Origin of the sequence: Stenotrophomonas sp. SMYL86, from assembly GCF_036320025.1 — a bacterium.
Lineage (GTDB): Bacteria > Pseudomonadota > Gammaproteobacteria > Xanthomonadales > Xanthomonadaceae > Stenotrophomonas > Stenotrophomonas maltophilia_A.
This window is the reverse complement of sequence record NZ_JAWIRU010000002.1, coordinates 185,217-241,772: the sequence shown is the minus strand read 5'-3', so window position 1 is coordinate 241,772 and position 56,556 is coordinate 185,217. Positions and strand designations below refer to the sequence as shown.

Genomic DNA, 56,556 nt, shown 5'->3' with positions numbered 1-56,556 from the left:
AATCACGAAACGCCCGGTCGCTTGACCCGCGATCAGATCCGCAACGATCCACGCGCCGCGAATGCCGCCAACCTGGCCATCGATGCGCGTCGCCCGCAGCCGGGCAGCACCTGGTTGGGTAACGTCACCACGTTGCAGATCGATGAGAACTCCTCGCTGCAGGCCGGGCTGGTCTACCACAAGTACCCGATGGACTTGAACGAGAGCCTGTACCGGCAGCAGCTGGACTACGCCAACCTCAACGCCACGCTGGACTACCGCCATCGCCACCGGCTGTTCGGCCTGGACAGCGAAACCACGGTCGGCCTGCGCGTCACCCACGATCTGGACGCCGATGTGCGCGAGTCGCTGCGCTTTGCCAGCAACGGCTACGCTGCCGGCACGCGCACGCGTGACTTCCGCCACCACGGCACCGACAGCACACTGCACGTCAGCAATACGCTCACCTTCAATGACCGCCTGCGCATGCAGACCGGGCTGGCGCTGATCAACACCCGTCGCGATGTGCAGGTGACCTGGCCGACCCGCGGCGGCCGCCTGCGCGACCACGACTGGGACTACGCGCCGCGACTGGGCTTCACCTGGCAGCACAGTGCGCAGACCCAGTGGTTCGGCAACCTCAGCCGTTCGGTGGAGGCACCGCACCCGTGGTCGATGATCTGGGGCTCGAACCAGTACTTCGGGCCGGGCAATGGCCCGTCTACCGGCCGCCAGCGCGCGCCGGTGCCGATGCAGAACCAGACCGCCACCACACTGGAACTGGGCGCGCGCGGTGACGCGGCGCTGGGTCGCTGGGAACTGACCGGCTACTACGCCCACGTGAACCACGAACTGCTGAGCGTCGAACTGCAACCGGTGCCGAACCTGTTCATCGCCGAGAACAACGCCAGCCCCACCGTTCACCGCGGTATCGAAGCCGGATTGGACAGCACGCTGTGGCAGGCTGCACCGGGCCGCCTGTCGCTGCGCCAGGCCTATACCTTCAGCGACTTCCGCTATCGCCACGATGCGCGTTTCGGCAGCAACCGCCTGCCCGGCCTGCCGCGCCACGCCTACCAGGCCGAGCTGCGCTTCGATCACGCGTCCGGCCTGTACGCTGCGCTCAATACCGAATACGCCTCGCGCATCGCCGTGGACTACGCCAACAGCTACTGGGCTGACAGCCATGTGATCTTCGGCAGCCGCATCGGCTACGACGCACCCGGTGGCCGCTGGCAGGCCTGGGCGGAGATGCGCAACATCGGAAATCGCCACTACGCCGCCACGGTCACGCCGGGCTACGACGACGCCGGCAAGGATGTCGCGCGCTCGACCCCGGGCGAAGGCCGTGGCGTCTATGCGGGCGTGCGCTGGCGCTTTGACTGATTGCCGCAGGCGGCGCCGGGTGTGACCCGGCGCCGTCGTTCCAGGGTCAGCCGATACGCCACGCCGGCAGGCGCTCGCTGCGCTTCCAGATGGAAGGCGCGAAGCCGATCAGCACCAGTGCCGCCAACCACTTGGGCGATGTACTCAGCAGCGTCGAACCGAGCGAGCCGTCGCCGGGTGCGAGCTGCTCCTGCCAGGGGTTGTAACCCAGGTAGAGGATGCTGCCAGCCCACCACAGCAACGCTGCGCCAATGCCCACCAGCAGCAGGGCCAGCGTGCGGCAGGTCCAGCGCTGCGAGGTGGTACCCCATTCCCGGGATGCCGCGATCAGCAGGCCCACCACCAGCAGCGACACCAGTGCCACCAGGCCGATATCGACCTTCGGTCCAATGCGCTCATAGGCGCAGGCGCGGCATTGCGCCTCTTCCGCGGCAGTGGCGGCTTCGGCGCCATCGGCCTGCCCGGCTGCGGGCTGCGCCAGTGCTGCAAACGGCAACAACACCGCCAGCAGCGTCATCATGATCCAACGAAACAACGTCCTGTTCCTGCGTGCAGCGACATCCATGCGCTCCTCCTCGTCAGTGGTTGTACGTCCAGGGCCGCAGTATGCGGCCGTCCCATACGCCGCCCAGACCCCGTTCCGGGGGTTCGGCTATCCAGCGTCCTTGTTCCCGATGCAGTACGACAAGCTCCCGGTAGACGAAATCGTCGGAACACGAAGCCCAGGCGACCGCGATCATAGCCCACTGCCCATCGACGCTGAAAACGGGCCGGGTCAGATAGGCGAAGTGGTCGTATGTCCGAGCCGGCCCATGCACCGTTGCCCTGCACCCCTGCTTCCGCAGCGCTCGAAGCCCCGCGCCGTCCATCCGCTGCGCACCGGCCAATGCGGCCGCAGGCACTGGCGTGGGACGGCGATTGGCGGGAACCAGGTCCGCCTGCAGCTGCAACCGCAGCGCATGGATGTCCGGCGGCCACCGGTCGTCCAGCGGCAGAACCAGATCGTCCACCTCCTGGCAGGTGGAGGCACAGCTACCCGGCCAGCAATAGGGCAAGGTCTGCTCCATCACGTAGATGCCCTCCCCCACCGGGCCGGTAAACTGTGGCTGCTCCTGCGGGCGCCATCGATCGACGCGCGTGGACGACGTCTGCGGTGCGGTGGGCACCTCGCTCAGCGGCGATGGCAGAACTGGTGTTGGCTGCGGCTCTGGCGGGGGTGGAAGGAGGAATGGCGGCCTCTGCCGGATCGCCAGCGCCATCGCCTCAGCCTGCATCTGCACCGTTCCCAGGTTGATCGGTGGCGGACCGATCTCCTGCTGCCACCTCGGGCGCAGGCTGCAGATTCCGGCCATGAGAGCCAAAGCCGACAGCGCCGCCGCCAGCGATGCAATGCGTCGCCAGGCGATCCGCTGTTGGCAGTCACGGTCTGGCTTGAACGAGGTATCTGTCATCACGACTCCGGCAACGCGGGCCACAGGCCGTGTCCAAAGCCCGTATAGCGGACAGGCTCCACTCGAATACGCTCCCATCCGCCCTTCCTGCGGTGCAGGAGGTAGAGGACGCGCATCGCCGTTCCTCCACTGCACAGATCCGAGGCGATCGATGCCATTGCCCAGTTCCCGTCCAGGCTGAACACAGGACGCTGCAGATAGACAACGCCCAGATCCGGATTGCCCGGTCCCCCCATGCATCCCTCGATACCGCGCGCACGCCGTCGCTGAAGCTCGTCCCACGTCATCCGTTGCGCCCGCACATGCGCAAGCTCAAACGCGAGGTCGGGTACCCGTACAGCCCGGCGGTTCGCAACCTGCAGCATCGCCTCCAAGTGCTGCTGCAGTTGAAAGGATGCCGCGCTGTCATCATCGCGCCATTCGACGGCACTGTGACGCACCTGGCAGACCGGGGCGGCTTCTCCTTCGCCGCAGGACGGCACTGTCCAGTCCATCACTGCAAATGGCGTGTCAGGCTCCCAGCTGCGCGGCTCGAAGCGTGCAGGCTCGACGTCTTGCAGTGGCACCTCCGCGGTCGCGAACCCACTGTTGCCGGTCAGCATCGAGGAGGAGACTGCCTTCATTGGAATCGGTGGTACTGGCGGCTTTCCTGGCGGTGTCGGTCGCAGGTCGATGAGCTCTGCCATCACCTCGGCCTGCATCCGTGCCGTTCCCAGATTGATCGGAGGCGGGCTGACATCCTGCCGCCACTGCGGGCGCACGCTGGCCATCAGCGCTGCGCCAGCAGCCACGAACAGGACGACCGCTGTCGTCAGGATGCGCTTCCGTGCAATGCGCTGTCGCATGAAGCTCCTCGAAGAAATGAAGCAGGTTGGGATATCGGCCGGGAACGTGGCGCTACACTGCTTGAATGACCTGCAGCAGGTGGGTCGCTCCTGGAGCCAGCGTCTGCGCAAGCCAACCCAGCACAGCAAAGAACAGCAGCAGGCCGAGCAGCGGCCAGATCGTGTGCGTCACGCATACCCGCCACCATCCCTGCTCCTGCATGCCCTGCATGCGCCGGTACAGGCCTCCGGCGATGGCCGCGTCCACCAGCAGCTCAGCCATCAGCACTGGCGCCGACCACACAACCCACACGCTGGCCAGCAGAACGGTCGCCAGCAGCGCGACGAGGCCGAGGATCGCGAGCAACGGCAGGCCCGCTTCGTCTTCGGCCAGGCCGGTCAATGGCAGCTCACCGGCATCGTCGCCGCTGACCCGCGCCGACTCATTCCACGAAGCTGACGCGCCGCCACCTCCAGAACGGCCACCGACGCCGCTCCACGGTGATTCCAAGGCACTTCCACGAGGCGATGGGCTACCACTGCCCACATCCGGCGACAGGCCATCCAGCACGTTGTCCCAGCGCCAGCGGATCCAGATCCACATCAGCAGCAGGAATACGCCATAAGCCAGCAGCACGGCCATCGGGTAGCGCAGCAGCATCGCGTCGATACCGGCCAGACGCAGCAGGTGCGAGGCGAGGAAACCGGCCGCACCGGTCAGGGCCACGATCAGCGCCATCTGCAGGCGCGGCCAGCCGAGCTGCTGCAGATGCTGCCGCGCGCGCACGACTTCACTGCCGCGATTAGCCGGCAGCTTCAATGGGCTGCGTGTAAAGAAACGGGTGCGTTTCATCGGCGCCGCTGGATGCCGCAGATCGTGCAGCGTGGAAGCTCGAAAACCTGATACTGCATGCGGACATCCTTGCCGGGCACGCGTAAGCGGTGGTGGGCGGATTCTACCGCGGGCAGGTCCGCTGTCCAGACGGCGGACCTGTGCCATCGATCTTCAGCTGCGGTCGATGATCCGCACGATGCGACCGTCCTCAAAAGCGAACTCGCTGCGTCCCTGCAGGGCCAGTTCCGTGCCCGCACTGGGACCATCGGGAATGTCCTGCGCGAACACGCCACGCCAGCCGATCCTGGCCAGCGCCATGCCATCCTCGAAGGTCAACTCGAGCAACCGCTGCTCGCGCTCGCGGAACAACGGCGCCGATTGCCGTGCCAGTTCGCCGAAGGCATCGATGCCTTCGGTGACCATCGTCAGCTGGCTGCCGCTGTGGTTCTCGAAACGCACGTTATGCGCCAGCACCGCCAGCATGGCGTCGATGTCGAAGCGGTTGTAGGCCTGCAGGTAGTGCTCGATCAGGTGACGGCAGTGCGATTCGTCCATGGCGGCGTCCAGTCAGGGCCTGCGCCGAGTCTCCCGCGACCGTGCCGCCGGATCAAGGCCGCGCGGCGGCCTTCAGCAACTGCGCGGCCACCTGGTCGAACGGGGCGATGTCCTGCAGTGCGCGGCTCATCGCCACCGCACCTTCCACGCTGGCAATCACCAGACTGGCCAGCCCACCTGCGGCGGCCGGATCGTGTCCGTCGGCGACGAACGCTGCGGCCAGATGGCCGTGCCAGCGCGCGAATACCTCTGCAGCTGCCGCGCGCGGCTGGCTGTGCACCGCGTCAACCGGCTCCTCCACCGCAGCGGCCAACACCGGGCAGCCGGCGCGGAAATCCGTGCGCAGCAGGCGCTCGCGCCACATCGTCAGGAACTGCTGCAGGCCCTGCACCGCCCCGCCCTTCAGCAGCTCCACCAGCAACGCTTCGACCTTGTCGCCGGCCATATGGGTGGCACGCGCCAACAGCTCCTGCTTGCCGCCGGGAAAGTGGTGATAGGTGGAGCCCAGCGGTGCCTCGGCCAGCTTGGTGACCTCACGGATGCTGGTGGCATTGAGACCCACGCGCGCCAGCATCTGTGCCGCAGCATCAATCACGCGTTGTGGCGCATCAGAGGGACGCGGGCTCACGGGAGGCTCCTTGCCAGGACAGTCGTCATAGATTAGCGTACCGGCGACTCTATAACAGTCGTCATAACCATGAATCTCTGGTTCCGCCTGCTCCACCTGCTCCTGTGCAGCCTGTTCCGGCCCAAGCTGGAGGCCCCGTTCGGGGTCTCGCGGCTGCAGTTCCGGGTACTGCCCAATGACCTGGACAGCAACCTGCACATGACCAACGGCCGCTACTGGAACATCTTCGACCTGGGCCGGCTGGACCTGATCCTGCGCATGGGCCTGGGCCGGGTGGCGCTGCGCGAGAAGTGGGCACCGATCGTCGGCGCCGGCACCATCCAGTTCCGCCGCGAGCTGAAGCCGTTCCAGCGCTTCACCCTGGAAACGCGGCTGGTCGGCTGGGTCGGCTCGCGCGGGATCATGGAACAACGCGTACTGATCGGGCCCGAGCAGAAGATCGCCACCCGTGCGCTGCTGGTCACCGGCATCTACGACCGCCGCGCGCGGCAGTTCCTGGGCATGCCGAAGATGATGGAAGCGATCGGCGTGGTCGCCCCGCCGTCGCCGCCGCTCAGTGCAGCCGCCGAGGCGCTGCTGGCTGCCGATGCCGCATTGAAGCAGGACGACGCCTGAGCGGGCTGGATGTGCGCGCCATGCAGGTGCTGCCGCCTCAGCCCAGCAGCCGCAAAACTCCGACCACACCACAGGCGACGCCTGCCAGCAGGATCGAGTAGATCAACCACACCGGCCCACCCTGCGAATAGCCGAAGATCACCCATGCCTCACGGATCGGACGGCGGGTCATCCAGGGAATCAGCAGCAGCGCCAACAGCGGCAGACCGCAACTCATGCCGGCTGCCAGCAGCAATGGAAGTGAATCTGTACTGGCGTAGTGACCCAACGGCCAGATCAACAGGCCGCTGATCAACCCGAGCAGGAAAAGCGCGTTTGCACTCCAGATGGAAGCGCGATGGCGGCGTCGCAGGTAGACCAGACTACGGCCGCGGTAGTGACTGGGAAGTCGACCGGCAGCTCGCCGTGCAATCATCGTGGCGATACTGCCGCCCACCAATCCACTCCATATGCCCGTATCCAGATCCATCTGCTCCCCCGAGCATGTGTACCTGGAGCATCATGACATGACCTCCGGCGCGTCAACGCAACAGTGGACTACACCTTCGGCATGTTCTTGGTCACGCAATGGATGCCGCCACCGCCACCGGCGATGGCATCGATATCCACCTGCTCGATCACGCGGCCGGGATACATGTCTTCCAGCAGTTCACGGCAGTAGCCATCGGCTGCGTCGTCTCCGAACTGCGGCGCGACCACGGCGCCGTTGATCGGCAGGTAGTTGATGTAGCCCATCGCCAGATCGTCGTTGTCGCGCGTATGCACGTTGTCGCGTCGGTCCAGCGGCGGCGGCAGCGTATGCACCTGCAAGCGACGGCCATCGGCATCGGTGGCCCCGCGCAGGATCTGCAGGTGCTCGCGGGTCAGATCGTAATCGTAGGACTCCGGATCGTTGTCCAGATTGGCGATCACCACGCCCGGGCGTACGAAGCGCGCATAGAAGTCCACGTGCGCATCGGTGATGTCCTTGCCGGCGATGCCGGGCAGCCAGATCACCTTGCGCAGGCCCAGGTGATGCTTCAGCTCGGCCTCGATATCCGCGCGCGACCAGTCCGGATTGCGGTTGCGGTTGACCCAGCAGCTTTCGGTGAGGATGGCCGTGCCATGGCCATCGACTTCGATGCCACCGCCCTCGCCCACCAGATCGCTTTCCAGCAGCGTCGCGCCAGTCACCTGCGCCAGCCACGGCGCCACCGCGCCATCGTTGCGCGCGCTCTGCTTGCCGCCCCAGCCATTGAAGTTGAAGTCGACCAGGCCCAGCCCGCCCTGGCCATCGGTGACGAAGCACCCACCATAGTCGCGCACCCAGATGTCATCCAGCGGCACCTCGAGGAACTCGATGTTGTCGCGGCCACAGCGATCCTGCGCCTGCTTCAACTGCGCCGGGCGGCACAGCACGCTGACCGGCTGGTGGCGCGCGATGGTACGGGCCAACCGCGCCACGGCGGTGTTCACCGCATCGGCTTGCGCGCCCCACACCCGCGGCTGCGCGGCGAAGGCAAGGAACACGCGTTCCTGTGGGCCGTGCTCGTCCGGCATGCGCCAAGTCCCCGCACCTGGCCCTGCTGCAGCCAAGCGACCCGGCAGCCCGGCCAGGCCCAGAGCAGCCAGGCCGCCAAGACCGGCGGCGCCCGCCAGCTGGGTGAGGAAGTGACGACGGTTGCTCATGACAGGCTCCATGGCCGGTGTGGGATGGGCGCTATGCTGCGCTTGCCGACACATAAGAACAAACGATAGATTCAGCCATCAATTGAACAGTTTTACTTATCTGAAATGCTCAAGCACTGGCCACCACTGAACGCGCTACGGGGTTTCGAGGCTGCCGCCCGGCTCGGCAGTTTCCACCGTGCGGCGGAGGAACTGCACCTGACCCAGTCGGCCATCAGCCAGCAGATCCGGGGCCTGGAAGCGTCGCTGCAGCAACCGTTGTTCTTCCGGCAGGGCCGCAGCGTCACCCTCACCGATGCCGGCATCGACCTGCTGGAAACAACGCAGGCGCTGCTGCGGCAGCTGGCCAGCGGCATCCGCCGGCTCGATCAGTACCGCAAGCCCAATCAACTGATCGTCAACACCAGCCCGGCCTTCGCCCGCCATTGGCTGGTGCCACGCCTGGCCGGGTTCCACCGCCTGCATCCCGACGCCGACCTATGGCTGCTGACCAGCGAGGAAGCACCAGACATGACCACGCAGACGCTGGACGTGGCGGTGCGTGATGACCTCGACTCACAGGCGCAGTGCCAGCATCGCGTGCTGCTGCAGGACCGCCTCTATCCGGCCTGCCATCCGGCCCTGCTCGCCACACCGGCGCACGAACGCCTCACCCTGCATGGCGAGCGCGAGATGGACTGGAGCCAATGGCAGGTGCAGGGTGGCGCCGATGTCGGCCAGCGCCGCGAGGGAATGAATTTCTCCGAGCCCGGGCAGTTGCTGGATGCCACGTGCCAAGGGCTGGGTATCGCCTTGGTCAGCGAGCTGCTGGCAGCCCGAGCCTGCGAACAAGGCCTGCTGCAACCATTGGATGATGCACGCGTGCGCGGCCCCCGCTGGAGTTGGCTGGTACATGAGGAGAGTGCAACCGATCCGCTGCTGATCAGTTTCTGCGAGTGGCTGCTGGCAAGCCTGCCCGGCGGAGCTACTTCTGCTGCAGCGCGCGCTTGACCGCCGCCTCGGCCAACGGCGCCATCACCGCATAGCCCTTCGCCGTAGGATGCACGCCGTCCTCCGCCAACTGCGGGTCCAGTCCGCCGATCGCATTGGCCATCGGCGTGTAGTAGTCCAGATAGACCAGTTGCTGCGCCTCGGCGTAGCGCTTCAATGCCGTGTTCAATGCACGCACCTTGGGCGCAGGTGCTGTGCCCGGCAGCCACGGGTAATCGCTGACCGGCAGCACTGATGCCAGCACTACGGCGATGCCATGTGCACGGGCCAGGTCCACCATCGCGTGCAGGTTGTCTTCGATCATCGCCTGCGTGGACGGGCCGGTGTTGCCTGCAATGTCGTTGGTGCCGGCCAGGATCACCACCACCTGTGGCTTCAGTGCCAGCACGTCCTGCGGGAAACGCACCAGCATCTGCGCCGTGGTCTGGCCGCTGATGCCGCGGTTGAGCCAGCCCTTGCCGGGGAAGAAACCGGCACTGCCTTCCCTGCCCCAGCCCTCGGTGATGGAGTCACCGAAGAACACCACGCGCGGCTGGCCGGGCACCGCATCAGGTAGGCGCGCATTGGCATCACGATAGCGTTGCAGCTCCGGCCAATCGGCCAGGCGCTGCTGCATGAAGCGCACTTCGTCGGGGCGTAGCTGATCGATGGGCGTCTGCAGCAGCGGGTTGACTGCGACGGCCTCAGCGGCGCCCAGCGGAGAAGCCAACGCGAGGCCCAACGCCACGACAGTGGCAGTGGCAAGCTCAACAGGTCCACGCATGCGGGTACTCCTGAAATCATCTTCAGCAGTCTAACGCCCCACCCTGTGCTCAGCGTGCAGCCGTACGCGCCGCCACACCCGTGACTTTCGCCGGCATCCACATACCCGGCGTCCAGCCGCTGGCGGCCAGGATCGCCTTCGGGTTGTCCTGCTGGATCAGCGCACGCACCGCGTCACGCTTGTTCTTGGCCTGCAGGTAATAGGCCTTGGCGATGCGGTATCCCACCCAGTACCCGAGGTCATAGGGCTCCTGCGAACCGGGCTTGTAGTTGTACAGCCACGGCGACAGATCGGTGCTGTCCAGATCCAGCGCGAATGCGCTTTCGATATGCACTTCCCGACCACGGGTCCAGGCCGCATGGCGCCCGTTGCCGACGTTGCCGGAAATCAGTTCGGCGATGAACTCAGCAATGCCCTCGCCCAACGAAACACGCAGCACCGTCGCATGCGGGTCGCCCGGCTCGAAGTCGGTCAGGCCGGTCTGCTGGATGTGCACGTACTCGTGCGCGATCACATGCACGAAGCGGTCCTGCACATTGGGATTCATGAAATCGGCTGCGCACAGCGCTTCCAGGCCGATGATCACGCCGCTTTTCGAGGTCAACCCTACCGGACGACCACGGCCGACGGCGATGGTCACCGGCGGAAACGCAGCCTGCGGATAGATGGCCTGCAGGTTGGAAAACACCTGCGTCAGACGTTGTTTCACCGCCGGCAGTTCGGCAAGGCAGCTTCGCCCCTGCACATACAGCTCCGGCTGGCTGGCGATGGACTCGGCAATGCGCTCGGGGGTGACCCGGCGCGCCTTGGCCAGCTCGGCCAGGCCCGCCGAACCCTCGGCCATGTAGCCACGCAACTGCGCAACGCTGGGTTTGCCACCTGCGTTGTCGTACAGCGCGTAGAAGCGGCTGACATCGTCAGTGACAATCTGCGGCCCGGCCGGTGCCGCCGCCGTGGCCATGCCAACCACCCCGGCACAGGCCAGGGCCAACAGGCCGCGCAGGATCATGGACATCGCTCCGTCCTTGGTGGAGTGCATGCGAAGCGCGCAATCTATCACTCCGGCCCGGCCGCCGCAGCAAGCAGATGCGGGCACCCCGGCGCTGTGCCAGACTCGCGTTGGCACCTGCCACGGAAGATAGAGCACCCCGCGATGATGATCGTTCCCGCCTACTGGGCCGAAGCCCGCCTGCAGGCCCGTTTCCGTGGCCGGCCGGTGGTGGTGCGCCGCTTCGGCTGGTCCGACGAAGGCCCTGCCGAGGCGCAGGTGCACGCCGACCGCCGCGCCAATGAAGCCCTCAATGCCATCCTCGCCGGACAGGTGCTGCCGCGTCGCGAAGTGCGCAGCAACTATGGCGTGGAAGGCGTGCCGATCCGCGAGCAGATCGTGCAGCGCGACGGCGACGTCATCATCACCCGCAACAGCTATGGCGCACTGTGCCTCAACAGCCCGGACGTACTGTTCGCCGACATCGACCATGCGCAGCCGCCAGCCGGCTGCGTGATGCCAGCCATCGTTGCGGCGGTCGTGCTGCTTGCCGGCGCCGTCACCGGCACGCTGCTGTGGCATTGGCTGGTGGGACTGGTGCTGGGCGTGGCGGCGGTGGTTCTGGTCAATGCGGCATTGCTGATGCGCCGCAGGCAGCGGCTGGCCGCCGCCGGGGGCGCCGAGGGGTTGGCGCTGCGACGCGTGGAAGCCTTCAGCGAACAACACCCCCACTGGCATCTGCGCGCCTACCGGACGCCTGCGGGACTGCGCGTACTGGCGATGCATGCCACGTTCTCCCCGGAGGACGAGCAGCTGCAGGCATTCTTCAAGGCACTGGGCACCGATACCCTGTACGCGCGCATGTGCCGGCTGCAGCATTGCTTCCGTGCGCGACTGACACCGAAGCCGTGGCGCGTCGGCCTGAAGTACCGCATCCGCCCGCCAGTGGCCGCGTGGTCATCCGAACAGGCCAACAATCCGGATCGATTGGCCTGGATTGCCGAGTACGAAAAGAAGAGCGCCGGCTTCGCAGCCTGCGCTTATCTACGCAGTTTCGGCGATACCACCCGGGTGCATGCCAAGGCCGAGCACGTGCGCGACCTGCATGACGGGTTATCCCACGCGCAGGACCGCCTACCGCTGGCGTGAGGGCGGGTGCTCAGTCAGCGCTCTGCACGAACGGCTGCCCTGCCAGGGTAGTGCCCAGCCGCACCGCGATCTGTTGACCGTCCTTTTCGAAGGTCGTCGCACACTGCTTTCCGTCCTTCTGGCATCCGACTTCCGGAAAGCCCTCCAGCGACTCCGGCGCGCCCTGCGCAGGTTTCGCCTGCCAGCCTGCAGCATCCAGCAGGCGCTTGGCCTTGGCGTAAGGCATGCCGGCGACAATGCCCAATTGCGTCAGCTCAGCAGGAAACGACTGAGCATATGCCGTTGAAACCAGGGCCAACGACAACGTTGCAGCAAGGAGAATGGCTTTCATTGCACCGACCTGGAACGAGCGATCAGGTTCAGCCTAGACCATTTGCGTGGCATGCGAATGTGCCGGTAACACGTCGTTACCGAGTCTCCACAGTTGATTGCAGAGCACGTGCATCTGTTTACATGCGAACAGCAGCCGAGCATGGGCGCGGCTCTACAGGATGCAGGAAGGCCGCCCGAAGGCGGCCTCGTGCAAAGCAGTCGAGCTCGCTCGACGCTACTTGGCGTTCTTCACGTAGGTGTCGAACCAGTTCAGCATCTCCGACACCAGCTGCTCGTTGGACTCCAGCGCGGTGTACCAGTGCGGTTCGTTCGGCAGCATCACCAGGCGGGTGGTACCGCCGTTGCCACGAATGGCCTGGTACAGCTTGCGCGACTGGAACGGTTCGGTGCCCGGGTTGGCATCGTCCTCACCGTGCACCAGCAGCAGCGGCAGCTTGATCTTGTCGGCATAGAAGAACGGCGAGGCCTTCAGGTACACGTCCTGCGCCTGCCATACCGAGCGACGCTCGTTCTGGAAGCCGAACGGGGTAAAGGTCTTGTTGTACGAACCGCTGGTCGCCACACCGGCCTTGAACAGGTTGGTGTGCGCGATCAGGTTGGCGGTCATCAGGCCGCCATGGCTGTGACCGGTCACGCCGATGCGGTTGCGGTCGACCACGCCCATGTCCACGGCCTTGTCCACCGCTGCCTTGGCGTCGGCTTCCAGCTGCTCCAGGTAGGTGTCGTAGGCGTTCTTCGGGTCACCCACGATCGGGAACGAGGCATTGTCGATGATCGCGTAGCCGGCCAGCAGCATCAGGCGGTACGGCTGCAGGCGGGTGAAGGTCTGCTGCGAACCGGACACCTGGCCGGCCTGCGCAGCATTGGCGAAGTCGGCCGGGTAGGCGTACAGGATCGCCGGCACGCGCTGGCCTTCCTTGTAGCCCGGCGGCGTATACAGGGTGAACGACAGGTCCACGCCGTCGGCACGCTTGTAGGTCACCAGCTGCTTCTTGATCTGGCGCACTTCCGGGGTCGGGTCGACCAGCTTGGTCAGCGCGGTCGTGGTCGACGCGAACTGTGCCTCGCCGGTCTTCGCATCAGCCACTGCCTCACCCTGCTGGCGGATGAAGGCGTTCGGCGGATCGATCACCGACTGGTGCCAGGTCAGGTAGCGCCCCGGCGTGTTGCTGAAGCCGAGGAACTGTTCGTAGGCGTCGGCACTGCTACGGAACAGGCGCTCGCTCTTCAGCGTGCCCAGGTCCAGGCGGTCGAGGAACGGACGATCGCCCTGCGGCGAGGCGCCACGGCCGCTGAGGAACACGTGGTTGCCCTCACGGCGCACGACCTGCGCACCATTCGGCAGACGGGTGAACACCAGGTTGCCGGGATTGCCGTACAGCTCATCGCTGGACATGTCCCACAGCAGGCGGCCTTCCTTCTTCGGCTGGTCCACATCGACGATGCGGGTCTGCATCCAGTGGCGGTTCTCGTCGTTCTCGTACTGGAAGGCTACGGCCGGATCGGCGGTCCACGCAAACCCTTCAAAACGCTGCGCGGTACGGGTGATTTCGGTCGGCTTGCCGTTGAACGGGGCCTTCAGCATCAGCACGCGGTCACGGTGCGGCACGCTGACCTTCCAGTCGCCCTTGTCCAGCGCTTCGGCATAGACCAGGGTCGCCGGATCGGTGGCTCGCCAGTCAAAACCGCGCGGGCCTTCCGGTACGCCGTGCACCGGCACGCGATCCGCAAGCGGCAGGCTGGCGATCGGCGTGCTGCGGCCATTGCTCACGTCCAGCACCGCCACATCATTGGCGAAGCGCTGGTAGGTCACCGCATGTGAGTACGGCGCCTTGATCGATTCGGTCAGCACGTGCACGCCATCGGGCGCGGCGCTGACCTCATTGAACAGCGCAGGCTGCCCGACCGGGCGCACGCTGCCCGCGGCGGTATCGACCACGGCCAGCTGTGAGGCACCGTAGTAGGCGAACAGCTTCTCGTCATGCACGCTGGTCAGCGTGTCGCGAGCTTCATAGGTGCTGCTCTCGCCGCTGCTGCCCAGCGACTCCTGCGCATCCGGACCGGTCGGCACGCCGCCGTTGGACGGCGCCGGACCCTGATTGGCCGGCACCAGTTTCACCAGCAGGTTCTGGCTGCCACCCAGCCACTGAACGGTGTAGCCGAAGATCGGATTCAGCTGTACGTTCGGCACCTGCTTCACCTGGCCGGTGGCCGCATCGCCCACCCACAGCTGCACGCTGGTATCGACCGCATTCTGGAAGGCAAAGTGGCTGCCATCGGCCGACCACAGCGCGCCAGTGGCGCAGCCCTGCGGCAGGTTGACCTGGGTCTCCTTGCCGCTGCCGATATCGACCAGGGTGAAGTCGGCCACGCAGGCCGGAATACCGTAGCCGCCGGGGGTGTCATGCCGACTGCGGTTCTTCGGCTCCAGGCGCACGCCGGCCAGCTTCAGGTACGGCTGGGCGACGCGGCTGATCGACGGGTAGGTCTGCGCGGTGGTCAGCAGCAGGCGCTGGCCGCCCGGGGCCACGTTCGGCGCCGGCGGCGGCGGTGCCTTCAGCACCTTGAGCAGGTGCTCCGGCGGCTTCGCGTAATCGGCAAGCGCCGGGCCAGCGGCCAGCAGGCCGACGGTGGCAACGGCAACTGCCGCTGCCAGAGAGGTTTGACGGATCAGCATCCTTATCCCCTGGGGTGTGAATGGGTACCCGGAATCGGGCATGGCCCCGAATCTAGCACCGCAGGAGTTGTCGTGAATGGGCCGGAAGGGCTAGTGGCCGGATGGGGCAAAGTGCAGCTCCGGGAGGTGCCGGGGAGCTGCCGGCACCTGCCAGACTTGGCCTGGCACTACTGCTGGGCGTGCAGGTCCCAGGCGGTGAGATAGTCCGGGTCGACCACGATCATGCCGCTGTTGCTCATCCGGTACTCTCCCGGCTGGGCCGGCAGGTACTGGTCAAGCATCGGCGGCAGGTAACGCTCGTGGCCATCATTCTCGTCGGCCAGCACCACGCCTTCATCGGCACTGATGCGCAGCACCGTTCCCGCGTACTGCTCCAGTCCCTGCACCTGGCCGTCGCCGCCGTAGCGGGTCACCCCGACCAGCACCAGTTTTCCGATCATTTCCTCGACCTTGGCATCGTCCAGGGCCGGCAGCATTCGTTCGTATTGGTCGCTCATCGGTGCACCTCCAAAGCCTGCAGGATCATCATGGACAAGCCAGCCTCCGCGCTGCGAAGGCCATCGGGCAACGCAGAGGACAATCTGGCGGGCGTATGTCTGTATTGCAGGGCCGGCAAGAGCATGCCGGGACCGCATCGGGTGAACAGTGGCAGATGCTGTGGGTGGCGGCCATCCGTGCCGGCAAGGTGGCCGTATCAGACCAGGGTCAACACCACGCGTTGCATTGCATGCAGGGTAAAGCGTGACAGCTGCGCAGTTGTTGCATGACGGCCTCCTGTTGAAGGTCACACGCGAAGTTGATGCTCCATGGACCCGATGCTGACATCGCGCGCGGAATGGTCAAGTGAAGAATGCGCACCCGTTCACCTTTTGTAACGCATTCGGGTGCCTCGATTACGCTTAACCTCTGCTTCATCCGGCTGGCCCTAGGGTCAGCCTTCAATCTGCAAGGAACGCACATGCCCCGGTACGCATTCATACGACCGTGGACGCTCGCACTTTCAGCGGCCGCGCTCTGCGCCTGCGCACATGCCGCCGACCGCACGCCGACTTCTCAAGGAACCGACACCATGGCCCCCGCCGTATCCGAGACCACTTCGCCCTCCCCGCTCAATGCCGAGCAGTTGCTGCTGCGCCTGCTGGACCTGATCAAGGTCACGACCTCCACCCGCGAGCTCACCGCTGAGCGCCTGTCCGCAGCGATGCAGGCGCCGGCGCAGGTCTTCGGCCCCGGCCACTTCGGCTATGGCGGCACGCTGACACCGGAATGGGGCTATGGACTGGAAGTGCAGCGGGCCGGCACTGCCGACGCGCGGCTGGACCTGAACTTCATGGACACCAGCAGCGATCGCAAGGCCTCGGCTGCGGCAATCTGCCAGGTCGACTTCAACCACTTCGCTTCCGCACTGGATGCCGCCGGCTTCAAGCGCGAGACGGTGCGCGGCGAACACGGCCGGGTGATCTACGACCGCTTCGATCGACCGCAGCTGAGCATCAAGGTCGACACCATGCCCGAGAACCCTCACGCCCTCGGCGACGCCACGCATGCCTGCGTGCGTCTTGTCACCGTGCAGTAAGGGGAGCCATCAATGACGATCCTTTCCGCAGAAACGGAACGCCTGCTGGGCGAGTTCGCCGGCAAGATCGACGTCACCAGCGACCAGGTCGACAACCTGCGCAACGTCATCGCGGGCTCGCCCGTGCTGGCAAAGCAGGTGGACGCCGCCATCGCGGCAGGCTATCTGGAACGCTTCGAACTGTTGCCCGCCACAAGCAACGCGGGCGGCACCTACGAGACCGGCACGAAATCCATCAAGCTGCCCGCCAACAGCTTGTCGACCCCGGCGGCCCCGGACCGGTTCGACGCGGCCGAGGTTGCCTTTGTGCTCGGTCACGAGATCCAGCACGGCTTCAACGATGCTGATGTCGAGCGCGCCTACGTGCAGTTCGAAGCCGACGTGGAGCAGGTCGCGGGCCGTACAACGAGCCATGATTACACCGAGGCCATCGGCACCCTGCTCGCGGCCAACCGCCGCGATGAGGCTTCTTCGAACATCGCAGGCTGGAATGCGCTGGTCAGCCAGGTACGTGCCAACAACCCGGACGCCACCCTGCGCGACCTGTATGAAGCCAGCACCCGCTCGACAGATGTCATCCAGTCGCGGCCCGGCCCGCCGATCACCTATGCCCCGCACCCGGAGCTGACCCTCAATGCGGACCTGACCATCTCCCCCACCGCAGCCAACATCGAGGGAATGGCCAGGCACTATTACGATCAGGGCGTCAGCACCGGCCTGGGCCATCATGGGAATTCGGACTACCAGAATTTCTACGGCGCCCTGGCGATCGGACTGGCCAGCGAATTCGAGGCCGCGAATCCAGCGCCCGATGGCGTCAGCCGGATGGAAGTGAACATGAAGAAGCTGGGCCTGGACGAGCGCCTGCTGGAGCAGAACGGGCTCAACCTCGGCGAGGGCTCGCCCCCGCGCCAGCCCTACTTCGATACCAGTACCTCGCCGTCGACGCTGCGTTACTTCGACCACACTGAGGGCACGCATACGCATGTGCCGATCACCGCACAGCATGCGACGGAGGGCGATGGCGTACCGACGCCGCTTGCGGAAGGCCGTGACCGTTCGCTGCACGAGCAGATCCGCGGCAAGGTAGCTGAGCTGGATGCTGCCAACGGACGCAGTTTCGATGCGTCCAGCGAGCGCCTGAGTGCCAGCCTGCTGGTGCTGGCCCGCGAAAACGGACTGGACCGGGTCGACCATGTGGTGCTCAGCCGCCAGACCGAGGGTGCGGGCGCGGCACAGAACATCTTTGTGGTGAAGGGGCCGCTGGATGATCCGGCCTCGCTGCGCGCCTCATCACCCACTGCCGAGGCCGCCCAGCGCCCTGTGCAGGACAGCCTGGATACGCTTGCCGTGGTCAACCAGCGGCAGGCCGATCAGGCCACGCAGGAACAGGTCCGCGTGCAGGAGCAGCAGCGCGGCGCGCTGACGCACTGACGGGGAACGACATGGAGCCGCCGGGACGCGCCCGGCGCTCCCTTGGCGGCACCCACGCTAGAATGCGCGCATGCGCACCGTACATGCCCTCCGCTACATCACCCCCTTGCGAGAAGGTGGCTCCCTGCCGGCCGTGGTCGAGACCGACGACGACGGCATGGCCGTGCTGAAGTTCCGTGGCGCCGGCCAGGGCCCGAAGGCGCTGATCGCCGAGCTGATCGCCGGCGAGATGGCGCGCACGCTGTGCCTGCCGATTCCGGAGATCCTGTTCGTCGAGCTGGACCGCGAGTTCGCCCGCACCGAGCCCGACCCGGAGATCCAGGAGCTGATCCGCGCCAGCGAGGGCCTGAACCTGGGCCTGGACTACCTGCCCGGCGCGATCAACTACGACCCGGCAGCGATGCCGGTGGATGCCGACCTGGCCTCGCGCATCGTCTGGTTCGATGCGTTCACCAGCAATGTCGATCGCACCACGCGCAATCCCAACCTGATGGTGTGGCATCGAAAGCTGTACCTGATCGACCACGGTGCGGCCATGTACTTCCATCACGACTGGGCCAACGCCGGCGATGCCTGCGAAAAGCCGTTCGTGCTGATCCGCGACCACGTACTGCTGTCGTTCGCCAACCGCATCGCCGAGGTGGACGCCGAGCTGGCCGCGCGCCTGACCGATGCCGAGATCGAGCGCATCGTCGGCCTGGTGCCGGACAGCTGGCTGGTGAATGAGCCCGCGTTCGACAGCCCGCAGGCCTATCGCCAGGGCTACATCAGCTATCTCAAGCACCGCCTGAAAGTGCGTGCGGTGTTCGTGCAGGAGGCCATCCGTGCCCACGCTGCACACGTATGACTACGCCGTCATCCGCGTGGTACCGCGGGTGGAGCGCGAGGAATTCATCAACGTCGGGGTGATCGTCTCCTGTCCCGGTGCGCGTCATCTGGAAGCGGCCATCGAGATCGATCCGGCACGCCTGCACGCCTTCGCGCCAGCGCTGGACCAGGAGGCGCTGCAGCCATGGCTGGATGCGATCGTGGCGATCTGCCGCGGCGATGCCAGCGCCGGGCCGATCGCGCAGCTGCCGGCGCGCGCGCGCTTCCATTTCCTCACCGCCAAGCGCAGCTCGGTCGTGCAGATGTCGAGCACGCATGTGGGCCGCACGGCAGACCCGGCGGGTGTGGTGGAACACTTGATGACGAAGATGGTGCGGGTGCCGCGCTGACGCGCCCGTCTCTCACTTCCTGGCGCGCGCCCTGTGCCAGGCAATGAGCGCACAGGCTGCTGCAGCGGCAATCAACACCCACCCGGCTGCCGCTTGTCCATGCAGGTAGCCTTGTGCATACGCAGCACTGGCATCTTCGCTGGCCATGGCCGGAACACCCTTGAGTATCACGTGCACTCCACGCAGCAGCAGCACCATGCTGGCGACCAGACACACCACGGGAAGGAGTCGGCTCATGGCCCGATTCTGGTCCGCCACCTGCCCCAGCGTCAACATCGCTGTGGCATAGTCGCTCGGGACTACAGCGGCACTCTTCGCGCGATGTAGTTGACCACATTGCCGATCGCATCCGGATCGACATTGGCCAGCCCAACGATCACATAGCCCTGCGCGGGTAGCACCACGATGGCACTGTTCGATCCGGGCGCACCGCCTTCGTGGCCGTACTGATGCTCCCTGCCCTCGCCCTGCACCACGAAGCCGAACCCGTACCAGCCCTTGTGGTTCTGCGCCGTGGTGGCCTGCTGCAGCAATGCAGGTGAGACCAGCTTTCCGCTGCGCAGCGCCTCGGCGAACTTCACCATGTCGCTCACCGTGCTGTAGCCACCACCGGCTGACATGCCGCGCCAGGGCAGCGACTTCGTTTCACGGACCCATTGCCCATCCTGCTTCGTATAGGCGACGGCACGCTGTGGCACCGTCACTGTTTCCGGTTCGAAGCCGGTGCCGGTCATGCCTGCAGGGCGCAGGATGTGTTGCTCCACATAGGCATAGTACGACTGCCCGGAGACGGCCTCGATGATCCGCCCAAGCACGATGAAGCCATAGTTCGAGTAGCTGTCCTGGCTGCCGGGCGTGAACTGCGGTGCATCCTTGGCAAAGCGCTGCACATAGTCATCCAGCGTCTTCAGCGACGCGGAATACTGCTCGAAATCGTCGCCGAAGAAATCACCCAGGCCACTGGTATGGGTCAGCAGCTGGCGAACCGTCACGCTGTTGGCAACGGCCTTGTTCGGATAGTCCGGCAGGTGCTTGCCGATCGTGTCATCGAGACTGAGTTTGCCCTCCTGCACCCGCTGCAGTATGGCCACTGCGGTGAACATCTTGTTGGAGGACGCAAGGCGGAACTGCGTATCCACGCCCACTGGAATGCCAGCGGTGCGATCGGCATTGCCACCGCGCCAGTCCAGCAGCACCTTGCCGTTCCGTGCCACCTGCAACGCACCCGACAGCGCGTCCTGGGCCCGCAGCGCCTCCAGCCTTGCTGTGGCATCGGCCATCAGGGCAGGCAAAGCAACCCTCTCCGGCTTGAACTTGTCCGGCGTTTCAGTGCCTTCGATCTGGAACTGCTTCACATGCGCCGGGCTGGCCGGATCCATGACGACCGTCACCCACATCGCGCGCTCGTTCAGCTGGCCCATCACCAGCACCTTCGCGTGACCGGGCGCGCTCTGGCGTGTTTCCAGCACACGCAGCGGGCCGGTGCTCTCGCGGAACTCGAGATAGTCCTTGGGGCTGCTGCCTTCCTTCTTCGCGTAGGTATCAGCGAACGCCTGCAGTTGCTCGAGGCTGCCAGCGTTGAAGGCCACCAGCCAGTCATCGATGGCGTCCTGCGCACGTGGATGTGCACGCTCGGAAGATGTAGCACCGATTGCTGGAAAAACCGGGGTAACCAGTAGAACCGAACAGGCCAGTGCATTGCAGAGAAACAGGCGTCCAACAACCCTCATGGCAGTTCCTTTGCGGGGATTCCTGGCCGCATCCTAGACCAAGGATGCGGCCGCCGCATCGACACCAGGGACTCTGCCGCAACATCTCAACAGTGACGCTGAATGCTTCGATGCGACGCCATCCACTCCGCGTGCGTGGTGGAATGCGCACAGCCCCGGATGCAACGTGAATGCGAGATCCTTCGCAGTTGATGGAAACCCTGCTACCCGATGGCCCCGCTATCGCCTTGCCATCGTCTGTTCGCTGAATCTCGCCACGCAGAAGTCCAGGAAGCTGCGCAGCTTGGGCGTCAGCTGGCGATCGCGCGGATACACCAGGTTGATCCAGGTCGACACCGGTACGTAGTCCGGCAGCACTTCCACCAGCTCACCACGCGCCAATGCTCCGGCCAGCATTTCGTGCGGTTGCAGGATCAGCCCCAGCCCTCCGATGGCGGCGGTCAGCAGCGGCTCGGCCTGGTTGACCATGAAGCGGCTGGACACCGGCACGGTCAGCACGCCGCCATCGGTATCGCGAAAGCTCCAGCGGGTGCGGATGATCGAATGCGCGAAGCCCAGGCACTCGTGGCGGCTCAGGTCATTGGGATGGGCAATGGCCGGTCGCGAAGCCAGATAGTCCGGCGAGGCACACAGGACCAGCGGATACGGCCCCAACCGCCGCGCCACCAGCCCACTGTCGGCCAGATCGCCAGTGCGGAACACCAGGTCGTAGCCGTCTTCAACGATGTCCACCAGACTGTTGGACAGGTTCAAATCGACCTGCACGTCCGGGTACTGCTGCATGTAGGCCACCACCGCAGGGCCCAGCGCGTGCACGCCGAAGGTGACCGGCGCACTGATGCGCAGGCGCCCCATCGGCCGCCCGCGCGCCACTTCGGCCAGCTGCTCGGCCCCCTCCACTTCCTCCAGGATCACCCGCGCCCGCGCCAGGTAGGCCTGGCCGAAGTCGGTCAGGCTCTGCTTGCGCGTGGTGCGGTTGAGCAGGCGCACACCCAGATGCTGCTCCAGCGCCTGGATGTGCTTGCCGACCAGCTGCGGCGACAGGTCCAGTGCCTCGGCAGCGGCGGCGAAGGAGCCGACCTCGGCCACCTTGGCGAAGGTCCGCAGGGGAACGATCAGGTCCATTGCAAACAATTGTTTTTCAATGAAACACCAGATTACCCCTTATTCTGGATACAGACTACGCGCACAGTAGCGCTCACCCTTTCGCCGGCGCCCTCGCCGGCCCTTCCTCGGAGCCCCCCATGAGCCAGGTTGTCCGCATCCACGAATATGGCACTGCCAATGTACTGCGCATCGACGATATCGACGTTCCCGCCCCCGCCCCTGACGAAGTCCAGATCCGGGTGAAGGCGATCGGCCTGAACCGCGCCGAGGTGATGTTCCGTAACGGCGCCTACCTGCAGGAAGCGCAGTTCCCCAGCCGCCTGGGCTACGAAGCGGCCGGCGTGGTTGAAGCCGTCGGCAGTGCAGTGAGCGGATTCACTGCGGGCGATGCGGTCAGCGTGGTGCCGCCGCTGGATATCGCGCGCTGGGGCACCTACGGCGAACTGGCCAACGTGCCGGCACGACTGGTAGTCAAGCATCCGCAGGCACTGGACTTTGAAACGGCCGCCGCGGTGTGGATGCAGTACGTCACCGCCTGGGGGGCGCTGTTGGAGCAGGCGCACTTGTCCGCCGGGGATTTCGTCATCATCACCGCCGCCAGCAGCAGCGTCGGCCTGGCCGCCATCCAGATCGCCAATGCAGTCGGCGCCACGCCGATCGCTGTGACCCGTGGCCCGGGCAAGCGCCAGGCCCTGCTCGACGCCGGTGCCGCCCATGTCATCGCCACCCAGGAACAGGATCTGGTGGCCGAAGTGGCGCGCATCACCGGCGGCGCTGGTGCCCGCGTGGTGTTCGATCCGATCGGTGGCCCGCAGTTCGTGCCGCTGACCGAAGCCATGGCGCGTGGCGGCATCCTGCTGGAATACGGCGCGCTGAGCAGTGAACCCACCCCGTTCCCGTTGTTCAACGTGCTGGGCAAGTCGCTGACGTTGAAAGGCTACCTGTACTCGGAGATCGTTTCCGACGATGCCGTGCTGGCACGTGCCAAGGCCTTCATCGTGGATGGCCTGGACAAGGGCACGCTGGCGCCGAAGATCGCAAAGCTATTCCCGTTCGCGCAGATCCAGGACGCACACCGTTACCTGGAATCGAACGAGCAGATCGGCAAGGTGGTGGTGACGGTGTGATCCAGCGTCATGTAATGGGGGTGGATCACCGCCCCCGTTGCGGTTACCTGGGCAACGCAAACGCCATCACGTAATCGCCGTTCGGGGTTTCCATGAAATGGTGGCCGCCGGCCATGATCACCACGTACTGGCGCCCGCCCTGCTCGTACACCATCGGATTGGCTTGGCCTCCCGCGGGCAGCTTGGCATGCCACAACTCCTTGCCGGTCCTCAGGTCGATGGCGCGCAGCAGGTCATCGGTGGCGGCGGCGATGAAGATCAGGCCGCTGGCGGTCACCACCGAACCGCCATTGTTCGGTGTGCCGATCTCGATCGGCAGGCCGGAGCGGATGCCGAAGGGTCCGTTGCCGCGCGCACTGCCGAATGGACGGTCCCACAGCAGTTTGCCGGTGCGCAGGTCGATGGCACGGATGCCGCCATAGGGCGGCTGCTTGCACAGCAGACCGGTGAACGGCAGGCGCCAACCGGCATTGACCTGGATGGCATAGGGCGTGCCCACCTGCGGGTCACCCGCGCCTTCTGCTCCGCCCTTGTCGAACCGGATCTTTTCGCGCGGCAGCCAGCCCAGCCTGTCGGCCTCCGCGCGTGGCACCAGCCGGTTGTAGTTCGGCATGTCGTTGTAGTTGGCCACGATCACACCGCGGCGCGTATCGATGGACACACTGCCCCAGTCCGAGCCGCCGTTGTAGCCGGGGTACTCGATGGAATGGCGCTCGCTGCTCGGCGGCGTGTAGAACCCTTCGTAGTAGGCCTTGCGGAACTGGATGCGGCAGACCAGCTGGTCGATCGGGGTGATGCCCCACATGTCACGTTCGGTCAGCTCATGCTCGCGACGCAGCGTGTGGTACAGCGAGAACAGTTGCGTGGGCGAGCGCTGCTCGGGTTCAACACCACCGATGGGCACCTTGCGCTCTTCGGCCGCGGTCAGAAGCTGGCCGTTGCGGCGGTCGAGGATGTAGATGTCGCCCTGTTTGGTCGGCAGCAGGATCGCCGGCACTTTGCCGGCCGCCGTCGGGTAGTCGATCAGGCTGGCCTGCGAACCGAGGTCGTAGTCCCACACATCCTTGCGCACCGCCTGGAAATGCCAGACCGGCTTGCCGGTGGCCACGTCGATCGCCACCAGTGACGTCGCATAGCGGTTCTGGTTTTCCGTGCGTGAGCCGCTCCAGTAGTCACCCGCGGAATTGCCCAGCGGCAGGTAGACCAGGCCCAGCGCCTCATCACCGGTGGCGGTGGTCCACATGTTGGGCGTGCCGCGCGTATAGGTCTGCTCGCGCGGCGGCAGACCGCTGCGCTCGGGCTGGTCCATGTCCCACGCCCAGCGCAGCTTGCCGGTGATGGCATCGTAGGCCTGGATCACGCCCGACGGCGCATCGCGGCGCTGCCCGTCCAGCACCTGGTGACCGGTCACGATCACCCCGCGCACGATCGCCGGTGGCGAGGTGATCGACACGTAACCCGGTGGCACCTCACCCATGCCCAGGGTGATGTCGACCTGGCCGTTGTTGCCGAAGTTGGCGCAGGGGCGGCCGCTGTCGGCGTCCACCGCGATGATGCGGCCGTCCAGCGTGCCTTCGATGATGCGTGCCCAGCACGCCGGGCGATTGCCCGGTGCAGCACTGCGGGTGACGCTGGGCGGCGGCTCCGGCAGCGCCAGATCAGCGGCGACATCGGCCAATGCCGCATCGGCAATGGTCGGCGTGCGGGGCTGCTCGTAGTAGCTCACCCCGCGGCAGGCGGCGGTGTACGGAATCGAGGTGTCCTTCACTTTGGGATCGAACCGCCACAGTTCCTTGCCGCTGGCGGCATCGAGTGCGATCAGGCGGTTGCGCGCGGTGCACAGGTAAAGGCGATCGCCGATCTTCAGCGGCGTGGTTTCCGCGCCCCAGCGCTTCTTGGGCATATCGCCGGTACGGAACTGCCAGGCTGGCTGCAACGAGGCCACATTGGCCGGGGTGATCTGCTGCAGCGGCGAATAGCGGGTGGCGGCATTGCTGCGGCCCCACGCCGGCCAGTCGCCCTCGGCGGGCTGGTCAGCCGGCTGCAGGCCCGTGGTATCACGCGTAGGTTCCAGTCCGGCGCTGACCGCGCCTTCCGGGAACGGCTGATGCCCATCCACTTCACCATGCGGCGCAAAGGCCAGGCCGAAGGCGGCCACGAACACCAGCATCAGCACACCCGCCGCGCTGCGCGACAGGCGTTTGGAGACCGGCTCGTGCAGGGTGGGCGCCAGCAAGGCCAGCACGATGCCGAGTGCGGTCACCAGGCCCAGCCGGGGCACCCAGCGCCAGTAGTCGCTGCCTGACTCCCACCAGGTCCACAGCAGCGTGCCGATGAACACCAGCGCGTACAGCAATGCACCGCTGCGGCGGTTGCCGAACAACAGGATGCCGCTGGCCAGCAAGCCGAGCCCGGCGATGGCGTAGTACGCCGAGCCGCCAAGGCTGAGCAGCCACGCACCGAGCCCGCCGATGACCAGGCCGAGCACGACCAGCAGCAGCGACAGCACGGTGACAAGGGGGTGCCGGGAGGCGCGAACAGGGGCAGGAGCGGACTGCGGCGTGGCGGACATCGTCGATCTCCGGGGGCAGCATGCGCCGTTATCCCACCGCCTGCGTGAAGCGCGCGCGTATGTGCGGCATCCGGATACGACGACGCCGGCACAGGGCCGGCGTCGTCGGGTACCTCAGGCTCGCGGCAGGATCACTCCTGCGCGGCGTCCTCGCTGCTGGCAGCAGCCGGTGCGCCGTCGGTCGCGGCCGGGGCGGCGACGGCCACCTCGTCCTCGTCCTCGTCGATCGAGGCATCCATGCGCTCCACCGCCTGCAGCTTCTCGTCCTTGGACAGGCGGATCAGGGTCACGCCCTGGGTGTTGCGGCCGACGCGGCTGATTTCCGAGCCACGCGTACGCACCAGGGTGCCACCATCGGAGATCAGCAGCACTTCGTCGCTGGAGCCCATCAGCACCGCGGCGACCAGCTTGCCGTTGCGCTCGGTGGTCTGGATGCCGATCACGCCCTGCGTGCCACGGCCCTTGCGCGGGTAGTCCGGCAGCGGGGTGCGCTTGCCGTAGCCGTTCTCGGTGGCGGTGAGGATGTACTGCACGCTGGCGTCATCGGCGCCGTCGATCACCGCATCGCCATTGGCTGCGGTTTCCTCGACACCGTTGTCGTCCTCGTTCTCGTCCTCGCTGCCACCGGCACTCTCGGCCACGATCAGGCTGACCACTTCCTCGCCGGCCGGCATCTTGATGCCACGCACGCCGGTTGCGGTACGGCCCATCGAGCGGACCTTGTCTTCACCGAAGCGCACGGTCTTGCCGTTGGAGGCGAACAGCAGGATGTCGCGCTCGCCGTCGGTCAGGCCGACGCCGACCAGGGCATCGCCCTCGTCGAGGTTGATCGCGATCTTGCCGCGCGCCAGGCGGAAGGCGAACTCGCCCAGCGGGGTCTTCTTGACCGTACCGTTCTTGGTGGCGAAGAACACGAACTGGCCATCGGCGTATTCGCGCACCGGCAGCACGGCCTGCACGCGTTCGCCCGGCTCCAGCGGGATCCAGTTGATGATCGGACGGCCGCGGGCGTTGGAACCGGCTTCGGGCAGCTGGTAGACCGGCAGCCAGAACACCTTGCCCGAGCTGGTGAAGGTCAGCAGCGTATCGTGCGTGTTGACCAGCCACAGCTGTTCGATGAAATCCTCTTCCTTGGTCGCTGCCGCACTGCGGCCGCGGCCGCCACGGCGCTGTGCGCGGTACACGCTCACCGGCTGCCGCTTCACGTAACCGGCATGCGACACGGTGACCACCACGTCTTCCGGCGCGATCAGGTCGAGGATGTCGAGATCTTCTTCGCTGTGGCGGATTTCGGTACGACGCTCGTCGCCGAACTCGGCCTTGACGTTGACCAGCTCCTCGCGGATCACCTGCAGCAGGCGGTCGGGATCTTCCAGGATGTGGATCAGCCCGGCGATCACTTCCAGCAGCTGCTTGTACTCGTCGGTCAGGCGGTCCTGCTCCAGCCCGGTCAGGCGGTGCAGGCGCATTTCCAGGATCTGGGTGGCCTGGATCTCGGTCAGCTGGTAGCCGCCCTCGATCAGGCCCACGCCCTTGGGCAGGTCTTCCGGACGCGAGGCTTCGGCACCGGCGGCACCCAGCATCGCACCGACCAGGCCCGGCTCCCACACGCGCGCCAGCATGCGCTCGCGTGCTTCATTCGGGTTCGGCGAGGTCTTGATCAGCTCGATCATCTCGTCGATGTTGGCCAGCGCAACGGTCAGGCCTTCCAGCACGTGGGCACGGGCGCGCGCCTTGCGCAGCTCGAACACGGTGCGACGGGTGACCACTTCGCGACGGTGGCGGACGAACGCCTCCAGCATCTGCTTGAGGTTCATCAACTGCGGGCGGCCATCGACCAGCGCCACCATGTTGATGCCGAACACCGATTCCATCTGCGTCTGCTGGTACAGGTTGTTCAGCACAACCTCGGCAGATTCACCGCGCTTGATCTCGATGTAGATGCGCATGCCGTCCTTGTCGGACTCATCGCGCAGCTCGCTGATGCCTTCAATCTTCTTTTCCTTGACCAGCTCGGCGATCTTCTCGATCAAACGCGCCTTGTTCACCTGGTAAGGAATTTCGGTGACGATGATCGATTCCCGGCCGTTGTCGGCCACTTCGATATCGGCCTTGGCACGGATGCGCACACGGCCGCGGCCGGTGCGATAGCCGGCGACGATGCCGGCAGTGCCATTGATGATGCCGGCAGTCGGGAAATCCGGGCCCGGGATGTACTCCATCAGGCCGTCGACATCGATTTCCGGATTATCAATCAGCGCGATGCAGGCGTTGATCGATTCGCTCAGGTTGTGCGGCGGGATGTTGGTGGCCATGCCCACCGCGATACCGGCCGAACCGTTGACCAGCAGGTTCGGGAACCGGGTCGGCATGACCGTCGGCTCCAGTTCCTTCTCGTCGTAGTTGGGCTGGAAATCGACGGTTTCCTTGTCGATGTCCGCCATCAGCTCATGCGCGAGGCGCGACATGCGCGCTTCGGTGTATCGCATCGCCGCGGCGGAGTCGCCATCGATCGAGCCGAAGTTACCCTGGCCATCGACCAGCATGTAACGCAGCGAGAACGGCTGTGCCAGGCGCACCAGCGTGTCGTACACCGACTGATCGCCATGCGGGTGGTACTTACCGATGACGTCACCGACGATACGCGCCGACTTGAAGTAGGGCTTGTTGCTGTGCGCGTTGAGTTCGTTCATCGCGAACAGCACGCGGCGATGCACCGGCTTGAGGCCATCGCGCGCATCCGGGAGCGCGCGGCCCACGATCACGCTCATGGCGTAATCGAGGTAGCTCTTGCGCATCTCGTCTTCCAGGTTGACCTGGATGATTTCCTTGGCGTTTTCTGCCATTCGGGTTCCGTTGTCTGGTAGCGGTCCAGTCCGGCGCAGCCCTCTGCGGGAGGGGGTCGTGCCGGAACCTCGATTCAACCTGTGGATACTACCACAACAGGCCGTTCCCTGCCTCCATTTACGGGGATTTTACCGGCACAAATCAGGAACTTAGGGGGGCGCGCGGCCAGCGGCCGGCACTACCGGGGGCGGAGGTCACGCTGCCCCCTCCCCTGTGCCTCACCCGCCGAAGGCGGCGCGCATGTTCTCGATGGTCGGGTTCAGGATCACCCCGCGCTCGGTCACGATGGCATCGATCAGTTCACCCGGGGTGACGTCGAACACCGGGTTCCAGGCGGCGATGCCTTCGGCCACGGTGCGGGTACCGCCCACGCCGTACAGCTCGCCCGGGTCGCGCTGCTCGATCTCGATCTGGCTGCCATCCACGGTCTCCATGTCCACGGTCGAGGACGGCGCCACCACCATGAACTTGACCCCGTGGTGGCGAGCGGCGATGGCCAGCTGATAGGTGCCGATCTTGTTGGCGGTATCGCCGTTGGCGCAGATGCGGTCGGCGCCGACGATCACCCATTGCACCGCACCGGTCTTCATCAGGTGCGAGGCTGCCGAATCGGCGATCAGGGTGGCGTCGATGCCATCCTGCTGCAGTTCCCACACGGTCAGGCGTGCGCCCTGCAGCCACGGACGGGTCTCGCCGGCGAACACGCGGGCGATGCGGTGCTGGGCCATACCGGCACGGATCACGCCCAGTGCCGTGCCGAAGCCGGCGGTGGCCAGCGAGCCGGTGTTGCAGTGGGTCAGCACGCCGCTGCCGGCCTCGATCAGGCCCGCGCCCAGCGCGCCCATGTGGCGGTTGGCGGCCAGGTCCTCCTCGGCAATGGCCTGCGCTTCGGCTTCCAGCAGAGCCTTCCAGTCGGCGCCGGCGACGTTCAGGCAGCGACGCATGCGCGCCAGCGCCCAGGCCAGATTGACGGCGGTCGGGCGCGATGCGTTCAGGCGCTGCAGCGCCGGCTCCAACTGCTGAAGCGCATGCGCGCCATCAGCGGCCTGCACGTCCCGCGCCGCCAGCACCACACCCCAGGCTGCGGCAATGCCGATCGCCGGCGCGCCACGCACGGTCAGCGCGTGGATGGCGCTGGCAACTTCGTCACTGTCATGGCAGACCACGTGCTCGACCACGAACGGCAGCTTGCGCTGGTCCAGCAGTTGCAGGGCATCGCCGGTCCAGAGGATCGGGCGGATGTGGTCATAACGGGCGTAGTCGATGTCGGAGGCAGTGTTCATGGGCCCATTGTAGGGCCACGCCCCGCGTGGTTGGAGCCTGCCCGGGCTCAATTCACCGAGAATTCGGCGCGGCAGCCGCCGTCCACCCAGATCCCGTTGCGGTTCCAGCCCCAGGTGTTGCCTTCCTCGCACGGGGTGCTGGACAACTGCTCGGTAACGACCGCGCCGACCGAAATGCTCGCCCCACAGAAGCGGCGCTTCTTCGACTTCGACTCGCAGGTCAGGCGGCGTGGCACGTCGACAAAACGGCCGTCCTCGTCAGCCACTTCGAAATCGCCCTGGCAACCACGGCTGGTCCAGACTTCATTGCGCTTGTAGCCCCAGCCCTGCCCTTCGCGGCACGGCAGCACCGACAGCTGGCGCAGCAGGCGCACCGGCGCCCCGTCCAGGCGCACCGGGCAACTCTGCGGGCGGCCATTGGATTCGCAGCGCACCACACGGCGGACCAGGCGCTTGCCTTCCGTTGCCGCAGGCGCTGCACCTTCCGCACGACGCGCACGGAACTCGGCGCGGCAGCCAAGGGTGACCCACACGCCACTGCGGTCGGTGCCCCACTCGCTGCCACGGATGCAACTGTTGCTGGACAACTGGCGCACAAGGTCGATGCCATTGCTGACGTCGATATCGCAATGCACCCAGCCCATGTCGCGCGATTCGCAGGTCACCACTTCGCCGTCATAGCCCGCCTGCTGGGCCGACGCCGATGACGGCAGCCAGGCACCCCAGAGCGCGATGGAGTACACCGGTGCAGCGACAACCGCAAACCACTTGACCAAAGCCTTCCCCAGCAGGAATGGATGAACTGCGTGCCAGTGTCCGGCATCTGCTGTGATAAGAGCATCATCCTGCTTACCGAAGCAAGCGCGGAAACGCGGAATTCCGTTCAGTCTTCGATGTTCAGGAACGTGCGCACCGCGCTCACGCGTGGGCGAAGTCGTAGGCCAGCACATCGGCGATACGCGGCGTGCGGTTCATCGCCATCAACAACCGATCGACACCCACCGCCACGCCAGCGCAGGCAGGCATCGATGGCAACGCCGACAGCAGCGCCTCATCCACGGACGGTTGCACCTGGCCCCGCTCATGGCGGCGCTGCAGGTCACGCTGGAATCGCGCACGCTGTTCGTGCGCGTCGTTCAGTTCGTGATAGCCGTTGGCCAGTTCCACGGCCCCCAGATAAAGCTCGAAACGCTCGGCCAGCGGCGGCGTGCCGGCTCGAATGCGCGCCAGTGCGGCCTGGCTGGCAGGCCAATCGTGGACCACGGTCATCACCGCGTCATCGAAATGCGGCTGGATATGATGGGTCATCAGCAGATCCAGCCAGTCATCGCGGGTCAGCCCGACCGGGTCGATATGTACCTCGCCCAGCGCGGCACGCAGCGCGGCCTCGTCGGCATCGAACGGATCCACACCCACGTACTGCTGGAACAGCTCGCGGTAACTGAGCACACGCAGCGTCGCACTGCGCCCGACCAGGGCCAGCGCCTGGCCGACCAGCTCGGCGGTTTCCTGCACCAGGCGATGGTGGTCCCAACCGACCCGGTACCACTCCAGCATGGTGAATTCCGGATTGTGGCGGCCGCCCGCCTCGCCGTTGCGGAACACCCGGCCCAGTTCGTAACAGTCACCCACGCCCGCCGCCAGCAGGCGCTTGAGCGGATACTCCGGCGAGGTACGCAGCCAGCGGCGGCGGCCACCGGCATCGACATGGCCGGTGAAATCGGTATGGAAGCTGTCGATGTTCGGCTCGGTGTTGCCGGCCACCGACAGGATCGGCGTCTCCACCTCCAGCACATCGCGATCGGCGAAGAAGCGGCGCACCAGCGCGTTGAGCGCGGCACGCTGCTGCAGCGCGCGCAGCAGGGCCTCGCTCACAGGATGCCCTCCGGGCGCGGATGATCCAGCGGCAGGGTCAGCAGATCGCGGGTGTCATCGATGTAGCCACTGGCCAGGTACAGGCGCCGGGCCAGTTCGTTGTGGTGGTTCACTTCCAGCCGCAGGCGGCTGACGCCACGCCCGCGAGCGCGCTGTTCGCAGATGGCCAGCGCCTGCTTGCCGCGGCCGCGGCCGCGCGCGCGGTGGCTCAGGTACAGCTCGTCCAGCAGCATGAAGTGGCCGCCCTGCTCCAGGCTGAAACCCATCGCGATCACTGCGTAGCCCACCACCTCGGCGGCCTCGTCCAGCCACAGCAGCACCTCGCCATTGCGCGGATCGGCCAGCAGCGCGTCCACGCCGCGACGCACGCGCGCGTCGTCGAAGTCGATCTTGTCTTCGGCATAGAACTCGCGCATCAACGCGATCAACAGTTCTTCGTCGGCACGGGTGGCCAGGCGGAAATCCAGCGGAGCGGTCTGCATCGGTGTTCCTTTGTGTTTCATGCCGGGCGCCAGGCACCCGGCGGGGTCATCATTCGTGTTCGGCGAGGTAGGCCAGCAGGCGGTCTTCGTCCCATACCGGCACGCCCAGCGACTGCGCCTTGTCCAGCTTGGAGCCGGCCTCGGTACCGGCCACCACGAAGCTGGTCTTCTTCGACACGCTGCCGGAGACCTTGGCACCCAGCGCTTCCAGGCGTTCCTTGGCGGCATCGCGGGTGAGCTGGGCCAGGGTGCCGGTCAGCACCACGGTCTGCCCATCCAGCGGGCCGGCCACGATCTCGGCCAGCGCCGGCGCCTTGGCCAAGATCTGCTGCATCGCCTTCTCGGCCGCCAGCAACATCGCGCCATGGCCATCTGCATCGAGCCACGCAGCCAGGCCGCGTGCAGTGTCATCGGGCAGGCCGGCGTTGACGAACTGGCCATGCTCGGCGTCGAGCACTGCTTGCGCGCCGGAAAGCGCAGCGACCAGTTTTTCGGCGCGCAGGCGGGTGATGCCAGGGATCTCCGATTCGACCAGCAGCTGCGCCAGATCCAGCCCTTCGCGCAGCTTGGCACTGGGCGCATGCACATCGCTGATGCGCACCTGACCGACCTGCAGCAGGTCATCGATGGCCTGCTGGTTGCCCTGCTGCTCGAAGAAATGACCCAGCGAACGCGCCACTTCGCCGCCGATGTCCGGCACACGCTTGAACAGCGGCCACGGCAGGTGGCGGATCAGCTCCAGGTCACCGAACCACTGCGCCAGCGCCTTGGCCGTGCTCTCACCCACGTGCTCGATGCCAAGCGCGAACAGCAGGCGCTCCAGCGTGGCCGCGCGGCTGGCGTCGATTGCCGCGATCAGGTTGTCGGCCCACTTGGTGGCGATCTTCTTCGTGTTCCATTCGAAGCTGGCCGGCTGTGCCAGCGCCTGTGCGCGCCAGCCCGGATCGTTGCCATCCAGCTTGAGCACCGCATTGAGCACCGCACCACTGCCTTCGGCGGGCAGGTGCAGCTTCAGCGCAGCCGCCAGTGCGGAAGGGTCCTCGGCATCCAGCACCAGCTTCAGATGCAGCAGCTGGTCACGGTTGAGCCGGTACAGATCGGCCACGCTTCTGACGATGCCGGCGTCGACCAGGGTTTCGATGTACTTGTCACCCAGGCCATCGATATCCATCGCGCGACGCGAGGCGAAATGGGCGATAGCTTCCTTGCGCTGCGCCGGGCAGGACAGTTCGCCCGAGCAGCGCCATGCGGCAGCACCTTCCTCGCGCACGATTTCCGAGCCGCACACCGGGCAGCGCGTCGGCATCTGCCACGGCGTGGTGCCCGGCGGGCGGCGATCAAGGATGACGCTGACCACTTCCGGAATCACATCACCGGCGCGGCGCACGATCACGCTGTCACCCACGCGCACATCCAGGCGTGCGATCTGGTCGGCGTTGTGCAACGTGGCGTTGGACACGATCACGCCCGCCACCGCCACCGGCGCCAGCCGCGCGACCGGTGTGGCTGCACCGGTGCGGCCGATCTGGATCTCGATCGCCTCTACCGTAGTGCTCTGTTCCTGTGCCGGGAACTTGTGCGCGATGGCCCAGCGCGGCGCACGCGAAACGAAGCCCATGGCCTGCTGGCCGGCGCGGTCATCCAGCTTGTAGACCACGCCATCGATATCGAACGGCAGGCCATCGCGGCGCTCACCGATATCGCGGTAGTAGCCGAGCAGGCCGTCGGTGCCTTCCACGACCTTGCACAGCTCACTGACCGGGAAGCCCCAGGCACCGAGCTGGGCCAGTGTGCCCGAATGGGTGTCCGGCAGCTCGCCGCCCTGCACTTCGCCGGTGCCGTAGGCGAAGAAACTCAGCCGGCGCTGCGCACTGATCTTCGGGTCGAGCTGGCGCAGCGAACCGGCGGCGGCGTTGCGCGGGTTGGCCAGCACCTTGCCGCCCTGCAGGCGCGCACGTTCGTTGTAGGACTCGAAGTCGGCGCGGGCCATGTAGACCTCGCCACGCACCTCCAGCACATCCGGCCAGTCCTTGCCGTGCAGCCGCTTGGGAATATCACCGATCTCGCGCAGGTTGGCCGTCACGTCCTCGCCGGTACTGCCATCGCCACGGGTCGCGCCGAGTACGAAATGACCGTCCTCGTAGCGCAGGCTGATCGCCAGGCCGTCCATCTTCGGCTCGGCCGAGAACCGCAGGCTGCGACGGCCCAGGCGCTCGTCGATGCGGCGTACGAAATCCGCCACTTCCTCGTCGCTGAAGGCATTGGACAGCGACAGCATCGGCACCGCGTGGCGCACTTCCGGGAAGCGGCCGGAGGGGCGCGCACCGACCTGCTGGGTCGGGCTGTCGGCACGGGCCAGCTCCGGATGCTCGCGCTCCAGCGCTTCCAGCTCGCGCACCATCCGGTCGTAGTCGACGTCGGGGATCTCCGGCGCGTCCAGCTCATGGTAGGCGCGGTTGGCCTGGGCGATCTGCCGGCGAAGGTCTTCGGCGCGTTCGGCGGGGCTGGGGCTCATCGGGATCCGGTGGTTCTGGGATGGCCGGGGATTCTACCGCGCCCGGCTGTCAGCCCCTGTAACGCCGCCGCCTTTGTAGCGTCGAGCTTGCTCGACTGGTGCTCCCTCGCTCTGGCACGTGCCAACCACTCCCCCATCCTGGTACGTGCCAACCACTCCCCAGCTCTGGTACGTGCCAACCACCCTCCCGCTCTGGTAGGTGCCAACCTTGGTTGGCACATTTACAGTCGAACATGGTTCGACTCCGCAGAAGAGCAGCTTGCCGCCCACGCCCACCGGCGCTAGCGTGCGACGGTCTTCCCTTCGGAATCCCGCCCGTGACCCTGCCCGCTTCCCGTCGACGCTTCCTGCAACTGGCTGGTGCTGGCCTCGCCGTCACCGGCACCGGGCTGCCGCAGCTCGGCCATGCCCAACCCGCGACAGCCGCCGCCCCAGCCCCTGCCAAAGGCGCCGTACTACTGAACTTCAACGAATGCCCGTACGGCCCCTCGCCCGCCGCCCAGCAGGCGGCGCGCGACAGCACCGCCAGCTGCGGCCGCTACCGCTTCGAACTGGCGGGCCAGGTGCGCGATGCCTTTATTGAACAGGCACGCATTCCGGCTGATCACGTGCGGCTGTATCCAGGTTCCAGCGAGCCGCTGAACCGCGCCGCCGTGCTATGGACCGGCCCGCAGGCGGGGCTGGTGGTGGCCGACCCGACCTTCGAGACGCTCGGCGAGGTCGCCGCCGCACACGGTGCACACGTGCAGAAAGTGCCGCTGCGCGAGGACGGTGCACACGACCTGCGTGCGATGGTCGCCGCCGCACACGCACGCCCGACCGGGCTGCTGTATGTGTGCAACCCCAACAACCCGACCGGCTCGATCAGCCCACCGGATGAGCTCGCCTGGCTTCTGGCCCACAAGCCCGGTTCCACCCGCGTGCTGTTGGACGAGGCGTATCTGCAGTACAGCGAACAGCCGAGCCTGATCGCGCAGGTGGCGCAGCGCGATGACCTGATCGTGTTGCGCACGTTCTCCAAGCTATATGGCATGGCCGGCCTGCGCCTGGGCGTGGCGACCGCACATCCCGACCGCCTGCGCGAGCTGGCCAGCCTGGGCGACAACCCGCTGCCGGTGCCGGCGCTGGCGGCGGCACTGGCCAGCCTGCGCGATCCGCAGTTGATTCCACAGCGCCGCCTGCAGAATGCCAAGGTGCGCCAGGCCACCATCGCATGGCTGGGCAAGCGTGGTTTCAGCTGCGTGCCGTCGGAAGCGAACTGCTTCGTGGTCGACGTGCAACGCGATGGCAGCGCGTTCGCCAAAGCGATGGCGGACAACGGCGTGGTGATCGGACGCAGCTGGCCAATCTGGCCACAGCGCGTGCGCGTGACCGTCGGCACCGAAGAGGAAATGGCGGCGTTCTGCCGCGCGTTCGCGAAGGTGGCCGGCGTGCCGGCCTGAACCTGTTGGTGGGGGCGAACCTTGGTTCGCCCCATCCACGCATGGCGTGGATCTACTGTTGTGGGTGCCGACCGTTGGTCGGGGTGGGTGCCGACCGTTGGTCGGCACGCCATGGCGCTTACCAGCGCGGGGTCTTGGTCAGCGGCGGGGCCTGGTGCTGGCGGTCGTAGGCGCGCAGCTCGTCACGGATGTGTGCGATGCGCTGGCGGCCCAGGGCATTGCGGCTGTCATCCAGCACCACGCCATCCAGCAGTTCAGCCATGCGCTGCACGGTCGGCAGCATCTTCTCCCAGGCGTCCAGCGCGGTCAGCGGCGCCGGCAGGGTCAGGAAGAAGGCGATGGCCGGGGTTTCCATGGCGCGGATGTTGGCCATGTCGAAGCTGCCCGGCTTCATGATGCTGGCCATCGAGAAGATCGGGCCGCGCTCGGGGTGGCCTTCCACCAGACGGTGGAACACGTTCATGTGGCCGAACACCAGGCCGGTCTTCTCGGCCGCCACCACGATGTCTTCGCCACGCAGCTGTTCACCGGCCCGGGCAGCCACGAACAAGGAGACGATCTTGTCGAAATCCTGGGTGGCGCGCTTGCCGAGATCACTGGCGCCCGGGTCGGTTTCGCCCAGACCAAGTTCGGCCTGCTCGCCTTCCGTGCCCATGCCCGGTTCGACGCGGCCATCGGCCACGGCGACGCCGTCTTCGCCCAGTACCGGTTCGCGGCGCTCGCCGCTGGTCGGTTCCGCTCCTTCCACGCGGCGCCCCTGGGGCTTCTTTTTCGGACGGCCAAACAGGAAGATCGCGGCGATCAACAGCAGGCCGGCGGCCAGGATGCCGATGCGCAACAGTGCCGTGTCGGACATTCGATAGGTTCTCCGGCTAGTTCATTCAGGTAACTAGGATGGCACGTCAGGCCGCGCCCGCCAATCGCGCGGCTTCTTCCAGGTCCACGCTGACCAGGCGGCTGACGCCCGGCTCGCGCATGGTCACGCCCGACAGCTGGTGCGCGGCCTCCATCGTCGCTTTGTTGTGGCTGACGAACAGGAACTGCACCTTTTCGCTCATTTCCTTGACCATGTTGGCCAGGCGGCCGACGTTGGCTTCGTCCAGCGGCGCGTCCACCTCATCCAGCAGGCAGAACGGCGCGGGGTTGAGCTGGAAGATGGCGAACACCAGCGCCACCGCGGTCATCGCCTTCTCGCCGCCGGACAGCAGCGAGATGCTGGACACGCGCTTGCCCGGCGGACGCGCCATGATGGTCACACCGGTGTCGAGCAGGTCTTCACCGGTCAGTTCCAGGTAGGCGTGGCCGCCACCGAACAGGCGCGGGTACAGCGCCTGCACGCCAGCGTTGACACGATCGAAGGTGTCCTTGAAACGACCGCGGGTCTCGCGGTCGATCTTGCGGATCGCATCTTCCAGGGTTTCCAGCGCCGTGGTCAGGTCGGTGTGCTGCGAATCCAGATAATCCGAGCGTTGCGAAGCCTCGCCGTACTCGTGGATGGCGGCCAGGTTGACCGGCTCCAGCCGGCGCATGCGGCCATCGATCTGGTGCACGGCCTGCTCCCAGTCGCCCAGGCGGGCGTCCTCGGGCAATGCGTTGAGCACGTCCTGCAGTACGAACCCGGCCTTCTCCACCGCGCCCTGCAGGGTGTCCGCGCTGAGCACCAGCGCCTGCTGGTCCAGCTTGCGCTGCGAGATACGCTCGCGCTGGGCCAGCGCCTGTTCGTCGCGCTGGTGGCGGGTCTGTTCGCAATTACGCAGCTCGGCGTCGATGCCATCGAGCAGCGTGCGCGCCTCGGTCAGCACGCGATCGGCCCGCACGCGCTCTTCCAGTGCATTCTGGTGCTCGGCCTGCAGCGACTCGACCGGCGAATCACCTTCGTCCAACTGCGAATGCAGTTCGCCCAGTCGCGAATCCAACTGCCCGCGCTGGGTACCCATGCGTTCCAGCGCCTGGCTCAGTGAAGCCAGCTGCGCCCGCTGCGATTCCAGGGTCAGCGCCAACGAGTGCGAGCGCTCGCGCACTGCTCGCGCGGCGTCTCTGGCCAGGTCGCGGGCCTCGGTCAGCTGTCGGCGCTCGCCCTCCAGCCGCTGCCGGGTCGATTCCAGGTCGCCCATGCTGCTGACCGCGTTTTCCAACCGCGAGCGCGCTTCACGCGCCTGCTCGTTATTGGCTTCCAGCGTTTCCTGCAGCTGCTTCAGTTCGCCTTCGATGCGGTCGATGCGCGTGCGCGCCGCCTCCACCTTGCCCTGCTGCCCCTGCAATTGGCCAGCCAGTTCAGAGACCGCACGATGGGCCTGGTACAGCGCACGCTGTGCGTCTTCGCGCTGCTGCTCGGCGGCCTGCAGCTGCTCACGGAAACCACTCAGCTGTTCTTCCAGCTCGGCTTCGCGATCCTGCAGTTGCTCGATCTGCTCGCGCAGCTCGTTGATCTCACGTTCGCGCAGCAGCGCGCCCTGCTGGGCTGCACCGGAGCGCGATACGCGCAGCCAGCCCTGGCCCAGGCGCTCGCCGCTCTGGGTGATGATCGAATCGCCTTCCGGAAGAGTGCCCTGCAACACCTTCGCCTCGGACAAGTCCTTGGCTGCGTGCAGGTGTGCCAGCAGTCGACGGATCGCGGCCGGGCCACGCACGCGAGCCGCCAGCGAGGTCGGCGCGACCTTCAGGTCCGCGCCATCGTTGGCGACCAGTGCGATGTGGCCCTCGCCAAGTTCGCCGAGGGCATCAACCAGGCTGCCCGGGTCATCGACCAGCACGCCTTCGATCAACTGGCCAAGCGCGCTTTCCACCGCATTTTCCCAGCCGGCATCGACGTCCAGACGTTCGCCGACACGCGCCGCCGAATCCAGCCCGCGCGCCTTCAGCCACGCCACGGCAGCGCCCTGCTCCTGGCCCAGCGCAGCCTGCTGCAGGGTTTCCAGCGAAGCCAGGCGACCGCGCAGGCCGTTGGCCTGCTTGCGCAGTTCGGCCAGTTCGTTCTGGCCATTGCGCTGCTGTTCCTGCACCGTCGCCACGCCCTGCTTGCGCAGCTCGACGTCTTCGCTCAATTCATCCAGCGCGGTCTTCTGCGTGTCGTGCTGCAGGTGCAGCTGCTCGAAGGCTTCTTCCAGCGCGTCCACGTCCAGCCCGGCGCGCTCGGCGGCCAGGGCCTCGCGACGCCGGTCAGCGTCGAGGATCTGCTTGTCCAGGTAGTCCACGCGCGTGCGCTCGACATCGCCGGCGCGCGACGCCTCCGAACTCTGCGAGGTGTGCTGCTCCCAGCGCTGCTGCCAGCTGGCCAGCCGGTCCTCGGCCTCGCGCAGGCTTTCCTGCTTGATCTCGTTCTCTTCCTGCAGTTCTTCCAGCTGCGGGGTGGCGGCCTCCACCGCCTCGCGCAGCACCATCAGCTTGGCTTCGTCGCCGCTGATGTGCTGGCCCAGTTCGGCCAACGCCTGGCGGGTCTCGTCGCGCGCCTTGTGCAGGCGCTGCGACAGCTCGCGCTGGTGCTGGATCTGCTGCTCCAGGCGCGCCAGCGTGCTGCCGACCTGATAGACCGCAGCCTGCGCGGTGTTGAGCGCGTCGGCGGCCTCTTCGCGTCGAACGCGCGAGGTCTCGATGCGGGCCTCGGCATCACGCTGATCGGCGATCAGCTGCTGCAGCTTGGTCTCTTCCTGCGACAGCCCTTCGCGCAGCTTGGACAGGCGACCGTCCAACCCGCGGAATTCCAGGGCCTTCCACTCGGCATCCTTGACCCTGCGCTCTTCCTGCAGCGCCTGGTACTGCTCAGCCTGCTTGGCCTGGCGCTTGAGGTGTTCGAGCTGCTTGCTGATCTCGTCGCGCAGGTCGCCCAGCCGGTCCAGGTTCTCGCGGGTGTGGCGGATGCGGGTCTCGGTCTCCTTGCGGCGCTCCTTGTACTTGGAGATGCCGGCCGCCTCTTCCAGGTACACGCGCAGGTCTTCCGGGCGCGCCTCAATGATCTGGCTGATCATGCCCTGCTCGATGATCGAGTAGCTGCGCGGGCCCAGGCCGGTGCCGAGGAACAGATCGGTGATGTCGCGGCGACGGCACTTGGTGCCGTTGAGGTAATAGTTGCTGGTGCCGTCGCGGCTGACCGTGCGCTTGACCGAGATTTCGTTGAACGAGGCGTACTCGCCCGAGATTGTGTGGTCGGAGTTGTCGAAGATCAGCTCGACGGTGGCCTGCGAGACCGGCTTGCGGGCATTGGAACCGGAGAAGATCACGTCGGTCAGCGAGTCGCCGCGCAGGCGGCTGGCCGAGCTCTCGCCCATGACCCAGCGCACGGCGTCGATGATGTTCGACTTGCCGCAGCCATTGGGCCCCACCACGCCGGTCATGTTGGTCGGCAGGTGCAGGGTGGTCGGATCGACGAACGACTTGAAGCCGGACAGCTTGATCGTGGAAAGACGCATGGCGTGATTGGGTTCCAACAGGCGCCTTGGGGGCGTCCGTATTGTGGATGTCAGGTCAGCCAGCACCTCAAGCCATTGATTTCAAAAGAATTCAATGAAGCCAAGGGTGACACAATGGAATGAGTATAACGGCGCGAATGTTCCACGGGCGGGATGACCAGCCGAGAATGCCCATACACGTACTCCGTTTCACGCTTGAATGTCGCTTTGGGATCGGGCAGCCCCCTCCATAATTAACCAAATTATTGATTTTAAAATATATTTTTTGAGTCAACCTAGCCAGCCACGTCTCCAGGCTGCAGCATGGACCGATGAACAGCCCCAGCCAGCCTTCCTACCAGGAGCTGAAGTTTGAGCACCTTGGCCAAGCCCGGGATCGCGCCTTTCTTGGAGGCAATCCATACCTGCCTCCCGATACTCCCTGGCCTTGCGACGCAAAGGCGAAGCCGATGCTTCATCTTGCGAGCCTGCCTGCACCCTTCGTTCAAACGCATGCCCAGAAGATCGAAATCAGAGCTGATCTCTGCGTGTCGATCTTCACGCCTTATGACGTTCTTGACGATGCCTACATCGAAATCGCTCTACTGACTGGCGGACGTGTCATCGCTTACGCACCCCACGAATCCGGTCCAGACAGCGCAGCGCCCCCTTTTGATCCGCGCCTGATCACCACTGCCACGGCCTCCATCCCGGATGACGCCGCGAACGGAATCGCCAAGATTGGCGGAATTCCCGTCTGGCTTCAGGACGATTGCACCGATGGCCGGGAATTCATCCTCCAGATCAACGGCTCCCGATTGAACCGGGCAGCACCCACGCACCGAGGAATTCTGGTCGGCGGAATGGGGTATCTGTTGCTTGATCGCAACATTCCCTCACCTTCGATGGACTGCGGTCGATTCGTCATCCAGACGACCTGAGCAATCAGTCGAGCACGCCTCGACTCTATATGTCCAACATTCGCCCAAAACAAAACGGGCACCCTTGCGGGCGCCCGTTCTGCGGTGATTCCAGGCCTTGCGGCGTGGGATCAGGCTTCGGCGACGACGACGACCTTGACGGTGGTCTCGACGTCGGCGTGCAGGTGGACCAGCACGTCGTATTCGCCGATGTTGCGGAAGGCGCCTTCGCCCAGGATGACTTCGCTCTTGCTGACCGGCAGGCCGGCAGCGGTGAAGGCATCGGCGATTTCGCGGGCGCCGACCGAGCCGTACAGCTTGCCTTCGGTCGAAGCGTTGGCCGGGATGGTCACGCTCGCGCCTTCCAGCTTGGCCTTGCGGGCGTCAGCGTCGGCGTGGATGGCCTGGGCCTTGGCTTCGTATTCGGCGCGCTTGGCTTCGAACTCGGCCTTGTTGCTCTCGGTGGCCGGAACGGCCTTGCCCTGCGGCACGAGGAAGTTACGGCCGTAGCCCGGCTTCACGTCGACCAGGTCGCCCAGGTTGCCGAGGTTGGTGACTTTCTGCAGGAGGATCAGCTGCATGGTATTGCTCCAGATAAGTTATTCGTTAGCGAGGCGATGCCCCGCAACAAAGGCTGTCCGAATAGCTGGCACAGCAGGGGCGGCACCGGGCCGCCCCGCCGGGCATCAGACGTCGTGGTTGTCGGTGTACGGGATCAGGGCCAGGAAGCGAGCGCGCTTGACGGCGGTCGCCAGCTGACGCTGGTACTTCGACTTGGTACCGGTGACGCGGCTCGGCACGATCTTGCCGTTCTCGGTCAGGTACTGGCGCAGGGTGTTGAGATCCTTGTAGTCGATCTCCTTCACACCTTCAGCCGTGAACTTGCAGAACTTGCGGCGACGGAAGAACTTGGACATGGGAAGGCTCCTTAGGCGGCGGAAGCGGCGTCGTCGCCGGCTTCGTTGTCAGCGGTGGTGGTGGACTCGCCTTCTTCGTCGTCACGACGACGGCGCTCACCGCGCTCCGGCTTGTCACCCTTCTCGTCCTTGCTCTTCATGATCAGCGACTGCTCGGTGTCAGCCTCGTCACGCTTGATGACCAGGTTGCGCAGCACGGCGTCGTTGAAGCGGAAACTTTCGGTCAGTTCGTTCAGAACGGCCTGGTCGGCTTCGATGTTCATCAGCACGTAGTGGGCCTTCACCAGGTTCTGGATCGGGTACGCCAGCTGGCGGCGGCCCCAGTCTTCCAGACGGTGGATGGTGCCGTTGCCGTTCTCGACCAGCGACTTGTAGCGCTCGATCATGGCCGGGACCTGCTCGCTCTGGTCCGGGTGGACCATGAACACGATTTCGTAATGACGACTCATGTTTTTTCTACCTTTCGGATGTGGCCTCGCGGCCGGACAGCCCCCCGCCGTTGAGACCGCGGTGGGGCAAGGATTCCCGCCAAGAAGGCAGGAAGCCGCGCATTATGGCGCAGATGGGGTGGCCGGGCAACCGGCGGGCCACAGGGCAACCTGAACCGGGCTACCCCAGATCCACATGAAGGCGGTGCTGGCCGCATTCCAGGCACTGGAACAGGCAGCCAATCATCTCCCCGTCCCGGCTCAGGTGTTCCAGCACCCAGTCGGCGTCGCGCGGGTTGACCTCGACCACGTCGGGCCGGACCTCGTCGAGGATGGGCTGGAGGTCCTCGCTACCGGCGTAACCGAGGAAGGCGCAGGGCCGCTCACAATGGCTGAGCCAGACCGACTGCTGCCAGGACGAGTAGCCCGGGGTGCGCTCGCAGATCTCCAGCAGCAGCTCGCGGGCGATGGTCGGCGGCGGATCGGCCGGATCCGGGGATACCCCCTCGATGTCGCTCCAGCCGGTGAATTCGCCTTCGTAACTGGCCGCCGCCCTGCCATCGGCGATACACCAGGGGCACAGATACTCCGGACGCAGGCGCGTGTAGAACGGCCCCCGGTAACGAAGCGTCCGCGGCTGTCCGCAGCAGTCGCAGACCCCGTCGACTTCTTCGAAGGAGAGGGCGTAGGCGTTGGGGTGATAGATAAAAGCCGGTCGTTCCATCCGTGGGATCCCTTCCCTGCCGACCAAGGTCGGCATCTACCAGCGCCCGGCCATGCCCGGCGGACGCCAGAACCAGCCCTCAGGCCTTGTCGGCGTCGGTGGTGAAGCTTTCACCGCAGCCACACTCGGCGGTGGCGTTCGGGTTGCTGAACGTGAACGTTTCGCTCAGGCCGTGCTTGCCGAAGTCGATCACGGTGCCGTCCACCAGCGCCAGGCTCTTGGCATCGACATAGATCTTCACGCCGTCCTGATCGAAAACGGTATCGCCCTCGCGCTCGTCGCGGGCCAGGTCGGTGATGTGACCCCAGCCCGAGCAACCGGTCTTGGTCACGCCGAAACGCAGGCCCAGCGCGCCGGGGGTCTGGGCGACAAAGCGCTGCACGCGCTCGAAGGCAATGGGGGTCAGGCTGACGGCCATGGGGCTACTCCATAGGTACGGGGACATTATAAGGAGCCGTTGCCACGAAAAATGCCTCGCAAGCAGAACGCTGCAACCGGTAAACTCCCGTGTTCACAGATCGAGTCGATCAGCAGAGGATTCAAGTCATGACGGTGGTCAGCGTTGAACATGCGCTTGCCGGGAAGATCCCGGAAGGCGGCGAAGTCACGGTACGCGGATGGGTGCGCACGGTGCGCGGTTCAGCGAATCTGGCCTTCGTGAATGTGAGCGACGGCTCCTGCTTCGCGCCGATCCAGGTCGTGGCCGGCGACAGCCTGGCCAACTTCGATGAGATCAAGCGCCTGACCAGCGGCTGCTCGGTCATCGCCACCGGCACCCTGGTGAAGTCGCAGGGCAAGGGCCAGTCATTCGAGATCCAGGCCAGCACGCTGGACGTGGTCGGCTGGGTCGAAGACCCGCTCACCTACCCGATCCAGCCCAAGCCGATGTCGCCGGAGTTCCTGCGCGAAGTGGCGCACCTGCGCCCGCGCACCAACCTGTTCGGCGCGGTCACCCGCATCCGCAACTGCCTGGCCCAGGCCGTGCACCGTTTCTTCCACGAGAACGGCTTCAACTGGATCAGCACCCCGATCATCACCACCTCCGACGCCGAAGGCGCCGGCCAGATGTTCCGCGTGTCCACCCTGGACATGGTGAACCTGCCGCGTGACGAGAAGGGCGCGATCGATTTCAGCCGCGACTTCTTCGGCAAGGAAACCTTCCTAACCGTGTCCGGCCAGCTGAACGTCGAGGCCTACTGCCTGGCGCTGAGCAAGGTCTACACCTTCGGCCCGACCTTCCGCGCCGAGAACAGCCACACCACCCGCCACCTGGCGGAGTTCTGGATGATCGAGCCGGAAATCGCCTTCGCCGACCTGGCCGAAGACGCGCGCCTGGCCGAAGAGTTCCTGAAGTACCTGTTCCGTGCGGTGCTGAACGAGCGTGGCGACGACCTGGCCTTCATCGCCGAGCGCGTGGACAAGAACGCGATCACCAAGCTGGAAGACTTCATCAATGCGCCGTTCGAGCGCATCGACTACACCGATGCGGTCAGCCTGCTGCAGAAGTCCGGCAAGAAGTTCGACTTCCCGGTCGAATGGGGCCTGGACCTGCAGACCGAGCACGAGCGCTGGCTGACCGAAGAACACGTCGGCCGCCCGGTGGTGGTGACCAACTATCCGGAGCACATCAAGGCCTTCTACATGCGCCTGAACGACGACGGCAAGACCGTTGCCGCGATGGACGTGCTGGCCCCGGGCATCGGCGAGATCATCGGCGGCAGCCAGCGCGAAGAGCGCCTGGACGTGCTGGACGCGCGCATGGCCCAGTTCGGCCTGGATCGTGAGCACTACAGCTGGTATCGCGACTTCCGCCGCTATGGTTCGGTGCCGCACGCCGGCTTCGGCCTGGGCTTCGAACGCCTGGTGGTGTACGTCTGCGGGCTGTCCAACATCCGCGATGCGATCCCCTACCCGCGCGCCCCGGGCAGCGCGGACTTCTAAGCCCCACACGACCACGGAGGTACCGCTCCCATGACCCTGTTCTTCGCCCTCTGTTTCGTCGGCGTTGCAGTGGCCGGGTTCAGTGCCTTCGTGATCTTCTGGCCGCTGACCCTGGTGCACGTACGCGATCGCCATCCGGCGCTCGCCGAGCGCTTCGGCAGCGGTGCCTTCCTCAAGCCCGATGCCCTGGCCTGGCTGCTGCGCCGTGACTATCGCCAGCAGCCGGACCGCTCGCTGTCCGGGCTGGCGACGCCGGCCTGGGTATCGCTGCTGACCCTGCTGGCCGGACTGGGCATGGCCGCCCTGCTCTGGCTGGCCTCGCTCTGGTAACACATCCATGAATGACATCACCGCCTCGCGCGACAGCTGGTGGCTGGCCAGCCTCGGCAACACCCTGATCTGGGCGCGCCTGCGCGTGCGCCCGGCCGGCACCGCCGAAGTGCTCGACAGCGATGGCAACACGCTGAGCTATGACAGCGAAGACACCGCGCGTTCGCAGCTGTTCGACGCCGAATTCGTCGAGTACGACGGCCTGGACGAGGAAGACGCGCTGGTGCGCGGCTTCAGCCTGCACGAAGTGCAGCCGCCGCAGGCCGACAGCGATGAGGGCCTGCGCGGCCGCATGATCCAGTCGCTGGGCGGGCGCGCCTGACCCTGCATGTTCACCCCGCGCGCCTTCGCCGAGACCGACCTGCTCTGGCTGGACCGCCTGCTGGCGCGCGACCCGTTCGTTACCGTGCTTACGCCCGGCAGCGATGGCCTGCCGGAGCTGACCCGGATGCCGGTGCTGTACCGGCGTGACGGCGACCAGATCGAACTGCGCGGCCACTGGGCGCGCGCCAACCCGCAGTCGCGCCACCGCGGCGCGGCCAAGGTACTGATCGATGGTCCGCATGGCTACGTCTCGGCCAGCTGGTATCCGGACAAGGAACCCGCTGCGCGGGTACCCACCTGGAACTACGCCGCCGCCGAGCTGCGTGGCCAGCTGCAGACCTTCGACGATACCGAGGCGCTGGCCGAACTGGTCGGCGCGATCAGCGACCGCTTCGAAGCGAGTGTCGGCCAGGCCTGGCAGTTCGATGCCACGCGTGCCGAACATGGCCCGGAGCTGCGCGCCATCGTCGGCTTCCGTTTCCAGGTCGAACAGGTGCAGCTGAAGCTCAAGCTGAGCCAGAACCATCCCGATGCGAACCAGCTCGCGGTGATCACCGAACTGGAACAGCTGGGCACCCCCGCTTCCACCGAGTTGGCGCAGTGGATGCGCTGGCACCGCGAACAGGCCGCCCGCAGCGACTGAACGCCCCAGATTCCCGCGACGACGCAGCCGGACGGCAGCGGCGCGCCCCCACCCGACGCCAGGGACCCATACATGAAAGACATCCACAAACTGCTGCAGAACAACCGCGACTGGGCCGACCGCATCGAGAAGGAAGACCCCGAGTTCTTCCACCAGCTCGCCAAGCAGCAGCACCCCGAATACCTGTGGATCGGCTGTTCCGATTCGCGCGTGCCGGCCAACCAGATCATCGGCATGGCCCCGGGTGAAGTGTTCGTGCACCGCAACGTCGCCAACGTGGTCGCCCACACCGACCTGAACTGCCTGAGCGTGGTGCAGTACGCGGTGGACCAGCTGAAGGTGAAGCACATCCTGATCGTCGGCCACTACGGCTGCGGCGGCGTGCATGCCTGCCTGCACAACACCCGTGTCGGCCTGGCCGACAACTGGCTGCGCCACGTTGGCGACGTGATGCAGAAGCACACCGGCATCCTCGATGCGATCGAGACCGATGAGCTCAAGCACGCGCGCCTGTGCGAACTGAACGTGATCGAGCAGGTGGCCAACCTGTGCCGCTCGACCATCGTGCAGGACGCCTGGGCCCGCGGCCAGAAGCTGATGGTGCACGGCTGGGTCTACAGCCTGAAGGACGGACGCGTGCGCGAGATGGGCATCGACGTCGGTTCGCAGGAAGAGCTGCAGCCCGCCTATGAAAAGGCCCTGTCCTACGTCCCGCGCAAGGGCAAGCGCGACTGATCCCTTACGGATGACCACCATGCTCGCTTCGCCGATCAACCTGCACGCCTGGATCGAAGAAAACCGCCACCTGCTGAAGCCGCCGGTGGGCAACAAGATGATCGACAACGGCGACTTCATCGTGATGGTGGTGGGCGGGCCGAACTCGCGTACCGACTTCCACTACGACGAAGGCCCGGAGTGGTTCTACCAGCTCGAAGGCGAGATGGTGCTGAAGGTGCAGGAAGACGGCGCGGTGCGCGACATTCCGATCCGCGCCGGCGAGATCTTCCTGCTGCCGGCAAAGGTTCCGCACTCGCCGCGGCGCCCGCCCGGTGGTATCGGTCTGGTGGTCGAGCGCAAGCGCCTGCCGCACGAGATGGACGGCGTGATCTGGCACTGCGAGCGCTGCAACCACAAGCTGCACGAAGAGTATTTCCCGCTGCAGAACATCGAAACCGACCTGCCCAAGGTGTTTGCGCGCTATCACGCCAGCCTGGAACTGCGTACCTGCAGCGAGTGCGGGCACGTGGACCCGCTGCCGGCGCCAGCGGCGGGCTGAGCCATCGAACGGTAGTTGCCCACCTTGGTGGGCGCTTGCTTGTACGTGCGCCAACCAAGGTTGGCGACAACCGGGCCATGCGGCACCGGCGTTGGGTTGGCCGCTACCGGGCCATGCCCCAGGCGCTACACTGGCGGTCCCGTTGCAGCCTGTTGCCCGACCATGTCCGACCTGCTCAGCCGCACCCACGCCATTGCCCTGGACGCCGCCGATCCGCTGCGCCCGCTGCGCAATGAATTCCTGATTCCGCGCCATGGCGGCGGCGAGCAGACCTACTTCGTCGGCAACTCGCTGGGCCTGCAGCCGCGTGGCGCGCAGGCGGCCGTGCAGGAAGTGATGAAGCAGTGGGGCGAGCTGGCGGTGGAAGGCCACTTCACCGGCCCGACGCAGTGGCTGTCCTACCACCGCCTGGTGAGCGCGCAGCTGGCCCGCGTGGTCGGTGCGCTGCCCAGCGAGGTGGTTGCAATGAACACGCTGAGCGTGAACCTGCACCTGATGATGGTCAGCTTCTACCGGCCCACGGCCGAGCGCCCGGTGATCCTGATGGAAGCCGGCGCATTCCCGACCGATCGCCACGCGGTGGAAGCACAGATCCGCTTCCATGGTTTCGACCCGGCCGAGTGCCTGGTGGAAGTGCAGCCGGACGAGGCCAACGGCACGATTTCACTGACCGCGATCGAGCATGCCATCGCCGAGCACGGTTCACGCTTGGCGCTGGTGCTGTGGCCCGGCGTGCAGTACCGCACCGGCCAGGCCTTCGACCTCGATGCGATCACCCGCGCCGCACGTCTGCAGGGCGCGCGTATCGGCTTCGACCTGGCACACTCGGTCGGCAACCTGCCGCTGCGCCTGCATGACGTGGCCCCTGATTTCGCCGTGTGGTGCCACTACAAGTACCTCAACAGCGGCCCGGGCGCGGTTGCCGGCGCCTTCGTCCACGAGCGCCATCACCGCGACACCAGCCTGCCGCGCTTTGCCGGCTGGTGGGGCCATGAGGAATCCACCCGCTTCCAGATGGCGCCGCAGTTCACCCCGGCCATCGGTGCCGAAGGCTGGCAGCTGAGCAATCCGCCAATCCTCGGCCTGGCGCCGCTGCGCGCCTCGCTGGACCTGTTCGAGCGCGCCGGCATGGAGGCGCTGCGCAGCAAGTCGCTGGCACTGACCGGCATGCTCGAAGCACTGGTCCGTGCGCGCCTGTCCGGCGTGCTGGACATCATCACCCCGGCCGAGCCGCAGCGCCGTGGCTGCCAGCTGTCATTGCGCGTGATCGGTGGCCGCGAGCGCGGCCGTGCGCTGTTCGAGCATCTGCGCGGCATCGGTGTGCTCGGCGACTGGCGCGAGCCCGACGTGATCCGCATCTCGCCCACCCCGCTCTACAACCGCTACCTGGACGTGCACCACTTCGTCGAGGAAGTGGAAGCCTGGGCCGGCCTCTAAGCCGGCCCCTCCCCTACTGCTGGACAGTTCGTTGATCGCACACGCTTCCCGCTCGTTGAGCATTATCGGTGCCGGCCTTGCCGGGTCCCTGCTGGCCATCCTGCTGTCACGCCAAGGCTGGCGCATCACCTTGTACGAACGCCGCGGCGATCCACGCGTGGCCGACTACGAGAGCGGCCGCTCGATCAACCTGGCGTTGGCCGAGCGTGGGCGCAACGCACTGCGTCAGGCGGGCGTGGAAGACGAGGTGATGGCGCGCGCGGTGATGATGCGCGGGCGCATGGTGCACCCGCGCGAGGGCGAACCGCAGCTGCAGCGCTATGGCCGCGACGACAGCGAAGTGATCTGGTCGATCCACCGCAGCGACCTGAACACCACGCTGCTGGAGCTGGCCGAACAGGCCGGCGCCACCGTGCACTTCCATCGCCGCCTGCACACCGTCGATTTCGATGCGGGTTACGCACGCTTCATCGATGACCGTGACGACAGCCCGCACGACATCCGTTTCGACACCCTGATCGGTGCCGACGGTGCCGGTTCGGCACTGCGTGCGGCGATGAACCGGCGCGCGCCGCTGGGTGAGGACATCGCCTTCCTCGACCACTCCTACAAGGAGCTGGAGATCCCGCCGGCTGCCGATGGCAGCTTCCGCATCGAGCGCAATGCACTGCACATCTGGCCGCGCGGCCACTACATGTGCATCGCCCTGCCCAACCATGAAGGCACCTTCACCGTCACGCTGTTCCTGCCCAACCAGGGCGACCCCAGCTTCGCCACGGTCAACACCGGCGCACAGGCCGAGGCGCTGTTCGCGCGCGAGTTCGCCGACACCCTGCCGTTGATCCCGAACCTGCGCGCGGACTGGGAGCAGCATCCTCCGGGCCTGCTTGGCACGCTCACTCTGGAACGCTGGTACCAGCAGGGCCGCGCCGTGCTGATCGGCGACGCCGCGCATGCGATGGTGCCGTTCCATGGCCAGGGTATGAACTGCGCGTTCGAGGACTGCGTTGCGCTGGCCCGTCACCTGATGGAGGCCGATGATCTGGAAGGCGCGTTCGCCGCGTTCGAAGCCGAGCGCAAGCCAAATGCGCGCGCAATCCAGCAGATGGCGCTGGAGAACTACCTGGAGATGCGCGACCGCGTGGCCGATCCCGCCTTCCTGCTGCAGCGCGAGCTGGAACAGGAACTGCAGCGGCGCTGGCCGACCCGTTTCGTACCGCACTACACGATGGTCACCTTCCTGCACACGCCGTACGCCGAAGCGCTGCGCCGCACTGATCTCCAGCGCGAGATGCTGGTGGCGGCCACCGCAGGTCACGATTCACTGGACAACATCGACTGGGCCGCACTGGAAGCACAGATCCACGCCCAGCTGCCGGTCCTGGAGGGCGCACACTGATGGCTGACAGCTTCCTGTTCTACGACCTGGAAACCTTCGGGCAGGACCCGCGGCGCACGCGCATCTCGCAGTACGCCGCGATCCGTACCGACACCGACCTCAACGAGATCGACACCCCGGTCAGCTTCTTCGTGCGCCCGGCCGATGACCTGCTGCCCTCGCCGATGGCCACCCTGGTCACCGGCATCACCCCGCAGCAGGCACTGGCCGAGGGCATCAGCGAGGCCGAGGCCTTCGATCGCATCAACGAGCAGCTGTCGCGCCCCGGCACCTGTGCGCTGGGCTACAACACGCTGCGCTTCGACGATGAGTTCGTACGCTACGGGCTGTTCCGCAACTTCCACGATCCATACGAACGCGAGTGGCGCAACGGCAATTCGCGCTGGGACCTGCTGGACATGCTGCGGCTGATGCGCGCGATGCGCCCGGATGGCATCCAGTGGCCGTTGCGCGAGGATGGCGCCACCTCGTTCAAGCTCGAACACCTGGCCGAAGCCAACAACGTGCGCGAAGGCGATGCGCACGAAGCGCTGTCCGACGTGCGCGCCACCATCGGCATGGCGCGGCTGTTCAAGCAGTCGCAGCCACGCCTGTGGGACTACGCACTGAAGCTGCGTGACAAGCGCTTCGTCGGCAGCCTGCTGGACGTGGCCGCGATGAAGCCGGTACTGCACATTTCCATGCGCTACCCGGCCAGTCGCCTGTGCGCGGCCCCGGTGCTGCCGCTGGCCGCGCACCCGACCATCAACAACCGGGTGATCGTGTTCGACCTGGATGGCGAGATCAACGACCTGCTGGAACTGCCGGCCGAGGTGATCGCGCAGCGCCTGTACATGCGCGCCAGTGAACTGCCCGAAGGCGTGGCGCGGGTGCCGCTGAAGGAAGTGCACCTGAACAAGGTGCCCGCGCTGATCGCCTGGAACCACCTGCGCGCCGATGACCACGCGCGCCTCGGCCTGGACGTGGCCGCGATCGAGGCCAAGGTGGAACGCCTGCGCGCGTTCGCCCCGCAGCTGGCCGAGAAGGCCCGGCAGGTCTACAACCAGCCCCGCGCCGCCACCGTGGCCGATGTCGATGCCTCGCTCTACGACGGCTTCCTCGGCAATGGCGACAAGCCGCTGCTTGCGCTGGCACGCACCACCGCGCCGGAGCAGCTGACCGCGCTGGAAGGCCGCTTCCGCGACCCGCGCCTGCCGGAGCTGCTGTTCCGCTACCGCGCGCGCAATCATCCCGACAGCCTCGCGCCGGCTGAACGCCAGCGCTGGCAGGATTACCGCCGCCAGCGCCTGCTCGGAGACGGCGGGCTGGGCGAACTCAACCTGCCCCAGTACCAGCAGCAGCTCGATGCACTGGCCGCTGAAGCGCCCGACGATGCACGGCGCCAGGCCCTGCTGCAATCGCTGCGCGACTGGGGCCAGCACCTGCAGGAGACCTTGTGAGTACCTATTTCTCGGACGCCAGCTTCAAGTTCCTGCGCAGCCTGGCGCGGCATAACGACAAGGCGTGGTTCAACGACCACCGCCAGCAGTATGAAGACCACGTGCGGCAGCCATTCCTGCGCCTGCTGGGTGACCTGCAGCCGGCGCTGGCCGAGGTCAGCGACCACTTCCGCGCCGATACCCGCGGCGTCGGCGGCTCGCTGTTCCGCATCCATCGCGACGCGCGCTTCTCCAACGACAAATCCCCGTACAAGACCTGGCAGGGTGCACGCCTGTTCCACGAACGCCGCCGCGAGGTGGCCGCGCCTTCGTTCTACGTGCACCTGCAGCCGGGCGAGAGCTTCGTCGGTGCCGGCCTGTGGCATCCGGAACCGGAGACCCAGCGCCGCGTGCGCCATTTCATCCTCGACAACCCCGGCAGCTGGAAGGCCGCCGCGCATGCACCGGCCCTGCGCAAACGCTTCGACTTCGAGGAGAGCGAAAAGCTGGTGCGGCCGCCGCGCGGCTTCCCGGCCGACTTCGAATTCATCGACGACCTCAAGCACCGCAACTGGGTGATGTGGCGCTCGCTGGACGACGCCACCATGACCGGCCCGCGCCTGCTGTCCACGCTGGGCAAGGACCTGGCCGCGCTCGGCCCGTTCGTCGACTACCTGTGCGCGGCGCTGGACCTGGAATTCTGATGCCGTTGGCACAGCAACGCCGCACGCTGGGCCGCACCGGCCTGGCGGTTTCGCCGGTGGGCCTGGGCTGCTCCGGCTTCTGGGGGCATCGCCGCTTCCCGGAACAGTCGGCCGCGCACGTGGTCGAGCAGGCACTGGCACAGGGCGTGAACCTGTTGGACACCGGACACAACTATTCCGGTTTCCACGCCGAGCCGCGGCTGGGCCGCATCCTGCGCCCGTTGCTGAAGCGATACCCGCGCGAGTCGCTGGTGATTTCCAGCAAGGGCGGCACACTGACCGGCCAGGCCGGCGTCAGCGGCGCCGAGCAACGCAATTTCTCGCCGGCAGCCATCACTGCCAGCTGCGAGGCCTCGCTGCGCAACCTCGGCCTGGATTACCTGGATATCTACCAGCTGCACGGTGCCAGCCAGCACGACATCAACGATGACCTGCTGGCCGCGCTGCAACGCCTGCGCGAACGCGGGCTGATCCGGCACACCGGCATCAATACGCACACGGCATCGACCCTGCGCTGGATGATCGACCATCCCACGCTGTTCGACGTGGTGCTGCTCGATTACAACGCCCTGCAGCAGGACCGTGAACCCCTCATCGACCAGTTGCACGCGGTGGGCATCGGCGTACTGGCCGGCACCGTGCTGGCGCAGGGCCATCTGCTGCCACCACGCCCGCGCCTGCCACGACCGGCGGATGCCTGGTACCTGGCCAGGGCCTGGCTCAAACCGAGCAGCCGTCAACTGATGCGCAGCGCACGCAACATGCGGAAGGCACTCGCCGCCATCCGCAGCCAGCGCCCGGCCCAGACCGCGTTTGCCTACGCCCTGGGCCATCCCGGCGTGGCCAGTGGCATCCTGGGCACCACCCGCACCGGCAGCCTGGACGAAGTACTGGCGACGCGGCTTGAGGCACTGACCGCAGCCGAACGCCAGCAGCTGGTGGACGCCTTCGGTGATGGCCGCGGATCTCCCAGTCATTGAGTCTTCACCCCATGCTGCTGCGGTTGCGGCAGTCTGGGCGGCATGAAGAAACTCACCGCACTCGTTGGGCTGCTGGTCCTGGCCTTGGCCGCCTGGTGGTTCGGCGGCCCGTACATGACCGTCAATGGCCTGTCCAAGGCCATTGAGCAACGCGACACCGCGCGCCTGGAGCGTTACGTCGATTTCCCGCGCGTGCGCAGCAGCCTGCGCGCGCAGCTCAATGACTATCTGGTGCGCCAGGCCGGCCCGGATGTGGCGGCCAGCCCGTTCGGTGCCCTGCTGTACGGGCTGGGCGACCAGCTTGGTGGTGCCGCGGTGGACACCATGGTGACCCCGACCGGGATCGGCGCGATGCTGCAGGGTCACGTGCTGTGGAAGCGCGGCCGCAATGAACTGCAGGGCGGCGATGCCTTCGGCGCGACCGAACCCGCACGGCCGCTGAAGCATGCCGAACATCATTTCGAAGCGCTGGACCGCTTCGTGATCGATGTCGATCGCGGCCCCGGCCAGCCGCCGATGAAGGTGGTGCTGGAACCGCAGGGCCTGCGCTGGAAGGTGGTGGACCTGCAGCTGGGGATGTCGGGCAGCCCGTGACCGGACCCGTGGCCTGACGGCAATGCCAACCAAGGTTGGCGACTACCGGGGCATGGCGCTCTGGTAGATGCCCACCTTGGTGGGCATGGATCCAATACGGCGCCAACCAAGGTTGGCGACTACCGGGGTACAGCGCTCTGGTAGATGCCCACCTTGGTGGGCATGCATCCAGGACAGCGCCAACCAAGGTTGGCAACTACCAGACCCTATCCTTCGTTGGCAACGCCGTGCGGTACGTGGCCGGCGGCTACATGCTCTCGGGCGCTGTCGATGTTGTGCTGCGAATCATCGAAGAAGATGTCGGCGCCGAACGCCTGCAGGAACGGGCCCTTGTGGCGGCCACCGAGGAACAGCGCTTCGTCCAGGCGCACACCCCACTCACGCAGGGTGCGGATCACCCGTTCGTGCGCAGGTGCCGAACGCGCGGTCACCAGTGCGGTGCGGATCGGTGCACTGTCTCCGGCCGGGAACACTTCCTGCAGCGTGTGCAGCGCCGACAGGAAGCCACGGAACGGCCCGCCGCTGAGCGGCTCTCGGGCGCGCTCGCGTTCGTGGCGGCCAAAGGCTTCCACGCCCTGCTCGCGCGAAATGCGCTCACTCTCGTCGCCGAAGATCACCGCGTCACCGTCGAAGGCGATGCGCAGCTGACCGGCCGGGCGACCGGTATCGATCTGGTCGGCCGCCGCGGCGGCGGTTTCGCCAGGCGGCTTGGGCAGGATGGTCGCCGCCGCGATGCCATGACGCAGCGCGCTGCGCACCGATTCCGGGTTGGCCGACAGGAACAAGTCGGTGCCGAACGGCTTCACGTACGGCCAAGTCGGCTCGCCGGCGGTGAACGTCGCGCGGATGATGCCCAGGCCGTAGTGCTGGATCGAATTGAAGATGCGCAGGCCGGTATCGGCCGAATTGCGCGACAGCAGGATCACCTCGACCCGCGGGTTCTCCGGGCTGGCGCCCTGATTCAGCGCCAGCAACTTGCGCACCACCGGGAAGGCCACGCCGGGCCCGAGGATATCGTCCTCGTGCTGGCGCTGGAATTCGGCATAGGCCGCCACGCCATCGCTCTCGAACAGCGCATGGCTTTCCTCGAGGTCGAACAGGGCGCGCGAGGTCACCGCGACGGTCAGCAAACGGGGGGAGTTGTCGCCCATCGGTGGGGGTCCTTCAAGCGGTCGGCGGGGCCGGCCGCCCATTGTCGTCAAAAAACGAACTGTTCGCTCAGGATCCGGTCTTCCAGGTTGTGCTCCGGGTCGAACAGCAGGGTCACGCGGCGGTCCTTCGACTCGCGGATGGTCACCTCGACCACGTCGCGGGTCTCGTGCGAATCCGCTGTAACGCTGACCGGGCGCTTGTACGGATCAAGCACGCGGAAACGCACCTCGGTGTCGGCCTTGAGGATCGCCCCGCGCCAGCGTCGCGGCCGGTAAGGGGCCAGCGGCGTCAGCGCGATGGTATGCGAGCCCAGCGGCAGCACCGGTCCGTGCGCGGAATAGTTGTAGGCGGTACTGCCTGCCGGGGTGGCCACCAGCACGCCGTCTCCGATCAGTTCGGCCACACGTTCCTGGCCGTTGAGGTCGATGCCGATATGCGCCGCCTGCCGGGTCTGGCGCAGCAGCGACACATCGTTGTAGGCCAGCGAACCGGTACTGGTGCCCGACTCGGTCAGCGCCACCATTTCCAGCGGGCGCAGGTTGGCCGGTTCGGCACGGGCGATGCGGGCCTGCACGTCATCGTCGCCACGATACTGGTTCATCAGGAAGCCGACGGTGCCCAGCTTCATGCCGAACACCGGCTTGCCCAGGTGCCCGTGCCGATGCAGGGTCTGCAGCATGAAACCGTCGCCGCCCAGCGGGCACAGCACGTCCGCCTGCTCCGGCGCGTGATCGCCATAGCGCGAGACCATCGCGGCGCGGGCCATCTGCGCGGGCTCGGTGGTGCTGGCCAGGAAAGCGATGCGGGGGGTGTCGCTCATCGGTGGATCCGGGTGGGTGTGCCAGCAAGAGCATACCCGGTAGTGGGGGGGGGGGGGGGGGCGCCCCCCGGGGGGGGGGGGGGGCCGGGGGGGGGGGGGGGGCCGCCGGCCCCGGC

Annotated in this window: 55 protein-coding genes (1 of these 55 cut by a window edge); 23 read left to right on the top strand and 32 right to left on the bottom strand. The window is 66.3% G+C overall.

Translation table 11 applies throughout. The features are described from left to right. Positions 1-1,365, top strand: partial view of a TonB-dependent receptor gene (locus tag V3B64_RS03685; RefSeq protein WP_329913636.1) — the 3' portion only. 744 nt of this gene lie to the left of the window's left edge; 1,365 of the gene's 2,109 nt are visible here — the last part of the coding sequence; its start codon lies off the left edge, out of view; its stop codon occupies positions 1,363-1,365. A gap of 46 nt (positions 1,366-1,411) precedes the next feature. Here V3B64_RS03685 and V3B64_RS03680 read toward each other — a convergent pair whose 3' ends face one another. From V3B64_RS03680 to V3B64_RS03655, 6 genes are all read right to left on the bottom strand, one after another. Further along, positions 1,412-1,930, bottom strand: coding sequence for a hypothetical protein (locus V3B64_RS03680; RefSeq protein ID WP_329913635.1), 519 nt, complete (start codon positions 1,928-1,930; stop codon positions 1,412-1,414). A 13-nt stretch (positions 1,931-1,943) separates the two neighbouring features. Beyond that, positions 1,944-2,816 (bottom strand): hypothetical protein, encoded by an 873-nt coding sequence (locus V3B64_RS03675; protein ID WP_329913634.1) that lies wholly within the window; start codon positions 2,814-2,816, stop codon positions 1,944-1,946. Next, positions 2,816-3,661 carry an energy transducer TonB gene (locus tag V3B64_RS03670; protein WP_329913633.1) on the bottom strand — a complete coding sequence of 282 codons (846 nt, stop codon included), beginning with the start codon at positions 3,659-3,661 and terminating at the stop codon, positions 2,816-2,818. Before V3B64_RS03670 ends, V3B64_RS03675 begins: the two co-directional genes overlap by 1 nt. Positions 3,662-3,713: 52 nt before the next feature. Further along, positions 3,714-4,493, bottom strand: a complete 780-nt coding sequence (locus tag V3B64_RS03665; protein WP_253144094.1) for a hypothetical protein — start codon at positions 4,491-4,493, stop codon at positions 3,714-3,716. Positions 4,494-4,646: 153 nt separating this feature from the next. Further along, a complete protein-coding gene (locus V3B64_RS03660) occupies positions 4,647-5,030 on the bottom strand; it encodes a nuclear transport factor 2 family protein (RefSeq protein ID WP_049463189.1) in 384 nt (127 codons plus the stop codon). A gap of 52 nt (positions 5,031-5,082) precedes the next feature. Beyond that, positions 5,083-5,658, bottom strand: coding sequence for a TetR/AcrR family transcriptional regulator (locus V3B64_RS03655; protein ID WP_253144092.1), 576 nt, complete (start codon positions 5,656-5,658; stop codon positions 5,083-5,085). 69 nt (positions 5,659-5,727) lie between these two features. On the opposite strand from V3B64_RS03655, the gene V3B64_RS03650 reads away from it, so the two are divergent. Next, a complete protein-coding gene (locus tag V3B64_RS03650; protein WP_049397600.1) occupies positions 5,728-6,273 on the top strand; it encodes a thioesterase family protein in 546 nt (181 codons plus the stop codon). A 37-nt stretch (positions 6,274-6,310) separates the two neighbouring features. Here the strand turns inward: V3B64_RS03650 and V3B64_RS03645 are convergent, their stop codons facing one another. Together V3B64_RS03645 and V3B64_RS03640 are read right to left on the bottom strand one after the other, a co-directional pair. Further along, positions 6,311-6,709, bottom strand: coding sequence for a hypothetical protein (locus V3B64_RS03645; protein ID WP_329913632.1), 399 nt, complete (start codon positions 6,707-6,709; stop codon positions 6,311-6,313). 101 nt (positions 6,710-6,810) lie between these two features. Continuing rightward, entirely contained in the window at positions 6,811-7,941 is a 1,131-nt protein-coding gene (locus V3B64_RS03640; protein ID WP_329913631.1) for an agmatine deiminase family protein, read from the bottom strand. 105 nt (positions 7,942-8,046) lie between these two features. Between V3B64_RS03640 and V3B64_RS03635 the strand changes: the two genes are divergently transcribed. Continuing rightward, positions 8,047-8,931: a LysR family transcriptional regulator gene (locus V3B64_RS03635; RefSeq protein ID WP_329913630.1), complete on the top strand. Its 885-nt coding sequence runs from the start codon at positions 8,047-8,049 to the stop codon at positions 8,929-8,931. On the opposite strand, the gene V3B64_RS03630 is transcribed toward V3B64_RS03635, so the two are convergent. Together V3B64_RS03630 and V3B64_RS03625 are read right to left on the bottom strand one after the other, a co-directional pair. After that, positions 8,906-9,694, bottom strand: coding sequence for an SGNH/GDSL hydrolase family protein (locus tag V3B64_RS03630; protein ID WP_329913629.1), 789 nt, complete (start codon positions 9,692-9,694; stop codon positions 8,906-8,908). The genes V3B64_RS03635 and V3B64_RS03630 overlap by 26 nt on opposite strands. Before the next feature lie 49 nt (positions 9,695-9,743). Further along, positions 9,744-10,709: a DUF2268 domain-containing putative Zn-dependent protease gene (locus V3B64_RS03625; protein ID WP_032127700.1), complete on the bottom strand. Its 966-nt coding sequence runs from the start codon at positions 10,707-10,709 to the stop codon at positions 9,744-9,746. A 138-nt stretch (positions 10,710-10,847) separates the two neighbouring features. On the opposite strand from V3B64_RS03625, the gene V3B64_RS03620 reads away from it, so the two are divergent. After that, positions 10,848-11,831: a hypothetical protein gene (locus V3B64_RS03620; protein WP_121505172.1), complete on the top strand. Its 984-nt coding sequence runs from the start codon at positions 10,848-10,850 to the stop codon at positions 11,829-11,831. Between the two features lie 10 nt (positions 11,832-11,841). Here V3B64_RS03620 and V3B64_RS03615 read toward each other — a convergent pair whose 3' ends face one another. From V3B64_RS03615 to V3B64_RS03605, 3 genes are all read right to left on the bottom strand, one after another. Beyond that, positions 11,842-12,162: a hypothetical protein gene (locus V3B64_RS03615; RefSeq protein WP_006376283.1), complete on the bottom strand. Its 321-nt coding sequence runs from the start codon at positions 12,160-12,162 to the stop codon at positions 11,842-11,844. Positions 12,163-12,378: 216 nt separating this feature from the next. Beyond that, complete coding sequence (locus tag V3B64_RS03610) at positions 12,379-14,841, bottom strand: prolyl oligopeptidase family serine peptidase (RefSeq protein ID WP_121505173.1); 2,463 nt, start codon at positions 14,839-14,841, stop codon at positions 12,379-12,381. 167 nt (positions 14,842-15,008) lie between these two features. After that, positions 15,009-15,338, bottom strand: a complete 330-nt coding sequence (locus tag V3B64_RS03605; RefSeq protein WP_006376346.1) for a hypothetical protein — start codon at positions 15,336-15,338, stop codon at positions 15,009-15,011. A 572-nt stretch (positions 15,339-15,910) separates the two neighbouring features. Here V3B64_RS03605 and V3B64_RS03600 point away from each other — a divergent pair. The 4 genes from V3B64_RS03600 (at position 15,911) to V3B64_RS03585 (ending at position 19,068) form a co-directional block, all read left to right on the top strand. Then, on the top strand, positions 15,911-16,417 hold the full coding sequence (locus V3B64_RS03600; RefSeq protein WP_223224724.1) for a hypothetical protein: 507 nt from the start codon (positions 15,911-15,913) through the stop codon (positions 16,415-16,417). Between the two features lie 12 nt (positions 16,418-16,429). Beyond that, positions 16,430-17,851, top strand: coding sequence for an XVIPCD domain-containing protein (locus tag V3B64_RS03595; protein WP_329913628.1), 1,422 nt, complete (start codon positions 16,430-16,432; stop codon positions 17,849-17,851). Between the two features lie 70 nt (positions 17,852-17,921). Then, positions 17,922-18,698 (top strand): HipA family kinase, encoded by a 777-nt coding sequence (locus V3B64_RS03590; RefSeq protein WP_164161267.1) that lies wholly within the window; start codon positions 17,922-17,924, stop codon positions 18,696-18,698. Further along, complete coding sequence (locus V3B64_RS03585; protein WP_049400180.1) at positions 18,676-19,068, top strand: DUF3037 domain-containing protein; 393 nt, start codon at positions 18,676-18,678, stop codon at positions 19,066-19,068. Before V3B64_RS03590 ends, V3B64_RS03585 begins: the two co-directional genes overlap by 23 nt. Before the next feature lie 12 nt (positions 19,069-19,080). Here the strand turns inward: V3B64_RS03585 and V3B64_RS03580 are convergent, their stop codons facing one another. The 3 genes from V3B64_RS03580 to V3B64_RS03570 form a co-directional block, all read right to left on the bottom strand. Then, positions 19,081-19,305, bottom strand: coding sequence for a hypothetical protein (locus tag V3B64_RS03580; RefSeq protein ID WP_147427896.1), 225 nt, complete (start codon positions 19,303-19,305; stop codon positions 19,081-19,083). Between the two features lie 62 nt (positions 19,306-19,367). Continuing rightward, a complete protein-coding gene (locus V3B64_RS03575) occupies positions 19,368-20,798 on the bottom strand; it encodes a serine hydrolase domain-containing protein (RefSeq protein ID WP_329913627.1) in 1,431 nt (476 codons plus the stop codon). A 219-nt stretch (positions 20,799-21,017) separates the two neighbouring features. Next, positions 21,018-21,923: a LysR family transcriptional regulator gene (locus tag V3B64_RS03570; RefSeq protein ID WP_049422087.1), complete on the bottom strand. Its 906-nt coding sequence runs from the start codon at positions 21,921-21,923 to the stop codon at positions 21,018-21,020. Positions 21,924-22,042: 119 nt separating this feature from the next. Here V3B64_RS03570 and V3B64_RS03565 point away from each other — a divergent pair, with 119 nt between their 5' ends. Continuing rightward, positions 22,043-23,032 carry a zinc-dependent alcohol dehydrogenase family protein gene (locus V3B64_RS03565; RefSeq protein WP_329913626.1) on the top strand — a complete coding sequence of 330 codons (990 nt, stop codon included), beginning with the start codon at positions 22,043-22,045 and terminating at the stop codon, positions 23,030-23,032. A gap of 43 nt (positions 23,033-23,075) precedes the next feature. On the opposite strand, the gene V3B64_RS03560 is transcribed toward V3B64_RS03565, so the two are convergent. The 7 genes from V3B64_RS03560 to ligA form a co-directional block, all read right to left on the bottom strand. Further along, positions 23,076-25,604: a membrane-bound PQQ-dependent dehydrogenase, glucose/quinate/shikimate family gene (locus tag V3B64_RS03560; RefSeq protein WP_329913625.1), complete on the bottom strand. Its 2,529-nt coding sequence runs from the start codon at positions 25,602-25,604 to the stop codon at positions 23,076-23,078. A gap of 131 nt (positions 25,605-25,735) precedes the next feature. Then, the gene (gene gyrA / locus V3B64_RS03555; RefSeq protein ID WP_049400193.1) at positions 25,736-28,450 is read right to left on the bottom strand and encodes a DNA gyrase subunit A; all 2,715 of its coding nucleotides are present in this window, start codon (positions 28,448-28,450) and stop codon (positions 25,736-25,738) included. Between the two features lie 219 nt (positions 28,451-28,669). Continuing rightward, positions 28,670-29,734, bottom strand: coding sequence for an S-methyl-5-thioribose-1-phosphate isomerase (gene mtnA, locus V3B64_RS03550; RefSeq protein ID WP_049400195.1), 1,065 nt, complete (start codon positions 29,732-29,734; stop codon positions 28,670-28,672). Positions 29,735-29,781: 47 nt separating this feature from the next. Next, positions 29,782-30,510, bottom strand: a complete 729-nt coding sequence (locus tag V3B64_RS03545) for a DUF3011 domain-containing protein (protein WP_032127686.1) — start codon at positions 30,508-30,510, stop codon at positions 29,782-29,784. A gap of 142 nt (positions 30,511-30,652) precedes the next feature. Next, positions 30,653-31,609 carry an EF-P lysine aminoacylase EpmA gene (epmA, locus tag V3B64_RS03540; protein ID WP_032127685.1) on the bottom strand — a complete coding sequence of 319 codons (957 nt, stop codon included), beginning with the start codon at positions 31,607-31,609 and terminating at the stop codon, positions 30,653-30,655. Beyond that, positions 31,606-32,091, bottom strand: coding sequence for a GNAT family N-acetyltransferase (locus V3B64_RS03535; RefSeq protein ID WP_032127684.1), 486 nt, complete (start codon positions 32,089-32,091; stop codon positions 31,606-31,608). Before V3B64_RS03535 ends, epmA begins: the two co-directional genes overlap by 4 nt. Before the next feature lie 49 nt (positions 32,092-32,140). Next, the gene (gene ligA, locus V3B64_RS03530; protein WP_180837543.1) at positions 32,141-34,612 is read right to left on the bottom strand and encodes an NAD-dependent DNA ligase LigA; all 2,472 of its coding nucleotides are present in this window, start codon (positions 34,610-34,612) and stop codon (positions 32,141-32,143) included. 311 nt (positions 34,613-34,923) lie between these two features. Between ligA and V3B64_RS03525 the strand changes: the two genes are divergently transcribed. Further along, positions 34,924-36,048 carry a pyridoxal phosphate-dependent aminotransferase gene (locus V3B64_RS03525; RefSeq protein ID WP_329913624.1) on the top strand — a complete coding sequence of 375 codons (1,125 nt, stop codon included), beginning with the start codon at positions 34,924-34,926 and terminating at the stop codon, positions 36,046-36,048. Positions 36,049-36,166: 118 nt separating this feature from the next. Here the strand turns inward: V3B64_RS03525 and zipA are convergent, their stop codons facing one another. Further along, a complete protein-coding gene (gene zipA / locus V3B64_RS03520; protein WP_006376490.1) occupies positions 36,167-36,904 on the bottom strand; it encodes a cell division protein ZipA in 738 nt (245 codons plus the stop codon). A 46-nt stretch (positions 36,905-36,950) separates the two neighbouring features. Continuing rightward, entirely contained in the window at positions 36,951-40,454 is a 3,504-nt protein-coding gene (gene smc / locus V3B64_RS03515) for a chromosome segregation protein SMC (RefSeq protein WP_329913623.1), read from the bottom strand. A gap of 311 nt (positions 40,455-40,765) precedes the next feature. Here smc and V3B64_RS03510 point away from each other — a divergent pair, with 311 nt between their 5' ends. Beyond that, a complete protein-coding gene (locus tag V3B64_RS03510; protein WP_329893692.1) occupies positions 40,766-41,374 on the top strand; it encodes a DUF1963 domain-containing protein in 609 nt (202 codons plus the stop codon). 110 nt (positions 41,375-41,484) lie between these two features. Here V3B64_RS03510 and rplI read toward each other — a convergent pair whose 3' ends face one another. The 5 genes from rplI to V3B64_RS03485 all read right to left on the bottom strand — a co-directional run bounded on the left by rplI (position 41,485) and on the right by V3B64_RS03485 (position 43,840). Further along, on the bottom strand, positions 41,485-41,934 hold the full coding sequence (rplI, locus tag V3B64_RS03505; protein ID WP_014037734.1) for a 50S ribosomal protein L9: 450 nt from the start codon (positions 41,932-41,934) through the stop codon (positions 41,485-41,487). Positions 41,935-42,039: 105 nt separating this feature from the next. Beyond that, positions 42,040-42,270, bottom strand: coding sequence for a 30S ribosomal protein S18 (gene rpsR, locus V3B64_RS03500; protein WP_002804494.1), 231 nt, complete (start codon positions 42,268-42,270; stop codon positions 42,040-42,042). A gap of 11 nt (positions 42,271-42,281) precedes the next feature. After that, the gene (rpsF, locus tag V3B64_RS03495) at positions 42,282-42,719 is read right to left on the bottom strand and encodes a 30S ribosomal protein S6 (RefSeq protein ID WP_006452997.1); all 438 of its coding nucleotides are present in this window, start codon (positions 42,717-42,719) and stop codon (positions 42,282-42,284) included. Positions 42,720-42,879: 160 nt separating this feature from the next. Beyond that, positions 42,880-43,422: a CbrC family protein gene (locus tag V3B64_RS03490; protein WP_329913622.1), complete on the bottom strand. Its 543-nt coding sequence runs from the start codon at positions 43,420-43,422 to the stop codon at positions 42,880-42,882. A gap of 79 nt (positions 43,423-43,501) precedes the next feature. Further along, positions 43,502-43,840: an iron-sulfur cluster assembly accessory protein gene (locus V3B64_RS03485; protein WP_006376495.1), complete on the bottom strand. Its 339-nt coding sequence runs from the start codon at positions 43,838-43,840 to the stop codon at positions 43,502-43,504. 128 nt (positions 43,841-43,968) lie between these two features. On the opposite strand from V3B64_RS03485, the gene asnS reads away from it, so the two are divergent. From asnS to V3B64_RS03425, 12 genes are all read left to right on the top strand, one after another. After that, positions 43,969-45,363: an asparagine--tRNA ligase gene (asnS, locus tag V3B64_RS03480; protein WP_110712809.1), complete on the top strand. Its 1,395-nt coding sequence runs from the start codon at positions 43,969-43,971 to the stop codon at positions 45,361-45,363. 30 nt (positions 45,364-45,393) lie between these two features. Then, positions 45,394-45,693, top strand: a complete 300-nt coding sequence (locus V3B64_RS03475; protein ID WP_005417403.1) for a hypothetical protein — start codon at positions 45,394-45,396, stop codon at positions 45,691-45,693. Between the two features lie 7 nt (positions 45,694-45,700). Beyond that, the gene (locus V3B64_RS03470; protein WP_006453002.1) at positions 45,701-46,015 is read left to right on the top strand and encodes a hypothetical protein; all 315 of its coding nucleotides are present in this window, start codon (positions 45,701-45,703) and stop codon (positions 46,013-46,015) included. Between the two features lie 6 nt (positions 46,016-46,021). Further along, entirely contained in the window at positions 46,022-46,660 is a 639-nt protein-coding gene (locus V3B64_RS03465) for an FMN-binding negative transcriptional regulator (RefSeq protein ID WP_121505186.1), read from the top strand. A 72-nt stretch (positions 46,661-46,732) separates the two neighbouring features. Next, positions 46,733-47,395 carry a carbonate dehydratase gene (can, locus tag V3B64_RS03460; RefSeq protein WP_014037740.1) on the top strand — a complete coding sequence of 221 codons (663 nt, stop codon included), beginning with the start codon at positions 46,733-46,735 and terminating at the stop codon, positions 47,393-47,395. Positions 47,396-47,414: 19 nt separating this feature from the next. After that, entirely contained in the window at positions 47,415-47,936 is a 522-nt protein-coding gene (locus tag V3B64_RS03455; protein ID WP_049422134.1) for a 3-hydroxyanthranilate 3,4-dioxygenase, read from the top strand. 162 nt (positions 47,937-48,098) lie between these two features. Beyond that, positions 48,099-49,373, top strand: coding sequence for a kynureninase (gene kynU, locus V3B64_RS03450; protein ID WP_032127677.1), 1,275 nt, complete (start codon positions 48,099-48,101; stop codon positions 49,371-49,373). 31 nt (positions 49,374-49,404) lie between these two features. After that, the gene (locus V3B64_RS03445) at positions 49,405-50,772 is read left to right on the top strand and encodes an NAD(P)/FAD-dependent oxidoreductase (RefSeq protein WP_329913621.1); all 1,368 of its coding nucleotides are present in this window, start codon (positions 49,405-49,407) and stop codon (positions 50,770-50,772) included. Beyond that, a complete protein-coding gene (gene sbcB, locus V3B64_RS03440; protein ID WP_329913620.1) occupies positions 50,772-52,211 on the top strand; it encodes an exodeoxyribonuclease I in 1,440 nt (479 codons plus the stop codon). Before V3B64_RS03445 ends, sbcB begins: the two co-directional genes overlap by 1 nt. Beyond that, on the top strand, positions 52,208-52,894 hold the full coding sequence (locus V3B64_RS03435) for a DUF2461 domain-containing protein (protein WP_032127674.1): 687 nt from the start codon (positions 52,208-52,210) through the stop codon (positions 52,892-52,894). Before sbcB ends, V3B64_RS03435 begins: the two co-directional genes overlap by 4 nt. Further along, positions 52,894-53,874, top strand: a complete 981-nt coding sequence (locus V3B64_RS03430) for an aldo/keto reductase (protein WP_329893695.1) — start codon at positions 52,894-52,896, stop codon at positions 53,872-53,874. The genes V3B64_RS03435 and V3B64_RS03430 overlap by 1 nt, the downstream gene beginning before the upstream one ends. 42 nt (positions 53,875-53,916) lie before the next feature. Next, positions 53,917-54,468 carry a DUF2939 domain-containing protein gene (locus tag V3B64_RS03425; RefSeq protein WP_071227460.1) on the top strand — a complete coding sequence of 184 codons (552 nt, stop codon included), beginning with the start codon at positions 53,917-53,919 and terminating at the stop codon, positions 54,466-54,468. A gap of 206 nt (positions 54,469-54,674) precedes the next feature. Here the strand turns inward: V3B64_RS03425 and V3B64_RS03420 are convergent, their stop codons facing one another. Further along, positions 54,675-55,619: a 5'-nucleotidase gene (locus tag V3B64_RS03420; protein WP_005417414.1), complete on the bottom strand. Its 945-nt coding sequence runs from the start codon at positions 55,617-55,619 to the stop codon at positions 54,675-54,677. 47 nt (positions 55,620-55,666) lie between these two features. Beyond that, the gene (locus tag V3B64_RS03415) at positions 55,667-56,440 is read right to left on the bottom strand and encodes an NAD kinase (protein WP_006376667.1); all 774 of its coding nucleotides are present in this window, start codon (positions 56,438-56,440) and stop codon (positions 55,667-55,669) included. Positions 56,441-56,556: the final 116 nt, after the last annotated feature.

Bases quoted from the DNA above. Each gene is read 5' to 3' on its own strand.
- rpsR (WP_002804494.1), bottom strand. From the start codon at position 42,270: ATGTCCAAGTTCTTCCGTCGCCGCAAGTTCTGCAAGTTCACGGCTGAA.
- zipA (WP_006376490.1), bottom strand. From the start codon at position 36,904: ATGTCCGACACGGCACTGTTGCGCATCGGCATCCTGGCCGCCGGCCTG.
- V3B64_RS03650 (WP_049397600.1), top strand. From the start codon at position 5,728: ATGAATCTCTGGTTCCGCCTGCTCCACCTGCTCCTGTGCAGCCTGTTC.
- V3B64_RS03635 (WP_329913630.1), top strand. From the start codon at position 8,047: ATGCTCAAGCACTGGCCACCACTGAACGCGCTACGGGGTTTCGAGGCT.
- V3B64_RS03570 (WP_049422087.1), bottom strand. From the start codon at position 21,923: ATGGACCTGATCGTTCCCCTGCGGACCTTCGCCAAGGTGGCCGAGGTC.
- V3B64_RS03595 (WP_329913628.1), top strand. From the start codon at position 16,430: ATGACGATCCTTTCCGCAGAAACGGAACGCCTGCTGGGCGAGTTCGCC.
- V3B64_RS03670 (WP_329913633.1), bottom strand. From the start codon at position 3,661: ATGCGACAGCGCATTGCACGGAAGCGCATCCTGACGACAGCGGTCGTC.
- V3B64_RS03425 (WP_071227460.1), top strand. From the start codon at position 53,917: ATGAAGAAACTCACCGCACTCGTTGGGCTGCTGGTCCTGGCCTTGGCC.
- V3B64_RS03675 (WP_329913634.1), bottom strand. From the start codon at position 2,816: ATGACAGATACCTCGTTCAAGCCAGACCGTGACTGCCAACAGCGGATC.
- V3B64_RS03600 (WP_223224724.1), top strand. From the start codon at position 15,911: ATGGCCCCCGCCGTATCCGAGACCACTTCGCCCTCCCCGCTCAATGCC.
- V3B64_RS03660 (WP_049463189.1), bottom strand. From the start codon at position 5,030: ATGGACGAATCGCACTGCCGTCACCTGATCGAGCACTACCTGCAGGCC.
- V3B64_RS03430 (WP_329893695.1), top strand. From the start codon at position 52,894: ATGCCGTTGGCACAGCAACGCCGCACGCTGGGCCGCACCGGCCTGGCG.
- V3B64_RS03640 (WP_329913631.1), bottom strand. From the start codon at position 7,941: ATGAGCAACCGTCGTCACTTCCTCACCCAGCTGGCGGGCGCCGCCGGT.
- V3B64_RS03580 (WP_147427896.1), bottom strand. From the start codon at position 19,305: ATGAGCCGACTCCTTCCCGTGGTGTGTCTGGTCGCCAGCATGGTGCTG.
- mtnA (WP_049400195.1), bottom strand. From the start codon at position 29,734: ATGAACACTGCCTCCGACATCGACTACGCCCGTTATGACCACATCCGC.
- V3B64_RS03535 (WP_032127684.1), bottom strand. From the start codon at position 32,091: ATGCAGACCGCTCCGCTGGATTTCCGCCTGGCCACCCGTGCCGACGAA.
- V3B64_RS03605 (WP_006376346.1), bottom strand. From the start codon at position 15,338: ATGAGCGACCAATACGAACGAATGCTGCCGGCCCTGGACGATGCCAAG.
- V3B64_RS03620 (WP_121505172.1), top strand. From the start codon at position 10,848: ATGATGATCGTTCCCGCCTACTGGGCCGAAGCCCGCCTGCAGGCCCGT.
- sbcB (WP_329913620.1), top strand. From the start codon at position 50,772: ATGGCTGACAGCTTCCTGTTCTACGACCTGGAAACCTTCGGGCAGGAC.
- rpsF (WP_006452997.1), bottom strand. From the start codon at position 42,719: ATGAGTCGTCATTACGAAATCGTGTTCATGGTCCACCCGGACCAGAGC.
- V3B64_RS03465 (WP_121505186.1), top strand. From the start codon at position 46,022: ATGTTCACCCCGCGCGCCTTCGCCGAGACCGACCTGCTCTGGCTGGAC.
- asnS (WP_110712809.1), top strand. From the start codon at position 43,969: ATGACGGTGGTCAGCGTTGAACATGCGCTTGCCGGGAAGATCCCGGAA.
- V3B64_RS03575 (WP_329913627.1), bottom strand. From the start codon at position 20,798: ATGAGGGTTGTTGGACGCCTGTTTCTCTGCAATGCACTGGCCTGTTCG.
- V3B64_RS03490 (WP_329913622.1), bottom strand. From the start codon at position 43,422: ATGGAACGACCGGCTTTTATCTATCACCCCAACGCCTACGCCCTCTCC.
- V3B64_RS03590 (WP_164161267.1), top strand. From the start codon at position 17,922: ATGCGCACCGTACATGCCCTCCGCTACATCACCCCCTTGCGAGAAGGT.
- smc (WP_329913623.1), bottom strand. From the start codon at position 40,454: ATGCGTCTTTCCACGATCAAGCTGTCCGGCTTCAAGTCGTTCGTCGAT.
- V3B64_RS03560 (WP_329913625.1), bottom strand. From the start codon at position 25,604: ATGTCCGCCACGCCGCAGTCCGCTCCTGCCCCTGTTCGCGCCTCCCGG.
- V3B64_RS03485 (WP_006376495.1), bottom strand. From the start codon at position 43,840: ATGGCCGTCAGCCTGACCCCCATTGCCTTCGAGCGCGTGCAGCGCTTT.
- V3B64_RS03625 (WP_032127700.1), bottom strand. From the start codon at position 10,709: ATGTCCATGATCCTGCGCGGCCTGTTGGCCCTGGCCTGTGCCGGGGTG.
- V3B64_RS03610 (WP_121505173.1), bottom strand. From the start codon at position 14,841: ATGCTGATCCGTCAAACCTCTCTGGCAGCGGCAGTTGCCGTTGCCACC.
- rplI (WP_014037734.1), bottom strand. From the start codon at position 41,934: ATGCAGCTGATCCTCCTGCAGAAAGTCACCAACCTCGGCAACCTGGGC.
- V3B64_RS03615 (WP_006376283.1), bottom strand. From the start codon at position 12,162: ATGAAAGCCATTCTCCTTGCTGCAACGTTGTCGTTGGCCCTGGTTTCA.
- V3B64_RS03565 (WP_329913626.1), top strand. From the start codon at position 22,043: ATGAGCCAGGTTGTCCGCATCCACGAATATGGCACTGCCAATGTACTG.
- kynU (WP_032127677.1), top strand. From the start codon at position 48,099: ATGTCCGACCTGCTCAGCCGCACCCACGCCATTGCCCTGGACGCCGCC.
- V3B64_RS03510 (WP_329893692.1), top strand. From the start codon at position 40,766: ATGAACAGCCCCAGCCAGCCTTCCTACCAGGAGCTGAAGTTTGAGCAC.
- can (WP_014037740.1), top strand. From the start codon at position 46,733: ATGAAAGACATCCACAAACTGCTGCAGAACAACCGCGACTGGGCCGAC.
- V3B64_RS03420 (WP_005417414.1), bottom strand. From the start codon at position 55,619: ATGGGCGACAACTCCCCCCGTTTGCTGACCGTCGCGGTGACCTCGCGC.
- V3B64_RS03680 (WP_329913635.1), bottom strand. From the start codon at position 1,930: ATGGATGTCGCTGCACGCAGGAACAGGACGTTGTTTCGTTGGATCATG.
- V3B64_RS03470 (WP_006453002.1), top strand. From the start codon at position 45,701: ATGAATGACATCACCGCCTCGCGCGACAGCTGGTGGCTGGCCAGCCTC.
- V3B64_RS03630 (WP_329913629.1), bottom strand. From the start codon at position 9,694: ATGCGTGGACCTGTTGAGCTTGCCACTGCCACTGTCGTGGCGTTGGGC.
- V3B64_RS03455 (WP_049422134.1), top strand. From the start codon at position 47,415: ATGCTCGCTTCGCCGATCAACCTGCACGCCTGGATCGAAGAAAACCGC.
- V3B64_RS03665 (WP_253144094.1), bottom strand. From the start codon at position 4,493: ATGAAACGCACCCGTTTCTTTACACGCAGCCCATTGAAGCTGCCGGCT.
- V3B64_RS03415 (WP_006376667.1), bottom strand. From the start codon at position 56,440: ATGAGCGACACCCCCCGCATCGCTTTCCTGGCCAGCACCACCGAGCCC.
- V3B64_RS03475 (WP_005417403.1), top strand. From the start codon at position 45,394: ATGACCCTGTTCTTCGCCCTCTGTTTCGTCGGCGTTGCAGTGGCCGGG.
- gyrA (WP_049400193.1), bottom strand. From the start codon at position 28,450: ATGGCAGAAAACGCCAAGGAAATCATCCAGGTCAACCTGGAAGACGAG.